Annotated in this window: 55 protein-coding genes, 1 tRNA gene and 1 riboswitch (2 of these 57 cut by a window edge); of the genes, 17 read left to right on the top strand and 39 right to left on the bottom strand. The window is 67.4% G+C overall.

The features are described 5' to 3' along the window. Positions 1-145, top strand: partial view of an ABC transporter permease gene (locus WS45_RS10350; RefSeq protein ID WP_059533414.1) — the 3' portion only. Its footprint begins 1,022 nt before the window's first position; only the last 145 of its 1,167 coding nucleotides appear in the window; the start codon falls outside the window, past its left edge; it ends in the stop codon at positions 143-145. Positions 146-158: 13 nt separating this feature from the next. Here WS45_RS10350 and WS45_RS10345 read toward each other — a convergent pair whose 3' ends face one another. The 3 genes from WS45_RS10345 to WS45_RS10335 form a co-directional block, all read right to left on the bottom strand. Beyond that, entirely contained in the window at positions 159-1,496 is a 1,338-nt protein-coding gene (locus WS45_RS10345; protein ID WP_059699694.1) for a carotenoid oxygenase family protein, read from the bottom strand. A 16-nt stretch (positions 1,497-1,512) separates the two neighbouring features. Then, complete coding sequence (locus tag WS45_RS10340; protein ID WP_059699692.1) at positions 1,513-2,139, bottom strand: DUF2239 family protein; 627 nt, start codon at positions 2,137-2,139, stop codon at positions 1,513-1,515. A 127-nt stretch (positions 2,140-2,266) separates the two neighbouring features. Next, positions 2,267-2,998: a glutathione S-transferase family protein gene (locus WS45_RS10335; RefSeq protein WP_059691556.1), complete on the bottom strand. Its 732-nt coding sequence runs from the start codon at positions 2,996-2,998 to the stop codon at positions 2,267-2,269. A gap of 38 nt (positions 2,999-3,036) precedes the next feature. Between WS45_RS10335 and WS45_RS10330 the strand changes: the two genes are divergently transcribed. The 7 genes from WS45_RS10330 (at position 3,037) to WS45_RS33325 (ending at position 13,679) form a co-directional block, all read left to right on the top strand. After that, entirely contained in the window at positions 3,037-4,011 is a 975-nt protein-coding gene (locus WS45_RS10330; RefSeq protein ID WP_059691555.1) for a LysR substrate-binding domain-containing protein, read from the top strand. 237 nt (positions 4,012-4,248) lie between these two features. Next, positions 4,249-5,589, top strand: a complete 1,341-nt coding sequence (locus tag WS45_RS10325; protein WP_059691554.1) for an MFS transporter — start codon at positions 4,249-4,251, stop codon at positions 5,587-5,589. A gap of 62 nt (positions 5,590-5,651) precedes the next feature. Continuing rightward, positions 5,652-7,049 (top strand): enolase C-terminal domain-like protein, encoded by a 1,398-nt coding sequence (locus WS45_RS10320; RefSeq protein WP_059699690.1) that lies wholly within the window; start codon positions 5,652-5,654, stop codon positions 7,047-7,049. A 622-nt stretch (positions 7,050-7,671) separates the two neighbouring features. Further along, the gene (locus tag WS45_RS10315; RefSeq protein ID WP_059699688.1) at positions 7,672-10,362 is read left to right on the top strand and encodes a type VI secretion system Vgr family protein; all 2,691 of its coding nucleotides are present in this window, start codon (positions 7,672-7,674) and stop codon (positions 10,360-10,362) included. Positions 10,363-10,394: 32 nt separating this feature from the next. Continuing rightward, the gene (locus WS45_RS10310; RefSeq protein ID WP_059699686.1) at positions 10,395-12,341 is read left to right on the top strand and encodes an esterase/lipase family protein; all 1,947 of its coding nucleotides are present in this window, start codon (positions 10,395-10,397) and stop codon (positions 12,339-12,341) included. A gap of 77 nt (positions 12,342-12,418) precedes the next feature. Continuing rightward, entirely contained in the window at positions 12,419-13,378 is a 960-nt protein-coding gene (locus WS45_RS10305) for a T6SS immunity protein Tli4 family protein (RefSeq protein WP_179950362.1), read from the top strand. Positions 13,379-13,391: 13 nt separating this feature from the next. Next, complete coding sequence (locus WS45_RS33325; protein WP_082721892.1) at positions 13,392-13,679, top strand: PAAR domain-containing protein; 288 nt, start codon at positions 13,392-13,394, stop codon at positions 13,677-13,679. A gap of 672 nt (positions 13,680-14,351) precedes the next feature. Here WS45_RS33325 and WS45_RS10300 read toward each other — a convergent pair. The 5 genes from WS45_RS10300 to WS45_RS10280 all read right to left on the bottom strand — a co-directional run bounded on the left by WS45_RS10300 (position 14,352) and on the right by WS45_RS10280 (position 16,806). Next, positions 14,352-14,427, bottom strand: a tRNA-Ala gene (locus WS45_RS10300). A 66-nt stretch (positions 14,428-14,493) separates the two neighbouring features. After that, the gene (locus WS45_RS10295) at positions 14,494-14,853 is read right to left on the bottom strand and encodes a c-type cytochrome (RefSeq protein ID WP_059699681.1); all 360 of its coding nucleotides are present in this window, start codon (positions 14,851-14,853) and stop codon (positions 14,494-14,496) included. Continuing rightward, on the bottom strand, positions 14,850-15,647 hold the full coding sequence (locus WS45_RS10290; protein WP_059533438.1) for a BON domain-containing protein: 798 nt from the start codon (positions 15,645-15,647) through the stop codon (positions 14,850-14,852). Before WS45_RS10290 ends, WS45_RS10295 begins: the two co-directional genes overlap by 4 nt. 17 nt (positions 15,648-15,664) lie before the next feature. Then, complete coding sequence (locus tag WS45_RS10285; protein WP_059691549.1) at positions 15,665-16,249, bottom strand: SIS domain-containing protein; 585 nt, start codon at positions 16,247-16,249, stop codon at positions 15,665-15,667. A 128-nt stretch (positions 16,250-16,377) separates the two neighbouring features. Then, the gene (locus tag WS45_RS10280) at positions 16,378-16,806 is read right to left on the bottom strand and encodes a YraN family protein (RefSeq protein ID WP_179950363.1); all 429 of its coding nucleotides are present in this window, start codon (positions 16,804-16,806) and stop codon (positions 16,378-16,380) included. A gap of 46 nt (positions 16,807-16,852) precedes the next feature. Between WS45_RS10280 and rsmI the strand changes: the two genes are divergently transcribed. Further along, a complete protein-coding gene (rsmI, locus tag WS45_RS10275) occupies positions 16,853-17,731 on the top strand; it encodes a 16S rRNA (cytidine(1402)-2'-O)-methyltransferase (RefSeq protein ID WP_059699677.1) in 879 nt (292 codons plus the stop codon). 95 nt (positions 17,732-17,826) lie between these two features. Here rsmI and WS45_RS10270 read toward each other — a convergent pair whose 3' ends face one another. Beyond that, on the bottom strand, positions 17,827-18,438 hold the full coding sequence (locus WS45_RS10270) for a septal ring lytic transglycosylase RlpA family protein (protein ID WP_059533446.1): 612 nt from the start codon (positions 18,436-18,438) through the stop codon (positions 17,827-17,829). A gap of 660 nt (positions 18,439-19,098) precedes the next feature. On the opposite strand from WS45_RS10270, the gene WS45_RS10265 reads away from it, so the two are divergent. From WS45_RS10265 to WS45_RS10255, 3 genes are all read left to right on the top strand, one after another. Further along, positions 19,099-19,743 carry an MBL fold metallo-hydrolase gene (locus WS45_RS10265; protein WP_059699676.1) on the top strand — a complete coding sequence of 215 codons (645 nt, stop codon included), beginning with the start codon at positions 19,099-19,101 and terminating at the stop codon, positions 19,741-19,743. Beyond that, a complete protein-coding gene (locus WS45_RS10260; RefSeq protein WP_059452651.1) occupies positions 19,740-20,399 on the top strand; it encodes a hypothetical protein in 660 nt (219 codons plus the stop codon). The genes WS45_RS10265 and WS45_RS10260 overlap by 4 nt, the downstream gene beginning before the upstream one ends. Before the next feature lie 79 nt (positions 20,400-20,478). Continuing rightward, positions 20,479-20,949: an Lrp/AsnC family transcriptional regulator gene (locus WS45_RS10255; RefSeq protein ID WP_006477376.1), complete on the top strand. Its 471-nt coding sequence runs from the start codon at positions 20,479-20,481 to the stop codon at positions 20,947-20,949. Positions 20,950-20,976: 27 nt separating this feature from the next. Here WS45_RS10255 and WS45_RS10250 read toward each other — a convergent pair whose 3' ends face one another. The 3 genes from WS45_RS10250 to WS45_RS10240 form a co-directional block, all read right to left on the bottom strand. Continuing rightward, a complete protein-coding gene (locus tag WS45_RS10250) occupies positions 20,977-22,134 on the bottom strand; it encodes a cation diffusion facilitator family transporter (protein ID WP_059533450.1) in 1,158 nt (385 codons plus the stop codon). A gap of 235 nt (positions 22,135-22,369) precedes the next feature. Beyond that, the gene (locus tag WS45_RS10245) at positions 22,370-22,663 is read right to left on the bottom strand and encodes an H-NS histone family protein (RefSeq protein ID WP_006491875.1); all 294 of its coding nucleotides are present in this window, start codon (positions 22,661-22,663) and stop codon (positions 22,370-22,372) included. 355 nt (positions 22,664-23,018) lie between these two features. Then, entirely contained in the window at positions 23,019-23,678 is a 660-nt protein-coding gene (locus WS45_RS10240) for a HugZ family pyridoxamine 5'-phosphate oxidase (protein WP_059699674.1), read from the bottom strand. A 274-nt stretch (positions 23,679-23,952) separates the two neighbouring features. On the opposite strand from WS45_RS10240, the gene WS45_RS10235 reads away from it, so the two are divergent. Beyond that, positions 23,953-25,167 (top strand): MFS transporter, encoded by a 1,215-nt coding sequence (locus WS45_RS10235; protein ID WP_059699671.1) that lies wholly within the window; start codon positions 23,953-23,955, stop codon positions 25,165-25,167. Positions 25,168-25,268: 101 nt separating this feature from the next. On the opposite strand, the gene WS45_RS10230 is transcribed toward WS45_RS10235, so the two are convergent. Then, positions 25,269-26,411, bottom strand: coding sequence for a branched-chain amino acid ABC transporter substrate-binding protein (locus WS45_RS10230; RefSeq protein ID WP_059533457.1), 1,143 nt, complete (start codon positions 26,409-26,411; stop codon positions 25,269-25,271). Positions 26,412-26,831: 420 nt separating this feature from the next. Next, complete coding sequence (locus tag WS45_RS10225) at positions 26,832-27,911, bottom strand: NAD(P)H-dependent flavin oxidoreductase (RefSeq protein ID WP_059699670.1); 1,080 nt, start codon at positions 27,909-27,911, stop codon at positions 26,832-26,834. A 269-nt stretch (positions 27,912-28,180) separates the two neighbouring features. Between WS45_RS10225 and WS45_RS10220 the strand changes: the two genes are divergently transcribed. Both WS45_RS10220 and WS45_RS10215 read left to right on the top strand, forming a co-directional pair. Beyond that, the gene (locus WS45_RS10220) at positions 28,181-28,873 is read left to right on the top strand and encodes a dienelactone hydrolase family protein (RefSeq protein WP_059699668.1); all 693 of its coding nucleotides are present in this window, start codon (positions 28,181-28,183) and stop codon (positions 28,871-28,873) included. Positions 28,874-28,954: 81 nt separating this feature from the next. After that, the gene (locus WS45_RS10215; RefSeq protein WP_059699665.1) at positions 28,955-30,433 is read left to right on the top strand and encodes an amidase; all 1,479 of its coding nucleotides are present in this window, start codon (positions 28,955-28,957) and stop codon (positions 30,431-30,433) included. Between the two features lie 85 nt (positions 30,434-30,518). Here the strand turns inward: WS45_RS10215 and metF are convergent, their stop codons facing one another. The 25 genes from metF to flhD form a co-directional block, all read right to left on the bottom strand. Beyond that, entirely contained in the window at positions 30,519-31,349 is an 831-nt protein-coding gene (metF, locus tag WS45_RS10210; RefSeq protein ID WP_059699664.1) for a methylenetetrahydrofolate reductase [NAD(P)H], read from the bottom strand. A gap of 24 nt (positions 31,350-31,373) precedes the next feature. Next, positions 31,374-31,727 carry a phage holin family protein gene (locus WS45_RS10205; RefSeq protein WP_006477367.1) on the bottom strand — a complete coding sequence of 118 codons (354 nt, stop codon included), beginning with the start codon at positions 31,725-31,727 and terminating at the stop codon, positions 31,374-31,376. A 151-nt stretch (positions 31,728-31,878) separates the two neighbouring features. Then, a complete protein-coding gene (gene ahcY / locus WS45_RS10200) occupies positions 31,879-33,297 on the bottom strand; it encodes an adenosylhomocysteinase (protein ID WP_059533465.1) in 1,419 nt (472 codons plus the stop codon). Between the two features lie 34 nt (positions 33,298-33,331). Beyond that, positions 33,332-33,448: riboswitch (S-adenosyl-L-homocysteine riboswitch) on the bottom strand. 91 nt (positions 33,449-33,539) lie between these two features. Beyond that, the gene (locus WS45_RS10195) at positions 33,540-34,274 is read right to left on the bottom strand and encodes an RNA polymerase sigma factor FliA (protein WP_059452641.1); all 735 of its coding nucleotides are present in this window, start codon (positions 34,272-34,274) and stop codon (positions 33,540-33,542) included. A gap of 22 nt (positions 34,275-34,296) precedes the next feature. After that, entirely contained in the window at positions 34,297-35,106 is an 810-nt protein-coding gene (locus WS45_RS10190) for a MinD/ParA family ATP-binding protein (RefSeq protein WP_059691539.1), read from the bottom strand. Next, a complete protein-coding gene (gene flhF / locus WS45_RS10185; protein ID WP_059699662.1) occupies positions 35,099-36,850 on the bottom strand; it encodes a flagellar biosynthesis protein FlhF in 1,752 nt (583 codons plus the stop codon). The genes WS45_RS10190 and flhF overlap by 8 nt, the downstream gene beginning before the upstream one ends. Beyond that, the gene (gene flhA, locus WS45_RS10180) at positions 36,847-38,949 is read right to left on the bottom strand and encodes a flagellar biosynthesis protein FlhA (protein ID WP_059533471.1); all 2,103 of its coding nucleotides are present in this window, start codon (positions 38,947-38,949) and stop codon (positions 36,847-36,849) included. The genes flhF and flhA overlap by 4 nt, the downstream gene beginning before the upstream one ends. Then, positions 38,946-40,145: a flagellar biosynthesis protein FlhB gene (gene flhB, locus WS45_RS10175; RefSeq protein WP_059699659.1), complete on the bottom strand. Its 1,200-nt coding sequence runs from the start codon at positions 40,143-40,145 to the stop codon at positions 38,946-38,948. The genes flhA and flhB overlap by 4 nt, the downstream gene beginning before the upstream one ends. Positions 40,146-40,449: 304 nt before the next feature. Continuing rightward, positions 40,450-40,983 carry a DUF805 domain-containing protein gene (locus tag WS45_RS10170; protein WP_257140329.1) on the bottom strand — a complete coding sequence of 178 codons (534 nt, stop codon included), beginning with the start codon at positions 40,981-40,983 and terminating at the stop codon, positions 40,450-40,452. A gap of 234 nt (positions 40,984-41,217) precedes the next feature. Beyond that, positions 41,218-41,715 carry a VOC family protein gene (locus WS45_RS10165; RefSeq protein WP_059699655.1) on the bottom strand — a complete coding sequence of 166 codons (498 nt, stop codon included), beginning with the start codon at positions 41,713-41,715 and terminating at the stop codon, positions 41,218-41,220. 165 nt (positions 41,716-41,880) lie between these two features. Then, positions 41,881-43,131, bottom strand: a complete 1,251-nt coding sequence (locus WS45_RS10160) for a DUF3443 domain-containing protein (RefSeq protein ID WP_059533478.1) — start codon at positions 43,129-43,131, stop codon at positions 41,881-41,883. Positions 43,132-43,147: 16 nt separating this feature from the next. After that, a complete protein-coding gene (locus tag WS45_RS10155; protein ID WP_059505484.1) occupies positions 43,148-43,651 on the bottom strand; it encodes a DUF2844 domain-containing protein in 504 nt (167 codons plus the stop codon). Positions 43,652-43,930: 279 nt separating this feature from the next. Next, complete coding sequence (gene cheZ / locus WS45_RS10150) at positions 43,931-44,662, bottom strand: protein phosphatase CheZ (RefSeq protein ID WP_059533481.1); 732 nt, start codon at positions 44,660-44,662, stop codon at positions 43,931-43,933. 1 nt (position 44,663) lies between these two features. Beyond that, entirely contained in the window at positions 44,664-45,059 is a 396-nt protein-coding gene (gene cheY / locus WS45_RS10145) for a chemotaxis response regulator CheY (RefSeq protein WP_006754880.1), read from the bottom strand. 67 nt (positions 45,060-45,126) lie between these two features. Then, entirely contained in the window at positions 45,127-46,218 is a 1,092-nt protein-coding gene (locus tag WS45_RS10140) for a protein-glutamate methylesterase/protein-glutamine glutaminase (protein WP_059533483.1), read from the bottom strand. Further along, entirely contained in the window at positions 46,215-46,961 is a 747-nt protein-coding gene (cheD, locus tag WS45_RS10135) for a chemoreceptor glutamine deamidase CheD (RefSeq protein ID WP_059699654.1), read from the bottom strand. The genes WS45_RS10140 and cheD overlap by 4 nt, the downstream gene beginning before the upstream one ends. Then, positions 46,958-47,941, bottom strand: a complete 984-nt coding sequence (locus WS45_RS10130) for a CheR family methyltransferase (protein WP_059699652.1) — start codon at positions 47,939-47,941, stop codon at positions 46,958-46,960. The genes cheD and WS45_RS10130 overlap by 4 nt, the downstream gene beginning before the upstream one ends. A 3-nt stretch (positions 47,942-47,944) precedes the next feature. Further along, the gene (locus WS45_RS10125) at positions 47,945-49,891 is read right to left on the bottom strand and encodes a methyl-accepting chemotaxis protein (RefSeq protein ID WP_059699650.1); all 1,947 of its coding nucleotides are present in this window, start codon (positions 49,889-49,891) and stop codon (positions 47,945-47,947) included. A 37-nt stretch (positions 49,892-49,928) separates the two neighbouring features. Beyond that, positions 49,929-50,444, bottom strand: coding sequence for a chemotaxis protein CheW (gene cheW / locus WS45_RS10120; RefSeq protein WP_031397017.1), 516 nt, complete (start codon positions 50,442-50,444; stop codon positions 49,929-49,931). A gap of 48 nt (positions 50,445-50,492) precedes the next feature. After that, the gene (cheA, locus tag WS45_RS10115; protein ID WP_059699648.1) at positions 50,493-52,730 is read right to left on the bottom strand and encodes a chemotaxis protein CheA; all 2,238 of its coding nucleotides are present in this window, start codon (positions 52,728-52,730) and stop codon (positions 50,493-50,495) included. Positions 52,731-52,763: 33 nt separating this feature from the next. Further along, positions 52,764-53,141 (bottom strand): response regulator, encoded by a 378-nt coding sequence (locus WS45_RS10110; protein WP_059533493.1) that lies wholly within the window; start codon positions 53,139-53,141, stop codon positions 52,764-52,766. 24 nt (positions 53,142-53,165) lie between these two features. Then, entirely contained in the window at positions 53,166-54,185 is a 1,020-nt protein-coding gene (motB, locus tag WS45_RS10105; RefSeq protein ID WP_059533495.1) for a flagellar motor protein MotB, read from the bottom strand. Positions 54,186-54,198: 13 nt separating this feature from the next. Then, positions 54,199-55,059 carry a flagellar motor stator protein MotA gene (gene motA / locus WS45_RS10100; protein WP_059452624.1) on the bottom strand — a complete coding sequence of 287 codons (861 nt, stop codon included), beginning with the start codon at positions 55,057-55,059 and terminating at the stop codon, positions 54,199-54,201. A gap of 179 nt (positions 55,060-55,238) precedes the next feature. Beyond that, positions 55,239-55,793, bottom strand: coding sequence for a flagellar transcriptional regulator FlhC (gene flhC, locus WS45_RS10095; protein WP_059452623.1), 555 nt, complete (start codon positions 55,791-55,793; stop codon positions 55,239-55,241). A 93-nt stretch (positions 55,794-55,886) separates the two neighbouring features. Beyond that, positions 55,887-56,207 carry a flagellar transcriptional regulator FlhD gene (gene flhD, locus WS45_RS10090; protein ID WP_014895554.1) on the bottom strand — a complete coding sequence of 107 codons (321 nt, stop codon included), beginning with the start codon at positions 56,205-56,207 and terminating at the stop codon, positions 55,887-55,889. A gap of 39 nt (positions 56,208-56,246) precedes the next feature. On the opposite strand from flhD, the gene WS45_RS34860 reads away from it, so the two are divergent. Both WS45_RS34860 and WS45_RS10085 read left to right on the top strand, forming a co-directional pair. After that, entirely contained in the window at positions 56,247-56,642 is a 396-nt protein-coding gene (locus WS45_RS34860) for a hypothetical protein (protein ID WP_156437106.1), read from the top strand. Between the two features lie 231 nt (positions 56,643-56,873). Beyond that, positions 56,874-57,302, top strand: partial view of a glycosyltransferase family 4 protein gene (locus WS45_RS10085; protein WP_059533497.1) — the beginning only. It continues 636 nt past the right edge of the window; the window shows 429 of its 1,065 coding nt (coding positions 1-429); its start codon is at positions 56,874-56,876; the stop codon falls past the right edge of the window.

Here is a 57,302-nt window from a genome sequence, read left to right as displayed (position 1 = left end):
CGACCTGTCGTTCCGCTTCGTGCTGACGCCCGCGATCGTCGTGAAGACACTGCTGTTCTCGCTCGTGATGGGGCTCGTCGGCGGATTCCTGCCGGCGATGCGCGCCGCGCGGCTGAACATCGTCGACGCGTTGCGCGCGCAGTGACGCGCGCGGCCGCTCACGCCCGACGCTCGCGCGGCACCCACGCGCCGTGGAACCCGGCCGGCACGCGACGCGGCAGGTGCACCGTCGCGACCGGCGCCGCGTCGATCGCGCGCGCATCGAGGATCACGACGTCGCTCGTATCCGTCGCCGCGCGGTAGACCACCACCAGCAGCCAGCCGTCGTCCTCGTCGGCGCCGCCCGGGCGCGGCACGAACACCGGCTCGCCGTTCTGGTCGCCGGCCGGCACCGCGTAACGCGTCGTCGTGCCGCGCACGTGGTCGAAGCGCATCACGCCGCGCATTTCGGCATTGTTCGGCTGCTCGGCCGCATACAGATAACGGTAGCGGCGCCCCGTGCGGCTTTCGTTGATGCGCGGCAGCTCGATGCCGCCGTCGGCGAGCGGCCCCTCGTCGATCAGCCCGTTCGCCGTATCGATCACGTAACGCCACAGCTCGCCGACCGGGTTGTCGGCGAAGCGGCCCGTGCGCGCGTCGAGCCGCAGGAACCACGGATAGCGCACCGCATCGAGCACGATGCACGACGCATCGCAGTCGTACGCGTTCACGACGTGCTGGATAAAGCACGGCTCGATGCCGAACCAGCGCACGTCGCCGCCGTGGCGCGGCATCACGCCGATCCGCGCGTCGCGGTCGTCGTGCCAGCGCAGCGGCATCCGGTGCCCCTGCTTCAGCATCGCGAAGTCGTAGCCGACGTTCAGGTCGAGCAGCAGGCTGCGGGTTTCGGTGATCGCGAGGTCGTGCATCATCGACGGCGCGCGCACGTCGACGGCGAGGTCGACGCGCTGCACGCCCTGCGCGTCGGCAACGCCATAGCGCAGCCACGGCGCGCGCCAGTCCGCGCGAAACAGGATCAGTTCGCCCGTCACCGGATCGACCTTCGGATGCGCGGTCATCGCGCCGCCGAACGCCGTGTGCCGCGCGGGCGCACCGAGCGTGTCGAGCGCGGCCGTGATCGCGAGCGGCGCGCCGCCTTCCGCCAGCGCGAGCAATTCGCCGGCGTGCTGCAGCACGTTCACGTTCGGGTTCGAGTCGGGCAGGTGCGGCGCCTGCTCCGGCGCGTGCACGTCGGCCCAGCGGCGCGTGCGCGCCCAGCGGTTCCGGTAACCGGCCGCGCGACCGCGTTCGAATGCGATCGCGTGCAGCATCGCCGCTTCCGGCCACCACGACAGCACGTCGTTGCCCTCGAAACGGCCGCCCGGCGGATTCGGGCCGTTGCGCAGCAGCGTCCCGTCGAATTCGGGCGGGATCGCGCCGGTCACGCGCAGATCGACGAGGTCGACTTCGTCGGCGACCGGCGCGATCGCGCCGCGGTTCAGATCGAATGTCGTCATCGCGTCGTGTGCTCCGTCAGCAGTCTTCGGTCGACGGCGGCAGATCGCCGTGCGCCAGCGCGAGCGCATGGCCGCGCACGTCGTCGGGCCAGCCGGCGATCAGCTCGGCCACCCGCTCGAGGTCGTTCGCATACAGCGCACGCGCGGCCTCCTCGAATCCGGGCAGGTCGCCCGCGATCGCGGACATGAAGTGGTATGCGCGCGCCTGCGCGTCGCGGCGCCGGTCGGCCGCCGCGTGCGTGCGCCGCGCGTCCTCGACCAGCTTGCGCAGCGCGACGGACGCGCCGCCCGGCTGCGCGGCGAGCCAGTCCCAGTGACGCGGCAGCAACGTGACCTCGCGCGACACGACGCCAAGCTTCGGACGGCCACGGCCGCGTTGTTCGGCCGCGCCGGCCGGCTCGCCGGCGGACGCGGACGCCTCGCCCGGCACGGGCGCGTAACGCGCGCGAATGTCGTCCGCCGTGCCGCGCAGGTCGAGGTCGATCGAGCGGCCGGTCGCGTCGTCGAAGATCACGATCGTGCCGGACATCGCGTCGCCGGCCGCCTGCCGGACCGCCACCGCCACCGTCGCGAGCGGGCCCGACGCGACGCGCCGGTGGCCATCGAACGCAGTGTAGGAAGGGAGAAGTGTGGAGAGCGTCATCGTGGTCGCCCGTAGGCAGAAATCGGAATGACGCTATTTTTATCCGGGTATAAATTGAATGTCAATATCACCCGGGTAAAAATTTGCCGACGTCGTGTGCGCGTCGAGTGAGCGCGCTGTCCCGTCTTCAGGGCGTCGCGGCCGACATCGCGGTCACGCGCGCGCTGGCGAGCGCATCGTCGAGCGACACATGCCCCTCGAACGCCGACGACGCCGGTAGTGGCCGGTTTTCCTCGATCGCGTGAGCGAACTGCACGCCGGCGTCATCGGCAAGCCGTGCGCGCAGCGCGGCGACACGCGGAAACGCGTCCTGCTCGAACACGGCGTGATAGTCCGCCCAGCGGGCGATTCCAGCGAAATACGCGTCGGCCAGCGTGCGTTGCGCGCCGAGCAGCCACGGACCGTCACGGCGCTCGAGCAATGCCTCGAGGTGACGGTGTGCCTTCAGCACCTTGCCGCGACCATATGCCTGCAGCACGGTTTTCTCGGCGCCTTCGGCGCCGTGTTCGTACACGTACCAGAGCGCGCCGAACGCGCTGAAGAACGTCGTGTTCAACCACGCGAGCATGCGGTTCAGACGGTCGAAATCCGCGCTGCCCTGGCGGAACGCGAGGCCGCTGTCGAGTGCCTGTGCGCCGACATGGCCGAGGATCGCGACGCTTTCGGTCAGCACGTCGCCGTTCGCGGTCACGAACGCCGGCGTCTCGGCGGCGGGGTTCAGCGCGAGGAAGGCGTCGCTCGTCACGAGGCCCGGCATCGTGATGCGCGACAGCCGGTAAGGCCGGCCAGCCCATTCGAGCGCGACGATCGAGCCGAACGAGCAGCCGGCGGGAATGCCGTAGAGAAGGATCGGAGACATGGGGATTTCGCAGAAGTTGATCGAGCAATCATGCTCCCATGACGAACGATCGCGCAGTAGCCGCTAGAATCGAAACCCGTCGTTTCTCCTGGTGGACGCTGACAGTGAATCTCAACGATCTCTACCTCTTCGTACAGGCGGTCGACGCGGGCAGCATGTCGGCGGCCGCACGTCGGCTCGACCTGCCGAAATCGACGGTCAGCAAGCGTGTGGCCGAGCTCGAGCGCACGCTCGGCGCGCGGCTCGTGCATCGCACGTCGCGCAGCTTCCGGCTGACGCCGGTCGGCGCCGAATTCTTCGAGCATGCGCGCGCGGCGGTGATCGAGGCCGAAAGCGCGCGCGACGCCGTGCTGCGGCAGGCGGCCGAACCGGCCGGCGTCGTGCGGATCACGAGTTCGGTGCCGGTGGCTCAGCACATCCTCGCGCCGTGCCTGCCGGCACTGGCGATCGCGCACCCGAAGCTGCTGCTGCAGATTCATGCGAGCGACCGGCTCGTCGACATCGCGCAGGAAGGCTTCGACATCGCGGTCCGCAGCCATTTCGCACCGCTCCCCGATTCCGCACTCGTGCAACGGCCGCTGGCGACGTCGCCGATCGTCGCCGTTGCGTCGCCGGCATATCTCGCGCGTGCCGGCACGCCGGACGCGCCGGCCGACCTCGCCCGGCACGACGGGCTTCATCCGGGTCCTCAGCCATGGCGGCTGCAGCGCGCCGGCGACACCGTCGACGTCGCGCCGCGCATCCGGATGCAGGCGGACGAGTCGACGCTGCTGCTGCAGGCCGCGACGGCCGGCCTCGGGGTCGCATGCCTGCCCGACTGGATCGCGGGCGCCGCGCTCGCGTCGGGCGCGCTCGTGCGCGTGCTGCCCGGCTGGCGGGCCGGCACCGTCACGACCACACTGCTGATGCCGCACCGGCGCGGCCAGTTGCCCGGCGTGCGCGCCGCGGTCGAGTTTCTCGCGAAACACGTCGCGGCCCACCACGGCGCCGCCCCGGACGACGCGCACGCATGAACGAACCCTCCGGCGAAGCGCGCCCACAATTCGCGTCCGCCTCCAATCGATCCAATTCCTGAATCGATCAAGTCAGCAATTGGCATGAAAGCGCGATTTTCGCCATGCCAGAATGACCCGGACGCCCGCCTCAGGGCATCGGCGTCCGGCCTCCGGCCGGCAAGATGACCACGAAAAAACGCGCGCACCGACGCGCAGCCGCTCGACGGCACCTTCCGCCCTTCGGAGGAGACAGTCATGAATCCGCTTCACGCATTGCCGGCGTCCGCGTCGGCAACGGCCCGGCGCACGCGCGTGCGCTGGCTCGTGCTGACCGTGCTGTTCGCGGTCACGACGATCAACTACGCGGATCGCGCGGCGATCGCGATCGCGGGCCCGGCGCTGGCCCGCGCGATGCATCTGAGCCATGTGCAGATGGGCTTCATCTTCTCGGCGTTCGGCTGGTCGTACGTGATCGCGCAACTGCCGGGCGGCTGGCTGCTCGACCGCTTCGGGTCGCGCATCGTCTATGCGTTCAGCATCTTCTTCTGGTCGCTGTTCACGCTGCTTCAGGGCGGCATCGGCTTCGTCGGCGGCGCGGCCGCGTTCGCGCTGCTGTTCGGATTGCGCTTCCTGGTCGGCGCGGCCGAGGCGCCGTCGTTCCCGGCCAACAGCCGGATCGTGTCCACGTGGTTTCCGGCCGCGGAGCGCGGCACCGCGTCGGCGATCTTCAACGCCGCGCAATACGCGGCGACCGTCGTGTTCGCGCCGCTGATGGGCTGGCTCGTGCACGCGTACGGCTGGCAGTCGGTGTTCGCGGTGATGGGCGTGCTCGGCTTCGCGTTCGTGCTGGTCTGGAACCGCACGATGTACGACCCGAAGGCGCACCCGCGCATCAACGGCGCGGAGCTCGACTACCTCACCGAAGGCGGCGCGCTCGTCAACATCGACCAGGCGACCGGCGCGCGCGACGGCGGCCCGTCGATGCGTCACGTGAAGGCGCTGCTGAGGAACCGGATGCTCGTCGGCGTGTACGTCGCGCAGTATTGCATCAACGCCCTCACCTACTTCTTCATCACGTGGTTTCCCGTCTATCTCGTGCAGGCGCGCGGGATGTCGATCCTCAACGCGGGGCTCGTCGCGTCGATCCCGGCCGTGTGCGGGTTCCTCGGCGGGATTCTCGGCGGCATCGTGTCCGACGCGCTGCTCAAGCAGGGCCAGTCGCTGTCGGTCGCGCGCAAGGTGCCGATCGTGATCGGCATGCTGCTGTCGATGTCGATGATCGTCTGCAACTACACCGATTCGCACGTGCTCGTCGTGCTGTTCATGGCGCTGTCGTTCTTCGGCAAGGGGCTCGGCGCGCTCGGCTGGGCCGTCAACGCCGATACCGCGCCGCGCCAGATCGCCGGCCTGAGCGGCGCGCTGCTCAACACGTGCGGCAATCTTTCCAGCATCACGACGCCGATCGCGATCGGCTACATCGTCGACCGCAGCGGCTCGTTCAACGGCGCGCTGGTGTACGTCGTCGCGCACGCGCTCGTCGCCGTGATCTGCTACCTGTTCGTCGTCGGCGAAATTCGTCGCGTCGAGCTGAACTGAACGGCGCGGGCCGCGCCGGCGCGTCCGGCGGCCCGCGCATGACCGGAACCAGGAGCGAACCGATGTCCGAATCCCGCCGTGCCGGCACCCCGCGCGTCACGCGCATGCAGGTGATCCCCGTCGCCGGCCGCGACAGCATGCTGCTGAACCTGTGCGGCGCGCACGCGCCGTACTTCACGCGCAACCTCGTGATCCTCGACGACAGCAGCGGCCACACGGGCGTCGGCGAAGTGCCCGGCGGCGAAGGCATCCGCCAGGCGCTCGAACGGATGACCGATCTCGTGGTCGGCCAGTCGATCGGGCGTCACCAGGCGACGCTCAATGCGGTGCGCGCGGCGTTGTCCGGCACCGGCGCGGCGGCAGGACGCACGATCCGGCACGAGGTGACGTCGACCGGTGAGGCCGCCGTGCTGCGCCAGCCGCACGAGATCAACCTGCGGTTCGACAACGTGATCACCGCGATCGAGGCCGCGCTGCTGGACCTGCTCGGCCAGCATCTCGACGTGCCCGTCGCGGCGCTGCTCGGCGAAGGCCAGCAGCGCGACGCGGTGCCGATGCTCGCGTACCTGTTCTACATCGGCGAGCGGCGCCGCACCGACCTGCCGTATCGCGACGAGATGCACGCGGCCGACCCGTGGTTCCGGCTGCGCAACGAAGCCGCGCTCACGCCGGCTGCGATCGCCCAGCAGGCCGAGGCCGCCGTCGAGCGCTACGGCTTCGTCGATTTCAAGCTGAAGGGCGGCGTGATGGCCGGCGCGGACGAGATGGAAGCGATCGCGGCGATCAAGGCGCGCTTTCCCGACGCGCGCGCGACGCTCGACCCGAACGGCGCGTGGTCGCTCGACGAAGCCGTCGCGCTATGCCGCGGGCAAGGTCATCTGCTCGCATATGCGGAGGACCCGTGCGGGCCGGAAGCCGGCTACTCGGGCCGCGAGGTGATGGCCGAATTCCGCCGCGCGACCGGCATCCCGACCGCGACCAACATGATCGCGACGGACTGGCGGCAGATGGATCACGCGGTGCGGCTGCAGGCGGTCGACATTCCGCTCGCCGATCCGCACTTCTGGACGATGCAGGGTTCGGTGCGGCTCGCGCAGCTGTGCCGCGACTGGGGGCTCACGTGGGGTTCGCACTCGAACAACCACTTCGACGTGTCGCTGGCGATGTTCACGCATGCGGCCGCGGCGGCGCCCGGCACGATCACCGCGATCGACACGCACTGGATCTGGCAGGAAGGCGACGCGCGGCTCACGCGCGAGCCGCTCGAGATCGTCGGCGGCCGGGTGGCCGTGCCCGAGCGCCCTGGGCTCGGGATCGAACTCGACATGGCGCAGGTCGAGGCGGCTCATGCGCTGTACGGGCAAGTCGGCGGCACGGCGCGCGACGATGCGATGGCGATGCGGTATCTGATGCCGGGGTGGACGTACGATCCGAAGCGGCCGAGTTTCGGGCGCGGATGACGGCTGCGGAGCGGACACACGACAAAACAAAAAGGGCTCGGTCTGGCTGAGACAGGGAGCAAATCCTTGCGAGCAGTAGGACGCATCTCTTTTCACTCCGACCGCCGAAATCAAAAGCATCTGAAAAACGGACACCGAACAGACGGAAGCTATTCCCTGCACTTTCTCCTCGCTGCTTTGATTTCGCTGCATTGTGTGCACGTGGCGCGGCGGCTACCACGGTCGGCGTGTCAGAACCACTACATACGAATTCACCGTAGCGCCATTGCCGCAACACCCTCATGCCGACTCACGCCCCTCCCGGAACGCCAGCGCGTCGGCGGGCGCTGCGTCGAGATCGGGGAGGTGGTCTGGTACAGGAGACTTTCGAGGCAGTGGTTCGGATCAGCAAAATCATCCATGCAATGAGGACGCTGCACACTCAAGTACACCACGCACTGGATATTGTGCGAGCCCCGTCACACAAGCAGGGCTTGTTTGCGCGGATGTCTATGCATCAGTCTGCCCCCAAATATCCGTTTCGCACTTAACCACGCCATATTTTTTTCAATTCCTAATAATCGTCTGGGGTTATCACCGTAAAATCGCACGGGAAGTAAAAAATAAACCACTGAGAGGCGGTATGGGCACGCGTGACATAATCGGGGCAATAACCGGCGGATTATCGCAGCAGGACCGTCTTCTAAAACTGGACACGCCGGCAGGTCAGAATGTCCTGCTGCCCCACCGCGTGACCGGACGTTCACGGATCGGCCGCGATTATCTCTTCCTGCTCGACTGCGTCTCCACGTCCAGCGATGTTCAGCTCAAAACGCTGATTTCCCAGGCCGTGACCCTCTGGATTCAGCAGGCCGATGGTTCCTATTGCGCACATCACGGCTATGTGCACACGGCCCGTCGGCTTGGAGCGGACGGTGGCCTTACAAGCTATCAGCTCGGTTTTTCCTCGTGGATGCACTTCCTGAGGTTCCGTCGCGACCAGCGGCACTGGCAGGACAAGACCGCGGACGAAATCATTGCAGACGTATTCAATGAACATCCGCAGGCGAAGGGCATGTACCGCTTTGCGCTCTCGAAGCCGTTGCCGGCACGTTCCTATTGCCGGCAGGACGAGGCCGACTGGAACTTCGTGCACCGGCTCCTGGAGTCGGAAGGTCTATACGGTGTCTGGCAGCAGGCCACCGATGGCAAATCGCATACGCTGGTGGTCACCGATCGCCTCGGCACACTCGAACCGTTGTCGCCGGCCACCGTTGAGTTCTATCGTGCGGGCATACACAGCGAGGCCGATGCACTGACCCAATGGGCAGGGACCCGGACGCTGCAATCCGTGTTGTTGTCGACACGCACCTTCGACTACAAAAATCCGTCGACGCCCTTCAATCCGAAAGCGACGTCGGTGCCGACGATGGCCAACCAGGGGGCGTTACCCGCGCAAGCGGAAATCTACGAATACACCGGTGGCTATACGTATCCGGAACAGGATCGGGGCGACCATCTGTCGAAGATCCGCATGGAGGAGTGGGAGTCGCAGGCAAAACGCTTTCATGGCATCGGCGGTCTACGCGCCATCGATGCGGGTCGGCGCTTCACGCTGACCGGACATCCGGAGCACGATCATGACGCCGCGAACCAGAACGAATTCGCGAGCATCGAGGTGGAGTGGACCATCGAGAACAACTTACCGCTCTCCGGACATGAAACGAATTTTCCCCACAGCCTGAGTCATGCGCTGGCGCAGGCTCGTGCCGACGATCCCGGCCAGACGTTCGGCGTGAGCCACGCCGACGGATCGACGGGGTTTTACCGGATCGCCATCGAGGCGCAGCGCACGATAGTGCCTTACCGCAGCCCGTTCGAACATCGCAAGCCCGAAGCGAAGCTGGAATCGGCGATCGTGGCAGGCCCCAAAGGCCAGGAATGCTACACCGACGAACTGAACCGGGTGAAGGTGCTGTTCATCTGGGATCGGCTCAACGAAGGTGACGACCGCGCGTCGTGCTGGGTGCGCATCGCGCAGTCCGACACCGGCGAGGGCTATGGCAGTGTCCACATGCCGCGCGCGGGTGAGGAACTGCTGATTGGCCATATCGGCAACGACGTCGACCGCCCGGTTGCGCTTCACCGCGTGTACAACGGCGCGGCAAAGCCGCAGTGGCATTCGAACGGCCTGATGTCCGGCTATCAGTCACGGGAGTATGGCGGCGGCGGTGGCTACAACCAACAGGTCATGGACGACTCGACCGGCCAGCCGCGGATGCGCGTGATGAGCAGCCACGGCATGAGCGGCCTGCATCTCGGTTACCAGATCGTCCAGAACGGCAATACCCGGGGCGCCTATGTGGGTAGCGGTTTTACGCTGCGTACCGATAACGCCGGCGCAATTCACGCAGGCGAGGGACTGTACTTCAGTACCCACGCCACCAGCGTCGATGGCCAGCCACTTGATACCAGCCAGCCACGCGAGATCCTGGCACGCGCCGATCTGCTGGTCGAGTCGCTGTCCTCTGCCAGCGCGACGGCCAGGGGCGAGGATCTGAAGCCGGGACGCGAAGCCCTCGCCGCGTTCGCGAAGGCAACCCAGCACAGCAAGGCGGGCGTGTCCAATGGCGGCAGCACGGCGGGCGGCGGGACCGGCAGCGCGAACGCCTTTACCAAGCCCGTCATGCTCGGATCAAGTCAGGAAAGCATGGGCTTGACCACACGCGCGTCGGCGCAGTTGGTGGCCGACGAACACCTGAATTTGGTGAGCGGCAAGGACACCTACTGGGCGGTCGGCAAATCGCTGGTGGCGGGCGTTGCGGAAAAAATCAGCATCTTCGTCCAGCGCGCCGGCATGAAGCTGATCGCCGGAAAAGGCGCGGTCGATATCCAGGCACTCAGCGACCAGCTACGCCTGCTTTCCGAACTCGGCCTCACGCTCAAGAGCAACAACGGTAGCATCGTGATCGACGCCAAGACCGAACTGATGCTCAAATGCGGTGGCTCGTATATCCGGATTACCGCCGAAGGCATCGAGGACGGCACCCGCGGCGCGCGTACCGTCAAGTCGGCGTCGTTCAGCCGGCAGGGCCCCAGTTCGGTGGCCGAGCACATGAACAGCCTTCCGAAGCCGGCGTTCAACGACAAGTACATCTTGCGCGACCGCATCACGGGCGATCCGCTCAAGAACCATCCGTACGAGATCGTTCGTGGCGATGGCACGCGCCTGAGCGGCATCACCGACGAACTGGGCCATACAACCGAACAGAAGAACAACGATATCGAAACCGTGATGATCCGTGCGCTGCGACCGAGCGCCAGCAAAGCCTAGGTGGCACACACAACCTCTATCAGCGAGCATCCATGAGCGAAAATCAGCCTGACAGTCCCGGTACCCCGGGCCAGGGTTCCGGCGACGACGAGGCCGAACACGAAGTCGTCCGTCTTTCATCGCATACCGATGAAGGGGGCGACTCGTATGCCCATGCCACCCTGACGCCAGCCGACGATACGCGCGCCAAGGAGACGTTGCATGACCTGCGCCCCATCATCCCGGTGATCTTCATCCCCGGCGTCATGGGTTCGCCCATCGTCACCAAGGACACCGGCGACGAGGCCTTCTTTGCGCCGAACATGGACACGGTTGGTGCGATGCTCGGCGGATTTTTATCGGTCCTCTTCGGGTGGTTTCAAAGCGCATCGTCGCGCGAAATCCGTTTCGATCCTCTCAAGGTGTCGGTGACGCCGCTCGGACCGATCAACGTGGGCGATGGCAAGACGATCACCGAAGAGGAGGCGCGGCGGCGCGGCTGGGGTTCGGTCTACCGAACCAGTTACCAGCCCGTGCTGCTGTGGCTTGAGCAACAATTGAATAACCCCATGCTGTGCGGCGAGTTGCAGGGTGCTTGGTGCGCGCCCGATCCGGAGGGCAAGACGTGGGCACTGCATCCGGTGCTGGACACCGCGCCGACGCAATACGGTGCGTACGGAAAAGGCGAGGCGATCACCTCGGGGTCCCCTGAGTTCAAGCGGTTCGTCAAGTTCCGCTACCGTGTCTACGCAATCGGCTACAACTGGCTGCAGTCGAATTACGATTCGGGGCGCGATGTGGTCACGGGGGTCGATTGTCCCGACCCGCAGACCAAGGGGAAAACGCGGCTCATGGGCATTACCGAGATCTGCAAGGAGAACGATACGGGCAAGGCCATCATCGTGACGCATTCGATGGGTGGTCTGGTGGCTCGCTTTGCCGTGTTGAACCATGGCGCGGAAGGCTCGATCCACGGTGTATTTCACGGCGCACAGCCGGCCACCGGAGCGCCGCTGGCGGCCAAGCGTTACAAGACAGGGGGCGGCCCCGAAGGCGGCATGAACGGATTTATCAACGGCAGCCTGCTCGGACGCGATGCGAACGAATTCATCGCGGTGATGGCGAACGCACCGGGACCAATGGAGCTGACACCGATGCCGGACTATAACAACGGCACGGCATGGTGGATATTCGCTCGACCTGACGGAACGGTGCTCATGCAGTTCCCGAAGCATGGCAACGCACTCGGAGAACTGTATCTCAACGCCGATTGGTACGGATTGCTGCCGAAGGCAGCTCAGCTCGATCCGGGCAAAGTGGTGAGAAAGCGACTCGGCAGGGACGGGACCGGCGACAGCGCGCTGGTCGACAATTACATCGCCACGATGACGCTAGTGGTCACACGGCAAAGCCAGTTGAAGAATAAGTACCATGGCAATACGTATGTGGCGTATGGCAACGGAGGGTTGGATACGCGATCTCCTGCGTCCGGCTCGACGACCGAGGCTACCGACAAGGACAAGCCCACCGTCGAGCAAGGAGAGCTGACGAAGAACTTGCTAGCTTGGGGCAACGCCATCTGGACCGGCGACGTACCGGCCGATGTGCATGAATCCGAGCTCCGCGCTGCCCAGTTGCTGGACGATTCGGGCAAGGGCCAACTCCGCGTGCTGCTGAAAGAGCGCAACCTGAGCGTCACGTTCACGATGCAGAAGACCAACAAGATCCCCGACGTGAGCGCTACGACCGACTGGGATCGCGTGGCGAGCAAGACCGGCATCATTCGCGGTGACGGCACCGTGCCGGCATGGTCGGCGGACGCGCAGGCGCGTGGCCTGAAGCCGGGTGTGCCGGGTGATCCTGCCAACGGCGTGCAGATGGCGTTCGTGCAGGCCGGGTATGAGCACATGAAGAGTTACGCGCATCCCTGGACCCGCTGGGCGCTCCTCTACAGTGTGGTGCAGATCGTGAAGGACATCGACGTGCCGGGAGAGGCGTGATGGCGCGCATCGTTCGCATACTTCTTTTGCTGGCGGGTCTGTGTGCCTGCTCTCTTGCGTTTTCCGTGGAACCAACGATGAACAATCCTCTGCTGTCCAAAGTACGTCCGTGGTGCATCGGTCGCCTCGTGTTCGATCGCCCCGTTTCGAGCGAGATCTCGAACGAAAGCTACTTGTACCGCGGACAAAAACTCGTCACGACGCACGACGTGTCGGTGGAGACCTACGATGCCAGAGTCGCGGCGCGCGAGAAGGAACTGCGCACCAAACAACGGGTGAATCCCGTCAATCTGGATGAGAAAACGAGGCGCGCATGGCTGGAAATGGCGTTTTCTCCGGTGCAGCACTCGCGGGTTTTCCTCTTCAACGGTGCAGTGGTGAAAGGAGTAGCCCTACCGTTCGATACGGAAGGTTATCTGTTCGCGAATCGTACGCTCGTCCAGACAACCGGCAGGATCGGGGCGGATGCGATGAGCCGAGCCGAAAGCATCTATAACGACACCTACCGCCGCATCAAGGTGCGCGATAACTGGACAGTGCCGACGGAATCGGGTTTCTGCTTCGACGGCGGGATTGTCACCGGACCGTCGACCTACACGGAAGAAGTGAGCCAGTCATTCGCGCTGATGCCGGGCCGGCCGGCACTGCTGGTGATCAAGTTGCGTGACGCGGTGGAAGAAGATCAAGCCCAGCCGCTCATCAGCAGCCTGCCCGAGTTGCGTGCGAAACTCGATCGCATGCCCGGCAGCTATCGTATCCTGCGGCAGGGTAAGCGAACTGTGGCCGGCATGGACGCCGAGGAAGTGCTGTTCGCGCTGAAGGACGGCGACGTCACGGTGTATCGCTTCTATCTGCTCGCGCCGGGGAATCCCGCGACGGTGGCGCAGCCGCATACCTCGGTCGAACTGCTGCTGGGCGCACCCGCGCGTAGCGATCTGCCTCCGGGCCGGTCCACCGCTCCGGTCGACGAGGCAGGGGCGCTGCAGACGTGGGACGCGCTGGTGAACAGCCTGCGCGCGCGACCGGGCGCAGTCTGACCGGAGCCGAATGATGCGCCGCTACGATATTGTGAAAGGTGACCTGACGACGGTCGGCGGGATCGTGCAGGGCGGCGACGCGCACGATCTCCTCGGTGGCCGCGAGCAAGCGTACGAGACCGATCCGGTCTGGTGTCCTGTCTGCAAGACCATGGGACATATCCAGTGCGAAGGTCCGCGCGTCTCCACGACCGGACCCGATGGACGGCAGGCGGCGCTGAGCGATGATCTGTGTGTCTGCATGTGTACGCCACCACCACGCCTGGTGCCGTCCCAGCAGACATCGTATGTGGATGCGTAGCGTCGGCAGTGAGTTGCCGATGTCGACAGCGAATGTCGTTCTTGTCAGCTAGGGAGTCGTGTAATGGTCAGAAAATGGATGGGAATGGTGCTGCTGCTTGCGTGGACGTTGGCTCTCTCGGGTTGCCAGTCGTTCCGGGACTGTGTGCAGGCGCTGGGCGGCGGCTGCCACTGATGCAAGGTATCGGCGGCTCCGGCGGAGCCGCGCCTGCCCCCTTGAGGTACTTCTTGATGCTCCCGTCGGCGCTGCCCAAGGCCAGCCCGGGCAGCGCTGCGGCCGGCGCTAGCAGGCCGCGCCGGAAAGCACAGGCGATCTGCGCTAGTTCGAAATCCAGCATGTGCCCGGCATGGTGCCATGCCTGCCTAGGCCAGCAGGGATACGTGGCCGAGGGTCGTTGACGTCGACTATCGGCCGCGATCACATCAACGATCAGTAGCAGACATAGAGGCGAAGGGGACTTCGATCGCGCAATTTCGACGACACGTTCGCCCAAGCTCGATTCGTGCGTGGGCACGGCCGAGCTACGGATAGCCGTTTCCAAACAACAAAGCCGGCGCAAGGCCGGCTTTGTTGTTGACGCATAAGATCGCACTTTGTCAGAGAAGCATATCTTTGCGCTCAAGGCAAAATTATCCTTCCTGCCGCAAGGCGACCGAGCCCTTCGAATTCCGTTGGTGGAGCGGAGGAGGATCGAACTCCCGACCTTCGCATTGCGAACGCGACGCTCTCCCAGCTGAGCTACCGCCCCAACAGTCGACCATCATACACACGCATTTCCACGCTTGGCAATAGGGGATCCGTCACCCCCGGCGCGTTACTTTGACGGCGCGCCCGCCAGCACCCATTCGACCACGGAGCGCAGATCCGCGTCGCTCATGCGCGGATGCGCCGGCATCGGAATCGCGCCCCAGACGCCGGAGCCGCCGTCCTTCACCTTCTTCGACAACTTCGCGACGGCCTGCGGATCGGACTTGTAGCGGGCGGCGATGTCCTTGAACGACGGACCGACGAGCTTGCGGTCCACCGCGTGGCAGCCCATGCACGCGTTGCCGCGCGCGACCTTGAGGCCGTCGCCGACGTCCGCCTGCGCAGTGCCGAGCACACCGGCCGCGAGCGCCGCGGCTGCGGCGCCCTGCACCATCCATTGCCAGAACTTCATCTGCGTCGACTTCATTGCGGCGTTGCCTTCGGATTGCCCGGGTGCACGCTCGACGAATTCGAGATCGGCGCCGGCGGTTGCAGCGGCGTGGACTGGACCGACGCATCGGGCACCGCCCCGACCGTCGCGGCATCCGCGGGCGCGGCGGCGGGTTGGGCGCCGGACGCCCCGCTCGGCGACGCGGCCTGCAACGCCTGCGCGTCCTGCGGCTGGATGTACTGGAACACCTTCACGACCTTCTCGACGCCCGGCACCTGGCTGGCCGCATCGGCGCCGCGATTGCCTTCGTCGACCGTCACGAGCCCCATCAGATAGACGTTGCCGCGCTCGCTGACGACCTTGTAGTAGTTCGCCGACAGCCCCTTAGTGGCGATCAGCTCGGACTTCACGCGCCCTTCGAGGTACGAGTCGTTCGCGCGCGACGACAGCGACGACGACGGCTCGACCGACAGCTCGTTGACGATGCCGTTCACGTTGTTGATGCCGCGCACGATTTCCTCGGCGCGCTGCTTCGACGCGTTGTTCGGCACTTCGCCCGTCAGCAGCACGCGACGGTTGAACACCGTCACGTTCACGTGCGACTGGTCCGGCAGCCCGTTGTTGATCTGCGAGAGCGACTTGACCTGGATCTCGCGATCCTCGGTCTGCGCGCCGAGCGTGCGGCGATCGGTCGCGATCAGCGCGCCGCCGCCCGCCGCCGCCCCAAGCACGCCGAGCACGCAGCCCTGCAGCGACATCGCGAGGCCCGCCGTCAGCGCGGCGAGCAACGTGGTTCTGACGAGCGTCTGTTTGACGCGGCTTTGATTCATCGACGGCTCTCCTTCGTTCAATCCTCACCCAGCAGCATCGCGTCGATGCCGTCGCACAGGCAGTGGATGGTCAGCAGATGGACTTCGTGGACGCGCGCCGCGCGCGAGGCGGGCACGCTGATCGGAATATCGGTGTCGGACAGCGCGGCGGCCACGGCATGGCCGTCGCCGCCCGTCAGCGCGACGACGGTCATCTCGCGCTCGTGCGCCTCGTCGATCGCGGCCAGCACGCGCGGCGACGCGCCGCTCGCGTCGAGCACCAGCAGGATGTCGCCGGTCTGCCCGAGCACACGCACCTGCTGCGCGAACAGCTGATCGGCGGCGGCTGCCCCCGTGAGGCCGCCCTGCGACGCGTCGGTGGCCAGCGCGATCGCGGGCAGGCCCGGACGCTCGCGCTCGAAGCCGCCGACGAGCGACACGGCGAGGTAATGCGCTGCGGCGGCCGACGGGCCATCCCCGCATGCGACGATCTTGTTGCCGTTCGCCAGCGCGGCGAACATCGCGTCGACCGCGGCTGCGATCGGCAGCGACAGCGCATCGGCCGCTTCGGCGTGAAGCGCGGCGCTGTCGCGGAAATGTTGCTGAATACGTTCGACTGACATCGATTCCTGGTGAACTGGGCGCGCATGGCACGCAGCGCGCAACGTCATGGGTGCGGCGAGTTTACCGCACTCCGGCACCCTCTCCGGCGGTATGACAAGAACTCTTTACATCTCGTCACAGCTCGCGGCTATGCATCGTCGGCACGAAATGCATCGCGCAGCCACTCGAGCCGACCGGCCTCGAACGCGACGACGTCGAAGCGGCATGCGGCACCCGCGCCGTGCCGCGCCCAGAAATGGAGCGCGGCCGCGACCAGACGCCGCCGCTTGCGCAAGCCGACGCTCGCCGCCGCGCCGCCATGCCGGGCGCTGCGCCGCGCGCGCACCTCGACGAACACGAGCGTGCCGTCGGGCGTGCGCATCACGAGGTCGAGCTCGCCGCCGCGCATCGTCACGTTCGCCGCGACGAACGCGAGACCGCGACGCTCCAGGAACTGCCGCGCGCGCTGCTCGAACGTCGCGCCGATCGATCTGGATCGCATCGTGCCGGAAAAGTTGCCGCCGCCGGTCGGCAAACCGCGCTCGTTGCCCGGCGCGGCCCGTGCCGCGTGGCACAATGCCGTCCTTGTTCCGCTTGCGCCGCGATTGCGCGCATTGCCTGCCATGACTGCCCTCCTCGAACTTGCGCAAACGCAGCACTACCCGGACGCCGCGCTCTACGTGGTCGCGACGCCGATCGGCAACACCGCCGACATCACGCTGCGCGCGCTGCACGTGCTCGGCCTCGCCGACCGCATCGCGGCCGAAGACACCCGCAACACCGGCCAGCTGCTGGCCCGCTACGGCATCTCGAAACCGCTCGTCGCCGTGCACGAGCACAACGAGCGCGAAGCCGCGCTGCGCGTGATCGAGCTGCTGCGCGTCGGCGAACGCGTCGCGTACGTGTCGGACGCCGGCACGCCCGGCATTTCAGACCCCGGCGCCCGGCTCGTCGACGCCGTGCGCGCGGCCGGCTTCCCGGTGATTCCGCTGCCGGGCGCGAGCGCGGCCGTGACCGCGCTGAGCGTGGCCGGCGACTGGGCCGGCGCGTTCACGTTCGCGGGCTTCCTGCCGCCGAAGCCGAAGCAGCGTGCGAGCGCGCTGCAGGCGCTCGTGCGGCACCCGTACGCGCTGGTGTTCTACGAAGCGCCGCACCGGATCGCGGACACCGTCGCCGCCCTCGCCGACGCGTTCGGCCCGGCGCGCCGGCTGCTGATCGCACGCGAGCTCACCAAGCTACACGAGCAGCTGTTCCGGGGCACCCTGGCCGAAGGACAGAGCTGGCTCGCCGGCGATGCGAACCGCCAGCGCGGCGAGTTCGTCCTGGTCGTCGAAGGCGCGCCGGCCGACGTCGGCGAAGCCGACGACACCGCGCACGACGCGCTGCTGAAGCTGCTGCTGGAAGAAGTGCCGGTGAAGAGCGCGGCGAAGCTCGCGGCCGCGCTGACGGGCGCATCGCGCAACGCGCTGTATGCGCGCGCCCTGGCGCTGAAGGAAGGCTGACGCGCGAGCGCGGGCGGCGTCCACCGCCCGGCACGCGGAAACGAAAAAGGGCTGCCCGAGGGCAGCCCTTTTGCATGAGCGGACGAACCGCCGCGTTACTTCGACGACAGCGACGCGAACATTTCGTCGCGCGCCTCGCGCGCTTCCTGCGGCGACAGCCCTTCGATCTTCACACGGCCCGTGCCGGCATGCACGAGGCCGATCATCTTGGCGGCGGCGTACGACAGGTCGAGCACGCGGCCACGCTTGTACGGCCCGCGATCGTTGACCTTCACGACGACCCACTTGCCGCTCGACGGATTCGTCACCTTGATGTACGACGACAGCGGCAGCGTGCGGTGCGCGGCGGTCAGCGCGTTCATGTTGAAACGCTCGCCGTTCGCGGTGCGCCGGCCGTGGAAATCCCGGCCATACCACGATGCCCGGCCCGTCTGGCGGAAGTCGGACACGTCCTTGCCGTCGATCGGCTCGGCGTCCGCCAGCGACGACTTCTTCGCGTCCTTGCTGTCGGCAGCCGGCATCGATGCCAGCGCGGAATCGAAATTCAGTTGCTGCTTGTCGTCATCCGCTTTCGCGGCAGCGGCCGTCTTGCTGACCGCGTTCTTCTGGTTGGCGCTGCCGGTGGTCTGGCTGGGTGGCACCGCACAGCCCGTCAGCGCAAAAAATAATGCAATGGTCCCGAATCGAGTCGGAAAACGAAAGTTCATCGACGTGTCGCCTTCTGGTTCGGGCCGCACCGATACAACGCTGCTCAACAACGCAGATACGCGGCCCGGACGGCAAATGCGTGCACGCCCCGCTCGGCTACGCGAGCAGGCGGCTAGCATGGGCGCGGCTTTCGTCTCTGCCGCAACCGTCCTGATTAGTTTTCACGTCTGGCGCAACCTGTCCCCGGCAGCCTGACCAGACCCCACATGCCGCCATCGAACATGGCTTCACGTTCGCGCGCGCTGCGTACTGCCAACGCACAGGAACGGCGGCACAGGCCTCATCCGGCGGCGCGGCAGCAGGGCCGCAGAACGGGCGCGCAGCACCCGGCCGGACAAGACGTGAGCACCGAATGCTCGGTGCTGGATACACCGCCGGACTCCCCGGCGGTCGATGCTTGACGGTGATCCGACACCCCTTTTTTAACGGGGCCGAAACACCAGCGAATTGCGTGAAATTCACGCGCAATGGGCGGCATTATACATAAACCAAAACCCCGGCTCGAAAAGCGCCCCGTCCGGACCATTGATTCTCACTATGGCTGTAACAATCGGAATGCTCCGGGATTGCCCTGAGCAGCGCGTCCGACGCCGCGCCGCAAAGGCGGCGGGCAGCGCGCGCGACCGGTACAATCGCTCCTTTTAGCCGCCGGTGCCTCCATGAAAGTCACGCTCATTCCGGTCACGCCGTTCCAGCAGAACTGCTCGCTGCTCGTCTGCGAAAAGACCGGCCGCGCCGCCGTCGTCGATCCGGGCGGCGACATCGAACGGATCGAACAGGAGATCGCGCGGCAGAACGTGCAGGTCGAGAAGGTGCTGCTCACGCACGGCCACGTCGATCACTGCGCGGGCGCGAAAGCGCTCGCGACGCACTACGGCGTGCCGATCGTGGGGCCGCAGGAAGGCGAGCGCTTCTGGATCGAGCAACTGCCGATGCAGAGCCAGCGCTTCGGCTTCCCGGCCGCCGAGGCGTTCGAGCCGGACCAGTGGCTGAACGACGGCGACACCGTGCAGTTCGGCGACGAGACGCTCGAGGTCTATCACTGCCCCGGCCACACGCCCGGCCACGTCGTGTTCTTCAGCCGCGCGCATCGTGTCGCGATCGTCGGCGACGTGCTGTTCGCCGGCTCGATCGGCCGCACCGATTTCCCGCGCGGCAACCACGCGGACCTCGTGCGTTCGATCAAGGAGAAGCTGTGGCCGCTCGGCGACGACGTGACGTTCGTGCCGGGCCACGGCCCGGTCTCGACCTTCGGCGACGAGCGCCGCACGAATCCGTTCGTGTCCGACAAGGTGTTCGGATGAACCAGACCGCCATCCCCGAAATCTACGTCAGCACCGACGTCGAGGCCGACGGCCCGATTCCCGGCCCGCACTCGATGCTGAGCTTCGCGTCGGCCGCCTATACCGAGGACAAGCAGCTGATCGCGACGTTCTCGGCGAACCTCGAGACGCTGCCCGGCGCGCAGGCCCATCCGGTGCAGGAAGCGTGGTGGAAGACGGAACCGGAAGCGTGGGCCGCGTGCCGGCGCGACCTGCAGGCGCCCGAGGCCGCGCTCGTCGCGTACGTCGAGTGGGTCGAGGCGCTGCCCGGCAAGCCGGTGTTCGTCGCGATGCCGGCCGGCTTCGATTTCACGTTCATGTTCTGGTACATGATGCGCTTCGCCGGACGCTGCCCGTTCTCGTGGTCGGCGCTCGACATCAAGACGCTCGCGTTCGCGATGACGGGCCTGCCGTACCGCAAGGCGATCAAGCCGCGCTTTCCGAAGCACTGGTTCGACGATCATCCGCACACGCACGTCGCGCTCGACGACGCGATCGAGCAAGGCGCGCTGTTCTGCAACATGCTCGCCGACCTGCGCCGCCAGCAGGCCGCGCTCGCGGGCCTCGCGGTGGGCGACACCGATCGGTCGGAACAGGCGGGGGCGGGACAAAATCCCACGGATCCGCGTGCAAATTAGCGAATCTCGCTCAGCGACGCGCCGCCAGATTGCCTTTCCTTTCCCGGCCCTCTAACATTCAGCGTGTTGTAGCTGCCGCATGGAGGCGCAGGTGACGCTCGATTCCTTTTCGCAAAAAATCCTTCGCCTGTTGCAGCTCGACGCGCGCCGTTCCGTGCAGGAAATCTCCGACCAGGTCGGCCTGTCGAGCACGCCGTGCTGGCGCCGCATCAAGGACATGGAACAGTCCGGCGTGATCCAGCGCTACACCGCGCTGCTCGATCGCGAGAAGCTCGGCCTGCACGTGTGCGCGCTCGCGCACGTGCACCTGACCCGCCACAACGAAGGCGGCGTCGAGCAGTTCGAGCGCGAGATCGCGACCTGCCCGGAAGTCACCGAGTGCTACAGCACGACGGGCGAGGCCGATTACATCCTCAAGATCGTTGCCCCCGACATCAAGGCCTACGACGTCTTCCTGCACGAACGGATCTTCAAGATCCCGGCCGTGTCGCAGGTGCGCACGAGCGTCGTGCTGCGCGAAATCAAGTTCGACACGCAACTGCCGCTGTAACGCGCGGCCCGCGGTCGCCCGTGCCGCTCAGGCCTGCGCGGGCAGCCCGCGCGTGAAGCCGATCCGGCGCGCGCCGAACTGCCGCTTCAACGCGTCGACGTCGAGCCGGCCGGCCAGCGCCGCGTCGGTATCGCCCGCGCCGGCGTCCAGCGTCACGTCGATCTCGAGCCCCGTACTCAAGTAGTGCAGATTGATCGCGGCCGGATGCAGCCCGCGTTGCGCGAGCGCGGCCTCGAGCCGCGCCGTGATCTCGGCACGCGGCGGCAGCGCGAGCGCCGGACGGCGCGCCGTGTCGTTCTCCGGGTCGACGTGGATCAGCGCGTCGAGCACGCGCGGGTCGCGCAGCACGCGCGCACGCGCGGTTTCCGCGATGTAATGGCCTTCGGAGACGGAGATCATCGGATCGACGAGGATGTGCGCGTCGACGAGCGCCGCATCGCCCATCTTGCGCGTGCGCAGGTCGTGCACGTCGCGCACGCCCGGCGTCGCCTCGAGCAGCGCGCGGATCTCGGCCGTGTCGGCGGTGTCGAGTGCGCGATCCGACAGGTCCTGAAGCGCGTCGTAGCCGAACGTCCAGCCCATGCGCGCGACCATGAAACCGACGATCGCCGCGGCGATCGGGTCGAGCAGCCGCACGCCGGCGAGACTGCCGACGATGCCGATCGCGACGACGAGCGACGAAGCGGCGTCCGAGCGAGCATGCCACGCGTTCGCGACGAGCATCGCCGAACGCACGCGCCGTGCCTCGCGCAGCATGTAGCGGAACAGCGCCTCTTTCGACACGAGCACGGTCAGCGCGACGATCAACGCGGAAAAATGGACGGCCGGGATGTTTTCGAGATTGACGAGACGATCGCCGGCGCGCCAGAGCATGCCGATGCCGACCGCGATCAGGATCGCGCCGAGAAACAGCGACGCGACGGTCTCATAACGGCTGTGTCCGTAATTGTGATCGGCATCCGGCGATGCACCACTATGGCGATTCGCAACCAGCACGACAAAATCCGAGATCAAATCGGAAATCGAATGGATGCCATCGGCAATCAATGCCTGCGAATGCGCAACCACGCCGACGACGATCTGAAACGTCGCAAGCACCACATTCAGCACAATACTGACGAGGGTGCTCTTGCGCGCGACCGCGTGCTTATCTGCGCTTTGCGCGTCGTCGGAAAACGTGGACATGAAATACGAGATATCGGTTGGGATACGGAATTCTATCAAACGAAGTGCGCGCGGCATTCCGTTAACATGAAATTTTCCATTCAAATCAACCGCTTATGCGAACGGGTTGCATTTTCATTCACGCCCGTTTCTGACATTTTCATGACAACGTGCATACATTCTTATTCCAGAATGCAAAAAGCCGCGCTCCTGGCGGATGCGCGGCTCTTTTTGAGACGTCGACTTAAACGATCGTTTAAATCGCAAACTGTTCGCGGTTCTTGCCGGCGATCCAGCGCGGCGGCTTGCCGCGGCCCGACCACGTCGCGCCCGTTTCCGGATCGCGGTATTTGGCTGCCACGCCTGCGCGCGGGCGACCGACCTTGCCTGCCTTCGCGCGGCTGAGGCCAAGTTCGGCGAGCGAAAAGCCGTAGTCGGCAATTTTCTGCTTCACGTCATTCAGCACTTCGGCGTATTCGCGCGACTTCGCTTCTTCGATTTGCTTCTCCAGCTTCTCCCGCTGGGCCAGCAGGTCCTTGTAAGAAGACATAGTTTCCCTTTCTATATGACCAATGGCACCGGTCTGCAGCCGGCTCACCATTCATGGAATATTTGTGCCTCGGATTTTCGAAGGCAGAGATTAGCACAAAAAAGATTTGATAGAAGCGAGATTCATGAAAATCCCGAGATCAATTGTAATTTACACATGTCATTTTGACCGGCTGCGGCCTTTTCTCAAGTTTTCACGCGCTTGCATAGAGATTAGGACATTACTCATCGGGTAATCGGCCTATCAATATACGCAATTACCCTGCATGCGGAAAAATCAAAGCTTTCATCCGACGACAAGTTCGGGAAAATCGTACGGCGCGAGGCGCTATTCAGACATCTCCGTATCCGCGGCGTCACGTCACATCCCGTGCGCAGGCAATCAACCGTTCGCGCAACGCACCGGCGTCGCCCGGCACCGAATCGAAGGGCGTGCGCACGCGGCGGCCGTCGCAGCGCCAGTCGGCGCCGTGGCGATCGACGCCGAGCAGGTCGAGCCCGTCGCGGCGCGCATCGCTCGAGTCGTACGCATCCCACAACGCCCGTTCGTCGTCGAACCCGAGCGGCGGCAGCGCATCGAGGCCGGCGCCGTCCACCCAGCCCATCCGGCCGAATCCGCCGATGTAGCGCAGCCGCTCGATGTCGAGCGCCCAGAACGTGAAGTCGCCGAGCGCGAGGTAGCGTCCGGCATCGGGCTCGTAGCGCGTGTAGCGCGCGGCGACATGCGGATCGTCGCCGAGCGGCACGAAGCGACCGAGCAGCGTTGCGCGCTCGGCGTTCAGCACGTCGCCGTCCGGCGCGTCGACGACGAGGAATCCCGCGCGCGGATCCGCGATGAGGTTGCGCGTGTGTTCGGCAAGGCCGCTCACGAGAATCACCGGGCGATGACGTGCATCGGGCGCGAACGGCACGACCGTCGGATAAGGAAAGCCCTGCGGGTCGCGCGCGTGGGTCGCGAGCGTGCCGAGCGCGCAGCGGTGCAGCAGGTGCAGGGCAAGGGCGGGATCGATGTTCACGGTGACTCCTGCTGTCGAAAAGCCTGGGCGGCAACGGTGGCGATGACGCGCCGCACTGGAACGCTTCGGGCACGCCGCCTGCGCACCGATGTTACTCGCGGCGGCGTCCCGCCGGGCATCCGCCGAATGGCCAACGCGGCCCGCGCAAGCGGCGCGCGCCGAAGCGTGATCGGCCGAACGGCCAGCGCGCCGGCAAGACCGTAAGCGGTTCGATAGAATCGGACCCATCCGACGGGCGCGACGCGCCCGCGCATCGTCCATTCACGAGCGCTCCGTGTCCGAAACCTCCTCCCGATCCTCGCCCGACTTCGCCGCGCCGCCCGACGCGCATCGCCTGCTGGCCTTGCCGGTCCGCCAGCGTGCACGAACGGCCACGATGGCTCTCTTCTTCATCGCCGGCATGATGTACGCGTCGTGGGGCGTGCACGTGCCGACCGTGCGCGACAAGTTCGCGTTGAGCCCGGGGCTGCTGTCGATCGCGCTGTTCGCGGTCGCGGGCGGCTCGATCGCCGCGATGCTGACGATCGCGCGCTGGATCGCGCGCGTCGGCTCGCGCACCGCGTGCCTCGCGGGCGGGCTCGTGATGTCCGCATGCGCGGCGCTGATCCTCGTCGTGCCCGACTACTGGATGCTGCTCGTCGTGCTCGCGCTGTTCGGCTTCTCGATGGCGACGCTCGACGTCGCGATGAACGCGGAGGCGAGCGCGGTCGAGATCGCGCTCGGCAAGCCGATCATGTCGTCGCTGCACGGGATGTTCAGCATCGGCGGGATGTCGGGGGCGGCGGCCGGCGGCGCGCTGCTGTCGGCCGGCATGGCGCCGGCCGTGCATCTCGCGCTCGCGGCGGCCGTCGGCGCGGCGGTGCTGCTCGTCGCGAGCCCGGCCGTGCTGCCGCACGTGCCGCATCACGAGCACGCGCACGGCGGCGGCAATCGCTGGCGCTCGCCCGCGCTGTGGATGCTGGGCGGCATCGCGCTGATCGCGCTGATCGCCGAAGGTGCGATGTACGACTGGGCGACGGTCTACATGCGCGACGTCGTCGCGGCGAGCCCCGCGCTCGCGAGCGCGGCCTATGCAGCATTCTCCGGCGGGATGGCGGTCGCGCGATTCGCGGGCGACGCGGTGCGCGCGCGTTTCGGCGCGCCGCAGCTCGTGTTCGCGAGCGCGTCGCTCGCGTGCGCCGGGATGATCGGCGCTTTGCTGCTGCCGAACCCGATCGCCGTGCTGACGGACTTCACGCTGATGGGCCTCGGCCTCGCGAACATGATGCCCGTGCTGTTCGCCGCCGCCGCGCGCGTGAAAGGCATCCACGCGGCCGAAGGGCTCGCGCACGTGGCCGGGCTCGCGTATTTCGGACTGCTGTTCGGTCCGGTCGTGATCGGCGCGGTCGCGCAGGCCGTGAATCTGACCGTCGGCCTGTCGGTCGTCGCGCTGTGTGCGGCGCTCGTCGCGGCCGTCGCGCCGAAGGTGCTCGCGCACCTGAAGATCTGACCGCGCGGCGGGCCCGCCACCCGCTGCGGATTCGCCAAAAAGAAAGCGCGCCTGCGTTGCCGCAGGCGCGCCTTTACCCCTTCTGTCGGCCGCTTTTCAGCTTACATCTTCACTTCGTCGAGCAGCGACTTCTTGCCGTTCTTGTAGTTGTACAGCGAGATCACGCCGTGCTGCAGGTCGCCCTTCGAGTCGAAGGTCGTCGTGCCGATCACGCCCGAGTAGTTCGTCGCCGGCATCGCCGCGAGAATCTTCGCCGGATCCGTCGAGTTCGAACGCTTCATCGCATCGACGATGATGTACACGGCGTCGTACGTGAACGGTGCGTAGATCTGGATCGGCTGGCCGAAGCGCTTCTCGTACTTCGCCTTGAACGCCCCGCCGCCCGCCATCTTCTCGAGCGAAGCACCGGCTTCCGAGCACACGACGTTGTCGGTCGCGTCGCCGGCCAGGTCGGCCAGCTTTTCCGTGCACACGCCGTCGCCCGCGAAGATCTTCGCGCGCAGGCCGAGCTGCTTCGCCTGTTTCGCGAACGGGCCGCCGGTGGCGTCCATGCCGCCGTACATGATCGCGTCCGGATTCTCGCCCTTGATCTTGGTCAGAATCGCGCGGAAGTCGACCGCCTTGTCGTTCGTCGCGTCGTGCGACATCACCTTCAGGCCGAGCGCCTTCGCCTTCTTCTCGAACTCGTTCGCGAGACCCTGGCCGTATGCGGTCGAATCGTCGACCACCGCGACGCTCTTGATGCCCTTCGAATGCGCGTAGTTCGCGAGTGCCGGGCCCTGCTGCGCATCGGTCGCCACCACGCGATACGTGGTCTTGAAGCCTTGCTGCGTGTAAGCCGGGTTGGTCGCCGACGGCGAGATCTGCACGATGCCCGCATCGCTGTAGATCTTCGAAGCCGGGATCGACGTGCCCGAGTTCAGGTGGCCGACCACCGCGACGACCTTGTCGTCGACGAGCTTCTGCGCAACCTGCGTGGCCTGGCGCGGGTCGGCCGCGTCATCCTGCGGGTCGAGTTGCAGCGTGATCTTCTGGCCGCCGACCGTGAGACCCTTGGCGTTGATCTCCTCGACTGCGAGACGCGCGCCGTTTTCGTTGTCCTTGCCCAGGTGTGCAATACCGCCCGTCAAGGGCGCGACGTGGCCGATCTTGACGACTTGATCGGCGGCCGCGTTGCTTGCAGCTGCAGCGCACAGCATCGCCGCTGCGGTGATCGGCAACAGCTTTTGCATCTTGATATTCATGTAAGTCTCCAGTTTCGGTCCCAATAAACGCCATCGCCCGGTGCCCCGCTGCCATCCCTGTGTTTGCATTCACTGGACGATTCGCCGGTTGCATCGTTCATGCACTTGGCCTCAAGCACGTAGGGAAACAGCCGCTTGTAGCGGCCGCCCGCCCGTACTTGCGCGCAAGTGTAGGTGATCAAATTAATTTGTGGGACTTTTTTGGGGTAGTGGTAACACTACCGATATGGGCGCTTTGGAATGAATGCTCGAATATCGCCGCGAGCCCCACCGGATAAGGGTTTCCGCTAATCTCGGACGGCCGGATGAAAGGTTGATTCAAAGCATTCCCGCGTCATTTCGATTCGGTATTTTGTGCGCGGGATCATTGAATGAAACGCGCGTGACAACACGCGCTTTTCTCGCTTCGATACGAGCCGGTCAGCCGGCCGTTGCGCGCCATTCGGCGTCGAGCGCGTCGACGAGTTGCGACGTCGTGAGCGCGGCCGCGCGCCGTCGCGCGAGCGGCGCGCCCTGCCCGGCCCACAGCGACAGGTAGTCGCCGTCGTTCGCGCGCGCGGCGGCCTGGCGCAGCGGCTGGGTCAGCGCGTTCTGCACCGGATACGGCGCGACGTCGGCCACGCGTTCGCCGAGCCGCGTCATCAGCGTATTGCGCAATCCGCGCGCATGGCGGCCCGTGATCGCGCGCGTGACCTGCGTCGACGTATCGGCGCTCGCGAGCAGTCGCGCTTTCCAGTCCGCCGCGATCGCGCTTTCCGCACACGTCAGGAACGCGGTGCCGAGCTGCGCGCCCTGCGCGCCGAGCGCGAGCGCGGCGGCGATCCCCCGGCCGTCCATGATGCCGCCCGCGGCGAGCACGGGCAGGCCGGTCGCATCGACGAGCTGCGGCACCAGCGCGAGCGTGCCGATCAGCGCATCGTCGGCCGAGCCGATGAAGGTCCCGCGATGGCCGCCCGCTTCGGCGCCCTGCGCGGACAGCGCGTCGGCGCCGGCCGCCTGCCACGCGCGCCCTTCGGCGACGTGCGTCGCGGTGCCGATCACGTAGGTGCCGGCGGCCTTCAGGCGCGCGACGTCGGCCGCGTCGAGCACGCCGAACGTGAAGCTCGCGACCGGCACGCGCAATGCGACGAGCGCGTCGAATTGCGCGCGGAAGTCGGGCGCGTAGCGCGCGGGCGCGGTGCCCGGCGGCAGCCCGAGCGTCGCGTTCAACGGCTCGATCGCGCCGAGCGCGCGTGCGACGGTCGCCGCGTCGGGCGCGGCCTCGGGCAACACGAACAGGTTCACGGCGAACGGACGCGCGGTCGCCGCGCGAATCGCGACGACTTCGGTCGCGAGACGATCCGGCTCGAACGCGCCGGCGCCGAGACTGCCGAGCGCGCCGGCATTGGATGCGGCCGCGACCATCGCGGCCGTGGTCGCGCCGACCATCGGCGCCTGCACGAGCGGCAGGCGCAGGCCGAAGCGTTCGGAAAACGGAGTGGAAAATGCACGGGCTGGCATGGCGAATCCTTCGATGACGATGTGCGAAAGCGCTTTGTAAAGGCCGATACGTCGACTCTATCGAAGCGGCGCAGCGCCGAAAAATGAATAATCGAGATCGAAACGATCGCTGCGCGAGAAGCAGGTCCGAGACGCGGATTCGACACGCGTGCACACCCGGCAGGCGCGCCGCTTGCGCGCTGCAGCGCCACGGGATTGGTGGCACACTAGGCCGCCTTTTTTCCATCCGCGGTGCGCATGTCGCGCGCCCGTTCGCCAGGAGTTCCAACGTGACTGCCCAATGGATCGACATCCCGACCGGTAACGACAGCTTCGGCGGCTATCTCGCGCTGCCCAAGCGCGGCGAGGGCCCCGCCGTCATCATCATCCAGGAGATCTTCGGCGTGAACGCGCACATCCGCGCGGTCGCCGACCAATACGCGGCCGACGGCTTCGTCGCGCTCGCGCCGGACGTGTTCTGGCGCACGCAGCCGCGCGTCGAGCTGACCTACGAAGGCGCCGATCGCGACAAGGGCATCGAACTGATGAAGAAGACCGACGTCGGTCTCGCGATCGCGGACATCGGCGCGGCCGCCGACGCGTTGCGCGCGCGCCCCGAAGCCGCCGGCAAGGTCGCCGCGATCGGCTACTGCTTCGGCGGCCAGCTCGCGTATCGCGCGGCCGCGGCCGGCAAGGTCGATGCGGCGGTCGCCTATTACGGCGGCGGCATCCAGAATGCGCTCGACCTCGCCGGCAAGATCACGCAGCCGATCCTGTTCCACTACGCGGAGAACGACCACGGAATCCCGCTCGACGCCGTCGAGCAGGTGAAGGCCGCGTTCGCGGGCCGCCACAACGCGTCGTTCCATTTGTATCCGGGCGCCGAACACGGCTTCAACTGCACCGATCGCGCGTCGTACAACCAGCGCGCGTCGGCGCTCGCGCACGGCCGCACGCTGACGTTCCTCGCCGAGCACGCGTAACGGCGGCCGGCAGCGGGCCCGGCGCGTCGGGCCCGCGTTATCCTCCTTTCATCGCCACGGGTCACAACGGGGGTGACTGCGATGCACTCGGACTATCTCGCGCATGACGCGCTCGGCCTCGCCGCACTCGTGCGCGAGCGCAAGGCGAGCCCGCGCGAACTGCTGGACGCCGCGATCGGCCAGGCCGAAGCGGTGAACGGCGCGATCAACGCGATCGTGCTGCAGGACTACGACGATGCGCGCAAGCGGGCGGAATCGGCCGTCGATACCGGCACCGATGCGCCGTTCGCGGGCGTCCCGTATCTCGTCAAGGATCTCGGTGCGGCGGTCGCCGGGCTGCCGTTGTCGATGGGCAGCCGCCACTATCGCTACTTCGTCCCCGCCGACGATTCGCCGGTGATCGCGCGCAGCCGCGCGGCGGGGCTCAACGTGTTCGGCAAGACCAACACGTCGGAAATCGGCCAGATGCCATACACCGAACCCGAACTGTTCGGCGCGTGCCGCAATCCGTGGAACCTCGATCACACGCCCGGCGGCTCGAGCGGCGGCGCGGCCGCGGCCGTCGCGGCCGGCATCGTGCCGCTCGCGCATGCGTCGGACGGCGGCGGCTCGATCCGGATTCCGGCGTCGTGCTGCGGGCTGTTCGGGCTGAAGCCGAGCCGCAATCCGGTGCTGGTCGACTCGCCGTCGAACGGCGAGCTGGTGGTTCAGCATGCGGTGTCGCGCAGCGTGCGCGACAGCGCGCTGCTGCTCGACGTGACGACCGGCCAGACGCTGCCGCCCGGCGCGCCCGGTACCTTGCTGGGCGAGCTCGACACGCCGCCCGGTCCGCTGCGGATCGGCCTCGTCGTCGACCCGATGCTCGCGCCGGCGCTTTCCGACGACACGCGCGCGGCGCTCGACGACGCGGCCGCGCTCGTCGAATCGCTCGGCCATCACGTCGAGCCGGCGACGCTGAACATCGACTACGCACGCGCGGCCGAAACCTTTCTCACGCTGTGGGCGACGATCGCCGAGGAGATGGTGCTGGGCGCACGCGCGCTGACCGGGCGCACGCCGAAGCGCGCGGAGTTCGAACCGGCGACATGGGCGATGGCCGTCGTCGGCAGGCGCATCGCCCGCGCGCGCCTGCCGGACGTGCTCGAATGGCAGCGCCAGCTCACCGTGCAGGTCTCGGGCCTCGTGTCGCGCTACGACGCGATCCTGTGCGCGACCCTCGCGGGGCCGCCGGTCAAGATCGGCGAGCTGCAGCCGACGCCGCTCGAAGCCGCGCAGATGAAGCTGCTCGGCGCGCTGCCGGTGAAACCGCTGCTGCGGGAAATGCTCGCGAAGGCATCGGAAAAGGCGTTCGCGTGGGCCGGCTGCACCGAGCTGTTCAACCTGACGGGCCAGCCGGCGATGTCGGTGCCGCTCTACTGGAACGCGCGCGGCCTGCCGATCGGCGTGCAGTTCGTCGCGCGTCACACCGACGAGGCGTTGCTGCTGCGGCTCGCGCGGCAGCTCGAACAGGCGCGGCCGTGGTTCGACCGGCGTCCGCCGCTGATGCAGGCGCAGCGCTGACGCCAGCGCCGTCGGCCGTCGGTGAAAAAAAAGCCCCGCCGGTTTTGCCGGCGAGGCTTTTGCGCATGCAACCGCGCGATGACGCTTACATCGCGAGCCGTTCGCAGATCGTCCGCGTCGCGGTCGCCGCGTTCAGCGTATAGAAGTGCAGACCCGGCACGCCCGCGTCGATCAGGCGCTGGCACAGGCTCGTGACGACGTCCGCGCCGAACGCACGGATCGCGTCGCGATCGTCGCCGAAGCTCTCGAGCCGGCGCGCGACCCAGCGCGGCACTTCCGCGCCGCACATTTCCGAGAAGCGCATCAGCTGCGAGAAGTTCGTGATCGGCATGATGCCCGGCACGATCGGCACGTCCACACCCAGCTTGCGCGCATCGTCGACGAAGCGGAAATACGCGTCGGCGTTGAAGAAATACTGCGTGATCGCGGAATTCGCGCCGGCTTTCACCTTGCGCGCGAAGTTTTCGAGATCGGCCTTCGGCGAGCGCGATTGCGGGTGGTATTCCGGATAGCCGGCGACTTCGATGTGGAACCAGTCGCCATGCTCGGCGCGGATGAAGCTGACGAGCTCGGACGCATAGCGCAGCTCGCCGACCTCGCCCATCCCCGACGGCAGATCGCCGCGCAGCGCGACGATATGCCGGATGCCGTGCGAGCGGTACTGGTCGAGGATCGCGCGCAGGTTGTCGCGCGACGAGCCGATGCACGACAGGTGCGGCGCGGCCTCGAGGCCGTCCTTCTGCATGTCGAGCACGGTATCGAGCGTGCCCTGCTGCGTCGAGCCGCCGGCGCCGAACGTCACGGAGACGAATTTCGGCTTCAGCGGCAGCAGCTGCGCACGCGTCGCGCGCAGCTTTTCGACGCCGTCCGCCGTCTTCGGCGGGAAGAATTCAAACGAGAGTTCGATCGATTTCATGATTCGCAAGAATGGGCGCGGCCGTCAGCCGATGTCGCGCTGCCCGAAGATCAGCGCGGACAGCAGCCACGACACGATGCTGTACAGGATCGAACCGAAGAACGCCGACCAGAAACCCGACACCTCGAACCCCTTCAGCAGCGACGACGCGAACCAGAAGCACAGCGCGTTCACGACGAGGATGAACACCCCGAGCGTGACGATCGTGACCGGCAGCGTCAGCAGGATCAGCACCGGACGGATCACCGTGTTGATCAGGCCGAGCACGACCGCGATGATCAGCGCGGTGCCGAAGCTCTTGATGTGGATCGACGGCACGAGGTACGTGATGATCAGCAGCGCGAGGGCGTTGATGACCCAGGTGAGGATGACGCTCATGGAGGGCTCCGGTTCGGTTGTCGATCTGGTCGGTCAGTGGCCGCCGCCGGCCGCCGCACGTGCCCGCGCGGCGGCGGACACGGCGCGGCGGCCGGCGGTCCGGCACCGTGCCGCGCGCCGCGCATGAACGCGGCGCGGCGGCGGCGGTGCATCAGTAGCGGTAGTGGTTCGGCTTGAACGGGCCGTCCTTCTGCACGCCGATGTACGAAGCCTGCTCGTCCGACAGCACGGACAGGTTCGCGCCGATGCGCGCGAGGTGCAGGCGCGCGACCTTTTCATCGAGATGCTTCGGCAGCACGTACACCTTGTTCTCGTACTGTTCGCCGCGCGTGAAGAGTTCGATCTGCGCGAGCGTCTGGTTCGCGAACGAGTTCGACATCACGAACGACGGGTGGCCGGTCGCGCAGCCGAGGTTCACGAGGCGGCCTTCGGCCAGCAGGATCACGCGCTTGCCGTCCGGGAAGATGATGTGGTCGACCTGCGGCTTGATGTTTTCCCACTGATACTGGCGGGTCGACGCGACGTCGATTTCCGAGTCGAAGTGGCCGATGTTGCAGACGATCGCGTTGTGGCGCATCGCCTTCATGTGATCGTGGTTGATCACGTGGTAGTTGCCGGTCGCCGTCACGAAGATGTCGGCCTTGTCGGCCGCGTATTCCATCGTCACGACGCGGTAGCCTTCCATCGCCGCCTGCAGCGCGCAGATCGGATCGATTTCGGTGACCCACACGGTCGCGCCCAGGCCGCGCAGCGATTGCGCGCAGCCCTTGCCCACGTCGCCGTAGCCCGCGACGACCGCGACCTTGCCCGCGATCATCACGTCGGTCGCGCGCTTGATGCCGTCGACGAGCGACTCGCGGCAGCCGTACAGGTTGTCGAACTTCGACTTCGTGACCGAATCGTTCACGTTGAACGCCGGGAACGGCAGGCGGCCGTCCTTTTCCATCTGGTACAGGCGGTGCACGCCGGTCGTGGTTTCTTCGGTCACGCCCTTGATGTGCGCGAGGCGCGTCGAGTACCAGGTCGGATCGGCGTCGAGGTGCTTCGCGATCGACTTGAAGAGCGCGACTTCTTCCTCGTTGGTCGGCTTCGCGATCACCGAACGGTCCTTCTCGGCCTTCGAGCCGAGGATCAGCAGCAGCGTTGCGTCGCCGCCGTCGTCCAGGATCATGTTCGCGAATTCGCCGTTCGGCCATTCGAAGATGCGGTGCGAGAATTCCCAGTATTCGTCGAGCGACTCGCCCTTGAACGCGAACACCGGCGTGCCGGCTTCGACGATCGCGGCAGCGGCGTGGTCCTGCGTCGAGAAGATGTTGCACGACGCCCAGCGGACATCGGCGCCGAGCGCCTTCAGCGTCTCGATCAGCACGCCGGTCTGGATCGTCATGTGCAGCGAACCTGCGATGCGCGCGCCCTTCAGCGGCTGCTGCGCCTTGTATTCGTCGCGGATCTGCACGAGGCCCGGCATTTCGGTCTCGGCGATGTTCAGCTCCTTGCGGCCCCAGCCGGCAAGCGCCATGTCGGCGACGATGTAATCCTTGGAAGCTTGCGAATCGATAATGGCGTTCATCACGCCCTCCTTTCTAAAAAAGTTCTAGAAATTGGTGACGTGAGCGCCGTTCAGGAAGCGGGGCCGGCGCGAATGTTGCCGCACGGCTGCTTGGTGAAGCTTTCCGAGCCTGGCGGACGCAGGATGGTCCGTCGCAACGCTCCTCGGAAAACGGGAGGGATTGTAGCAAATCGGCGCGGGAAATGCGCGCCGCGCGCCACGCACCGCGCGCGGCGTCGGCGCGCGCGGGCGTCATGAAAGGGTCAGTTCTCGGCGCCGACCCATGCCTGTTCGCGCAACCGCGCGCGCAGGCGCGCGACGGCCTGGCTGTGCAGCTGGCACACGCGCGACTCGCTGACCTCGAGCACCGCGCCGATCTCGCGCAGGTTCAGCCCGCGCTCGTAGTACAGCGACATCAGCAGTTTCTCGCGCTCGGGCAGCCGCTCGATCGCCTCGACGAGCGCCTCGCGCAGATGTTCGTCGAGCAGCGACGACAACGGATCGGCGTGATCGACGCGATAGCGGTCGAGGAACGGTTCGTCGTCGGCCGCGCGATCGAAATCCTCGTAGTAGATGAGCTGGCTGCCGTGCAGGTCCTGCAGCATCCCTTGATATTCGTCGAGCGGCATCTTCAGGTGCTGCGCGATCTCGGTCTCGCTCGCGGAACGGCCGAGCTGCTGCTCGACCTGGTGCACCGCGTACTCGACCTCGCGCGACGTCTTGCGCAGGCTGCGCGGCAGCCAGTCGTTGCTGCGCAGCTCGTCGAGCATCGCGCCGCGGATGCGCTGGGTCGCGTAGGTCTCGAACTGCGCGCCCTGGTCTTCCTTGTAGCGGCCGGCCGCGTCCATCAGGCCGATCATGCCGGCCTGGATCAGGTCGTCGAGATCGACGCTCGCCGGCATCTTCGCGACGAGCTGCAGCCCCAGGCGCCGCACGAGCGGCGCGTATTGCGCCAGCACGTCGGCCTGGGTCATCTTTCCTTGAGCGTTGTACATCATGGCTCTCTCCTTCCGGTGGCGCTCACGCGGCGTGTGCCGCACCCGCCTCGTACGACGGCTTGCCGCCCGCATGCACGGCGCGGCCGGCGCCCGATCGCGGGCGCATCGGCCAGTACAGCAGGTCGGCGGCGATCTGCCGGTAATCGCGCGCGGCAACCGAGGACGGGAACGCGTCGACCGCGGTGTGCATCAGGTCGCGCGCATGCTCGACGAGCGGATCGGCGCTCACGCAGCCGGCGTCGGCGATCGACACCGTCAGGTAGCGGCTCGCGACGCCCGCGAGGTTGTCGAATGCGGTCCTGGCGTCGGCGTGGCTGCCGACGTGATTGGTCAGCACGCGGAACTGCGCGACCGCGTGCGCGAAATGCAGGCGCTTCATGCACGCATACGCCTCGGTGATCGCCTGCGCGGCGACCCGCGTGACGATCAGCACGTCGTGCGCCTCGCGCGCGAGCGGGGAGAACGTGCCGTCGGCACCGAGTTGCGCGTCGACCAGCACGATGTCGGCCTGGCCGTCGACGAAGTCGCTCAGTTGCGACTCGCTGTAGCCGTCCCGCGCGGCCGCGCACAGGCCGAACCCGGCGGCGACGCGCGTGCGTTCGCCGTCGCGCAGCCAGGCGCCCGCGAGCGTCGCCGTGGCCGAATGCACGTCGGCGCGCTCGTCGACGACGAGCACGTCCTTGCCGAGCGCGGTCAGCGCGGCCGCGACGTTCACGACGGTCGTCGTGCAGCCGACGCCCGCCGGCCCGCCCGTCACCGCGACGATGCGCGACGCGCGCCCGGCCAGCAGGCGCCGCAGCCCTTCGGCCTGATCGATGATCCGTTTATCCAAATCGCACCTCGTGCAGCTCGGCGGTGGAACGTGCGGTCAGTGCGGAAAGCAGCGTCGGCATGTCCTCGTCTTGCGGCACGAAGGGCGAGCCGTCGCGCGGCACACAGAACGCGCTCTTCAGCAGGAACCGGGTCGATGCGACGTACAGGTTTTCCGGCACTTTCTGGCCGGTCGACACGTAATGGACCGGCAGCTTGTAGCGGATCACCGTGTCGAGCACGCCGCCGAGGTGGGTCGCCTCGTCGAGCTTGGTCAGGATGCAGCCGGCGAGATCGGGATACTCGGCCGCGCTGCGGTAGGCCTGGACGACCTCGTTGAGCGTGTCGCCGTGGCTCGTCGCGTTGAGCAGCAGCAGGCGCTGCACCGGCGCGTTCGCGCCGTGCAGCATCGCGATCTGGTCGGACAGCGCGCGGTCGCGCTGGCTCATGCCGATCGTGTCGATCAGCACGATGTGCTTGTTGCGCAGCTCGGACAGCGCGAGCTCGAGATCGCCCGCATCCTTCACCGCGTGCACGGGCACGCCGAGGATCTTGCCGAAGATGCGCAGCTGCTCGTGGCCGCCGATCCGGTAGCTGTCGGTGGTCAGGAGCGCGACCTTGCTCGCGCCGAAGCGCATCACGCAGCGCGCGGCGAGCTTCGCCGTGGTGGTCGTCTTGCCGACGCCGGTCGGCCCCATCAGCGCGAACACGCCGCCGCGCTCCATCAGCGCGTCTTCGCTCTCGAGCACCGGCAGGTTCGCGGCGAGCACCGACTGCGCCCATTCGGCGGCCTGCTCGAAGGTTTGCGCGTCGTCGCCGGACGGCAGGTTGTCGACCAGCATGCGCACCAGTTGCGCGGAGAAGCCGGCCGAGAACAGGTGCCTGGTCAGCGCGCCGTGCACCGGGCTGCGGCGCTGGCGGTCGTGCCACATCAGGCTGTCGAACTGCTCTTCCATCATCCCGCGCATCGCGCCGAGCTCGTGCATCACCGTGTCGTTGACGATGCTCTCGATGCGCGTCTTCACCTCGTCGGCCACCGCGGCCGCCGCTTCCGCGGACAGGCGCGTGCGTTCGGCCGGCTTCGCGGTGCTCGCTTCGCTCTGGCGGGTCATCGGCGCGGCGGTCGACGGCATCCGGCGTTCGGCGTCGCGCACGATGTCGCGCGCCCAGCCGGCCGGCGTCGCGGACGTGGCGTCCTGCGGCGCGCGCGCCGGTGCCTGCGGCGCGGCCGGTGCCGCCTGTGCGCGGGCGATCAGCGCTTCGCGCTGCTGGGTCAGGCGCTTCGCGTGCTCGACGAGCCACGGCGCGGGTTCGGACGCTGCCGCCGGCGTGCCGGCGGCAGGCGCAGGCGCGACCGGCGCGTTCGATGCCGCGTCCATGCCGGCGTCGAAGGCGGCCGCTTCGGCTGCCGGCTTCGTCGCTTCGGCGCTCGCGCCGAACACCGACGAGAACACGTCCGGCAGGCCGCCTTCGCTCGCCGCATACGGATTGACGGCCGGGCGCGCGAGCGCGGCGCCCGGGCGCGACACGATGCCCGGGACGGCCGCGGCCGGCACGGATTCCGGCGCGCGCGGCGCGACGGTGCGCGCCCGGACGGCGGCAGGCGGCGTGACCGCGGCGAGATCCGAATCGGCGAGTGCGACGATTTCGACGCTGCCGTCATCGAGCGTGCGGTTCGACAGCACGACGGCGTCGGCGCCGAGTGCCTCGCGCACGAGGCGAAGCGCGTCGCGGCTGGTCGCGCCGGTGAATTTGCGAATGTTCAAGCGGAACCCCCGATGACGTTAACGACTTTGATCGTGCGCGTGTCCGGCACTTCGGCATACGACAGCACTTTCAGTTGCGGCAGGCTGCGGCGCAGGAAACGCGCGAGCATCGCGCGCAGCGCGTGCTGCACCAGCAGCACCGGCGGCAGCCCGAGATTCTGTTGACGCAGCATCGCCTGCTGCGTGCCGGTCAGAAGGTTGTGCGCGAGGCCGGGCTCGAGGCCCGGGTTCGCGCCGGTGGCGAGCGCCTGCGACAGCACGCGCTCGAGATTCGAATCGAGGCCCATCACCTGCATCTCGCCCGAGCCCGGATACCACTGCTGCGTGATCGCGCGGCCGAGCGACAGCCGCACCGCGGCGGTGATCTCGTACGCGTCGCCGCGGCCCGCGTGTTCGGACACGGCCTCGAGGATCGTGCGCATGTCGCGGATCGGCACGCCTTCCTCGAGCAGGTTCTGCAGCACTTTCTGCAGCGTCGTCAGCGAGATCGTCTTCGGCACGAGGTCCTCGACGAGCGACGGTGCATCCTTGCCGGTGCGCTCGACCAGCGCCTGCACTTCCTGGCGGCCGAGCAGTTCGGCCGCGTGCTGGACGACCAGATGGTTCAGGTGCGTCGCGACGACCGTGCTCGCATCGACGACCGTGTAGCCGTACACCTGCGCCTGCTCGCGCATCGCGACGTCGATCCACACGGCCGGCAGCCCGAATGCCGGATCCTGCGTCACGGCGCCCGGCAGCGCGGCCGTCACCTGGCCCGGGTTGATCGCGAGCCACTGGCCCGGGAACACTTCGCCCGCGCCGATCTCGACGCCCTTCAGCGCGATCCGGTATGCGTTCGGCCGCAGTTCGAGGTTGTCGCGGATGTGGATCACCGGCGGCAGGAAGCCGATCTCCTGCGCGAATTTCTTGCGGATGCTCTTGATGCGCTTGAGCAGTTCGCCGTCGCTGTTCTTGTCGACGAGCGGAATCAGCCGGTAGCCGACTTCGAGGCCGAGCGGATCGATCAGCTGCACGTCGTCCCAGGTCGCCTCGTGGCTGTCGCCCGGCAGCGCGGCGGGCGGTGCGATCTCGGTCACGTCGCCGGCCGCCACGCGGGCCGCCGCGCGGCGGACCTGCGTGCGGGCCAGCCAGATCGCGCCGCCGCCGAGCGCGAGGAACGCGAAGTGCGGCATGCCCGGGATCAGCCCCATCAGCACGATGATCGCGCCGGTGATGGTCAGCACGCGCGGGTTGGTGAACAGCTGGCCGGTGATCTGCGTGCCGATGTCCTCGTCGGTCGCGACGCGCGACACGATCACGCCGGCCGCCGTCGAGATCACGAGCGACGGGATCTGCGCGACGAGGCCGTCGCCGATCGTCAGCAGCGTGTAGTTGGTGCCGGCCGCCGCGAACGACATGTCATGCTGCACCATCCCGACGATCAGCCCGCCGATCACGTTGATCGCCATGATGATCAGGCCCGCGATCGCGTCGCCGCGCACGAACTTCGACGCGCCGTCCATCGAGCCGTAGAACTCGGCTTCCTGCGACACGGCGAGGCGCCGCTTGCGTGCCTGCTCTTCGTTGATGAGGCCCGCGTTCAAGTCGGCGTCGATCGCCATCTGCTTGCCGGGCATCGCGTCGAGCGTGAAGCGCGCGGACACTTCGGCGATCCGCCCCGCGCCCTTCGTGATCACCATGAAGTTGATGATCATCAGGATCACGAAGACAACGATGCCGACCGCGAAGTTGCCGCCGACGAGGAAGTGGCCGAACGCCTCGATCACCTGGCCGGCCGCGTCGGGGCCGGTGTGGCCCTCGAGCAGCACGACGCGCGTCGACGCGACGTTCAGCGACAGGCGCAACAGCGTCGAGAACAGCAGCACGCTCGGGAACGCCGCGAAGTCGAGCGGCTTCATCGTGTACATGCTGACGAGCAGCACCATCACCGACAGCGCGATGTTGAACGTGAACAGCAGATCCAGCAGCAGCGGCGGCAGCGGCAGGATCATCATCCCCAGGATCATGCAGATGAGGATCGGGCCCGCGAGCGCGCGCAGGTTGGTGCCGGCGAACGGATTCTGGCGTTTGGCGAACAGGCCGGTGGTCGGGGTGCTCATGCTGCGTTTCCTTGCTTGCCGAGCGTGTCTTCGGCTTCCTCACGCTCGTCGTCGGCCGATACCGACGACCCCTTGTCGAGATCGGCCGGCACGTCGAGATCGACCGGCGCGGCCGGGAAGGCGCCGCCTTCCGAGCGGAAGCGCCGCAGCTGGTAGACCCACGCGAGCACTTCGGCGACGGCCGAGTACAGCGAGCCGGGAATCTCGCGTTCGAGTTCGACGTTGTGATACAGCGCACGCGCGAGCGGCGGCGCTTCGAGCAGCGGCACGTTGTGCTCGGCCGCCAGCTCGCGGATGCGCGCGGCGACGAGGTTCACGCCCTTCGCGACGACCTTCGGCGCGCGCATCTCGCCGTCCGTGTACTGCAGCGCGACGGCGAAGTGCGTCGGGTTCGTGACGACCACGTCGGCCTTCGGCACGGCGGCCATCATCCGGCGCCGCGCGATCGCGCGCTGCTGCTGGCGGATGCGGCCCTTCACGTGCGGATCGCCTTCGTTCTCGCGATGCTCGCGCTTCACTTCTTCCTTCGTCATGCGCAACTTCTTGTTGTACTGCCAGATTTGGTAAGGCACATCGAGCGCGGCGACCACCAGCATCCCGGCGACCGTCGTGCCGCAGCACACGGCGACCAGGTGCATCGCATCGGCGAGCGCCGAGCCGAGCGGCTGGGTCGCGAGGCCGAGCAGCTCGTCCTTGCTGCGCCAGATCGCGATTCCGCCGATCCCGCCGACGACGAGCGTCTTCGCGAGCGACATCCCGAGCTGGATCGGCCCCTGGATCGAGAACATCCGGCCGAGGCCGGAAATCGGGTTCAGGCGGTCGAACTCGAGTTCGAAGGTTTTCTGCGAGATCAGCCAGCCGCCGAGCGCCATCGGCGCGAGCAGCGCGGCGAGGCCGGTGAGCGCGAGGATCGGCAGCAGCGCGGCGAGACCTTCGACGCTCGCGCTGCCGGCCGCCGACAGCATCCGGTGCGTGTCGAACGCGGTCGCGCGATCGAACGCGAACGCGCCGCGCAGCATCGTCTGGAGATGGGCGCCCGACGGACCCGCGAGCAGCCATGCGCCGTAGAACCCGGCCGCGAGCAGCGCGAACGAAGCCAGTTCGCGCGAACGCGCGACCTGCCCCTCCTCGCGCGCCTTCTCGCGGCGTCTCGGAGTGGCGGCTTCGGTTCTGTCGAGATCGCTCTCGTCTGCCACGGTGCCTCCAGTCGGGTACGGCGAAATGCCGCTTTCCAGTGACACCGATTATTCATGCGCACGTCAAACGCCGATCGGTCGAGCAAAGCCGGGAAAGGGGGGTATTTCGGGGAATCGGGCGAGCCGGTGCGGCGGGAGGTCGCGGGCAGGCGCGGCGCGCCGGGAGGCGGTGGAAACCGCGTTCGCGGGCGGGCGCGGTGAGGCGTGTGAGGGGATGAAGCGGGGAAGCGGGAGATCGAGGCGGCCGTGGAACGATCGTCGCCCGCCCCGACGCGACGGCGTCGCGCGTCGAGGCGGGCGGCGCTCAGATCGCCGGGATCGGATCCGAGCCGAAACGGTTCGGGCCGTTGGTGCCGCGCGAGCACATCCACACGAGCAGCAGGATCCCGCCGACGATCGGAATGAACGCGATCAGCAGGAACCAGCCGGAGCGGCCCGTATCGTGCAGGCGGCGGACGGTGACCGCGAGGCTCGGCAGCACCAGCGCGAGCGACACGACGGCCGCGACGATCATCAGCAACAGCGAAAGTGCGCTCGGGTCGCGCCCCGCCATGGTGATCACCTGGCAGACGATCGACACGACGCTGGTCAGCAACGCGAAATACCAGTATTCGGCACGGCGCGCGCGGCCCTCGAATTTCGCATATTGATTGAGTGCGGAACGAACGGCTTCGGTGAAATTCATTTTATTGCCCTCATGTTTTATATCGGCGACCCCGGAAACAACGCGGGCATTATAAGTTTGAATTTCCGGGCATTGCATCTCTTTTCGCATGCCGACCGGCTCGCACGCGGACTCCGGCAGAACTGGAGCGGCTTCAGCGGCGGCATGCCGCATCGCGCGCGGGCACGTCACGTCACGTCACGTCACGTCACGTCACGTCATTTTTATAATCGCGACGGCCCGGCATAAACGACGGCCAGATAATCCATGGCTTGATTACACCAGCATGAAACACGCCGCGATCGATAATCGAATCGATCGTTCGGCGCGCATTTACCGGCCGACCGGGAATATTGCCGAGCGTCACATACGCACGTCGGGAACGGCGCGTCCCGACCGGCGTTCGCGCTAACCCGCCGCCGCCTGCTCCAGCACTTGGAGATCGAGTTTCTTCATCTTCATCACCTGCGCCATCACGCGCTCGGCGCGTGCCGGATCGCCCGCCATCAGTTCGGCCATCTGCACGGGCACCACTTGCCACGACACGCCGAAGCGGTCGCGCAGCCAGCCGCACTGCTGCGCGCGCTCGTCGCCGCCGTCGGACAGGGCCCTCCAGTAGCGGTCGATCTCCTGCTGGTCGCGGCAGTTGACGACGAACGACACGGCCGGCGTGAGCGGAAACGCCGGGCCGCCGTTCAGCGCGAGGAACGCCTGCCCGTCCAGTTCGAACGACACCGTCATCACCGCGCCCTCGGCCTGCCCGGACGCCTGCGCACCGGACTTGCCGTAGCGGGCGACGTGCAGGATCCGCGCGTCGTCGAACACCGACACGTAGAAGCGGGCGGCCGCCTCGGCGTCGTGGTCGAACCACAGAAACGGCGTGATGCGTTGAATACGCTGGCTCATGGCGCTGTCTCCTCGATGTCGTGCCGGCACCGTTGCCGGTCTTATATCGTAGGCGCTGTGCCGGCACGGCGCGGCCGCCCGACGCGTAGTGCGTCGCCGCTGGCGAAGGCGAAAAAAAGGGGGCGATCGCTCGCCCCCTTTCCTGCCGCCGCCGTGCGTGCGCGATCAGAACGCGACGTAAGGCTGCGCGCCGCCGCTGCCGGTCCGGTCCATCCCGAAGTAGATCGTCTTGCCGTAGAAGTGCGGCATGCCGATGTCGAGCCAGCCGGCCGCGCCGAACGGGCCGGCGATGTCGTTGAACGCGAACGTCGACGAATTCGCGAACAGCGCATCGGCGTTCGCGACGGGCATCGACACGCCGCCCGACACACCGTTCTTGCCGGTCAGCGTCGCCGTATAGGTGGTCGTCGACGACGGGCAGTAGAACTGCGTGTTGGTCGAGCAGGCCTTCTGCGTCGAATCGTTGAAGAAGTACGCGTTCGAGCCCGTATCGAAGAACGCGGTCACGTTTCCGCCGAGGAACGTCGCATCGACGTCGCCCGTCGTCGTCGACGTCAGCACCGTCGACGCCCCGAGCGCGTTGTTGCTCTGCGTATTGATCCCGAACGTCAGCAGGCCCGTCGCGCTGCCCTGCCCGCTGCTCGAGATGTTCGGCATCTGCACGATCACGCCGTTGTTGTCGGTCGCGAAGCGATGGACCGGATTGGCCACCTGCTGCGCAACCGGCACCAGCGCCACCGCGCAGCTCGAATTGCCGTTCGGGCACGCGTAGTAGTTGTTGGACGTCGCCGATGTCGACGTCGCGCAGCTCGTGCCGCAATCGACCGGCGCCGGCCCGATGCCGAGGATGCCGTTCGCGCCGAGGTCGCCGGCGGTGTTGGCCGACGTTCGGGCGCCGTTGTTCGAGCATGAACCCGGCACGTTGCTCGTGCCGAGATCGCCGATGATCTGCACCGGCAGCGAGCCCGCCTGCTCGGTGCCGATCGACAGGTCGACGGTGCGCACCGAGCCCCACGTGAAGCTCGACACGAACTTGCCGCACTCGGCCACGGGCGCGCCGCCGCTCGTCGTCTGCGGCAGGTTGTTCAACACGCCCGACGACAGCGCGCTGCTGACCAGCCGCAGCCCGTACGACGCCGTATCGACGAGGACGTTGTTGACCACCTGGCAGTTCGTCGTGCCCGGCACGCAGATCTTCACGTTGACGGTCGGGATGTTGATCACGTGCGCGACGCCGGTGCCGACCGTGATCACCGCCGTGTTCGCGGTATTGCCGTCGGATACGTTGGAGCCGCCGTTGTTGCCGCTGCTCCCGCCGTTGTCGTCGCCGCCGCCGCAGGCGGTCACGAGCATGGCCGTCGCGGCCGCGACGCTCAGCAGGCCGAGCCAGCGCTTGAAGGTACGAGGAATTCGCAAGATCGCTCTCCCGCTGTCACTGGATGTCGTTGCCGGTCAGCCCGGCGGGCAGCGCCGTCGGCAGCCATGCCTGGCCCGCGAAGGCGCCCATGTGGCCGCCGGTGCGGATCACGAGGCCGCTCGTATCGACGGACACGGGCGCGCGCCAGCCGCGCGCCGCATGCGCGACCTGGACGCCGGCGGTGTACTGCGGGAAATAGCTGCCGAGCAGCGACTCGAGGTCCGGCATGCTCGGCCCGCGCCAGGCGAGGCCGAACACGGTGCCGGCCGCGCTCGTGTATTCGTGGATGACGGTGCCCGATCCGAGCGTGATCTCGCGGACGGTGTAGGCGGCCGCGTTCGCCTGCGCGCCGTCGGCGGAGCGCATCGCGCGCTGCAGCGCGCGCACCGTGGCGGCGCGATCGTCCGCCGGCGGCGACATCGGCGCGCCGCCCAGTTCGGCCTGTGCGTGGACGGCCCACAGCACACCCATTGCGGCCGTCGCATGCGCGGCGGCCCAGCCCAAGCGTTTCAGCTTCACGTTCCCCCCCAAGGGACTGGCTTCGTTGCCGGCGGTGCCATCGTCAGGCGCGGCGCCGCGGGCCAACAAATGAAAGTCTTAAGAATGACGCTTCGTTGCTGCTGACGCGTAGTATGCCTGCGGAGTGTGTCGCAGTGTCAAATCAACGTTGCATGACGCAACGCAACATGACGTGCGGCACGACCCGCGCGCGGGAGCGCGTCGTGACGAGCACGGGGGAAAGCCATGCGCACCGGGCCGCGCCACGATCGGGCGCGGCGCCGATGCGCCGGGACAGCATCAGAAGCCGAGACTCGCGAGCAGGTCGTCGACCTGCGCTTGGTCCTGCACGACGTCGGACTTGCCTTCCGGCGCGATCTGCGGCCCGTTCAGCAGCGACTCGGGGCTGCCGGTCGCGCTGATCTGCTCGGCCGCGAGCGCGGCCGCGGTCGCCGCGAACTGCTCGCGCCGCTCGGGTGCGATGTTCTCGACGAGCACCGTGAGCAGCTGCTGCTCGATCAGGTAGACCATGTCCATGATCTTCTTGATCACCTGCCCGGTCAGGTCCTGGAAATCCTGCGCGAGCATGATCTCGAGCAGCTGCGCGCTGGTCGCCGACGCCGCCTCCGGCAACGCGCGCAGGAACGTGCGCGTGTCGTCCATCAGCTCGCGCACTTCCGCGTGCTCGATCGGCGCCGCATACCACTGCGCCCAGCGCGCATCGAGCGCCTCGGCCTCGTTCTGGATGCGCTCCTGCATCGGCTTCGCGACCTCGATCGCGTTCAGCACGCGCTCGGCCGCCTGCTCGGTCATCGTCGCGACGTAGCGCAGCCGGTCGCGCGCATCGGGCACGGCTTCCGCCGCGCGCTCGACATGCTTGTCGAGGCCGAGCTCGCGCATCGAATCGCGCAGCGTGCGCGTGACGTGGCCGATGCGCGCGAGGATCCGGTCGCTCGCGTAATCGGCGCCTTCGGCGTGGCCGTCGGCGTTGACTGCCGCGCCGGCGAGCGCCGCGTGGATCGGCTCGTTCACGTCAGCTCCCGGCCTTGGCCATCTTGTCGATGATCTTGTTCAGCTTCTCGTCGAGCGTCGCGGCCGTGAACGGCTTCACGACGTAGCCGCTCGCGCCCGCCTGCGCGGCCGCGATGATGTTCTCCTTCTTCGACTCGGCCGTGACCATCAGCACCGGCAGGTGCGTGAGCGTCGCGTCCGCGCGGATTTCCTTCAGCATCGCGAGGCCGTCGAGGTTCGGCATGTTCCAGTCGGAGATCACGAAGTCGAAGCCGCCGCCGCGCAGCCGCGCGAGGCCGGCCGCGCCGTCCTCGGCTTCGTCGACGTTCGTGTAGCCCAGTTCCTTGAGCAGGTTGCGGACGATCCTGCGCATCGTCGGGAAATCGTCCACCACCAGGATTTTCATGCTCTTGTCCATCGTCGTTCCTTTGCAGATTCGTTACCGTCGGGGCCCGCAGCATCGCACGCGCCCCCTGACATTTCATTCAGACGCGCTGCACGCGGTCGCCCATCGTCGCCAGTCGCGCCATCACGCGCCGGCTCATCTCCGAAAGCGGCGCGACCTCGTCCGCGCCGCCGAGCGCGATCGCCTCGCGCGGCATCCCGAACACGATGCAGCTCGCCTCGTCCTGCGCGAACGTGTGGGCGCCCGCGCGCTTCATGTCCAGCAGGCCGGCCGCGCCGTCGCGGCCCATCCCCGTGAGGATCACGCCGATCGCGTTCTTGCCCGCATGCTGCGCCGCCGAGCGGAACAGCACGTCGACCGACGGCCGGTGCCGGTTCACCGGCGGCTCGTCGGACAGCTGCGCGATGTAGTTCGCGCCGCTGCGCGCGAGCAGCAGGTGCGCATGGCCCGGCGCGATGTACGCATGGCCCGGCAGCACGCGCTCGCCGTGCTCGGCTTCCTTCACCGCGATCCGGCACAGGCCGTTCAGCCGCTGCGCGAAGGACTTCGTGAAGCCGGGCGGCATGTGCTGCGCGATCAGCACCGCCGGCGCGTCCGGCGGCAGCGGCGTCAGCACCTCGCGGATCGCCTCGGTGCCGCCCGTCGACGCGCCGATGATGATCAGCTTCTCGGTACTGACGAGCGGGTTGTTGACCATCGGCGCGGCCGGCTGGCCGCTCGCCGCGCGCGCGGCGGCCTGCGGCTGCGGCGTCTGGCGCACGCGGGCGCGCGATGCGGCGCGGATCTTGTCCGCGAGCTTTTCCGCGTAGTCGAGCATGCCGTCGCGAATCCCGACGCGCGGCTTCGTGACGAAATCCACCGCGCCGAGTTCGAGCGCGCGCAGCGTGATTTCGGAGCCGCGCTCGGTCAGCGACGACACCATCACGACCGGCATCGGCCGCAGGCGCATCAGCTTCTCGAGGAAGTCGAGCCCGTCCATGCGCGGCATTTCGACGTCCAGCGTCAGGACGTCGGGGTTGTGCTGCTTGATGAGCTCGCGCGCGACGAGCGGATCGGGCGCGGTCGCGCACACTTCCATGTCGGGCTGGCTGTTGATGATCTCCGTCATCAGGCTGCGGATCAGCGCCGAGTCGTCGACGCACAACACTTTGATCTTCTGCACTGCGGTCATGCCTCCTGCTTTCTCGAAAGGTTGGCCGCAAACGGGCTGCCGGCCTTCGTGTTCGTCGTCTGCGCGCCCGCGCCGCCGCGTGCGCCGAACAGCTCGATGCGCGGGCGTGCCGGCGGCGGCGCGGCCGGCCGCTTCGCCGCGAACAGCTCGACGTGCGCGCGCGGCCGCTCGGCGCGCACGCGGTCGGCCTCGCGCGCCAGCGCGGCTTCGCGCTCGGTCACGCCCGGCACCTGCAGCCGCAGCTTCTTCACCATCGCGCGGCCGGTGCGCGGCATGAACGCGACCTTGCGCGGGTGCACGCCCTGCAAGTCCTCCGCGGTGATGCGGATGCGTTCGAGCGCGAGGTAGCGGCGCACGAAATCCGCGTTGCGGTCGCCGATGTTGATGGTCGTCATCCCGGCCAGCACGGCCGCGCCGCCGAACACCTTCGCCTCGAGGCGCTCGCGGCGCCCGCCGGCCTTGATCAGTTCGTTGATCAGCACTTCCATCGCGTACGCGCCGTAGCGCATCGACTCCGACGCGGCCGCGCCGGCATCGGCGCCGTCGTCGGGCAGCATGAAGTGATTCATCCCGCCGATGCCCGCCAACGGGTCGTGCAGGCACGCGGCGACGCACGAGCCGAGCACGGTCATCAGCACCATGTCCTCGGACGTCGTGTAGAACTCGTTCGGCAGCAGCTTCACGCCGGGGCGTTCGAAGTGGTTGTCGAAGTAGCGATTGGTCGCGATCGGCAGGGCGCTCATCCGCGTTCTCCGTAAGCGGGCACGGCGCCCACGGCACGCGCATGGGCGCGCGGCGCCGCCGCGGCCGGCGCGGCGCCGTGCGGGCGCAGGCCCGGCGCGGCATCGCGCGTCAGTTCGTACACCGTCTGCCCGCGCAGCCGGAACGCCTGCGAGACGTACGTGAAATTCTCCGAATGCCCGGCGAACAGCAGGCCGCCCGGCTTCACGAGCGGCTCGAAGCGCGACAGCACCTGCCCCTGCGTCGGCTTGTCGAAATAGATCATCACGTTGCGGCAGAAGATCGCGTCGAACGGCTTCGCGATCCCGTAGTCGGCATCGGTCAGGTTCAGTTGCTCGAAGCGGATCATCGCGCGCAGTTCCGGGCGCACCTTCACGCGGCCGGCCTGCGCGCCGGTGCCCTTCAGGAAGAAGCGCTTGAGCCGCTCCGGGCTCAGGTGCTTGACCTGGTCGTACGTGTAGATGCCGGCCTCGGCCTTCGCGAGCACCTGCGTGTCGAGATCGGTCGCGAGGATCGATGCGCCGCGCGCGGCCGATTCGCCGAGCGCCTCGATCAGCGTGATCGCGATCGAGTAAGGCTCCTCGCCGGTCGACGCCGCCGAGCACCACACCGACACGGGCGCCGCGCGACGCTTCACGAAGTCGGCGAGGATCGGGAAATGGTGCGACTCGCGAAAGAACGCGGTCAGGTTCGTCGTCAGCGCGTTGGTGAACGCTTCCCACTCGAGCGGATCGTCCTCCTGCTCGAGCAGGTCGAGGTAGTCGCGGAACGTGTCGAGGCCGCGTGCGCGCAGCCGGCGTGCGAGCCGGCTGTACGCCATGTCGCGCTTGTGCTCGGACAGGGAAATGCCCGCGCGTTGATGGATCAGCGCGCGGATGCGTGCGAAATCCGCGCCGGTAAACGCGAAGTCGCGCCCCGGCTCGCCCGCGCGGGGCGAGGCATCCGGTGCATCGGATCGAAACGGTGCGCGCGCGGACGGCATGGCTTAGAAAGTCTCCCAGTCGTCGTCGGACGTGCCGGCCGCCGCCATCGCCGGCTTCTCGCCGTTCAGCGCGGGACGTACCAGTGCGGGCTTCTCGGCGGACTTCGGCGCCGGTGCGGCGGCCGCCTTCGCGAGACGCGGGCCGTAGCCGCCCGCGGCCGGCGCTTCCTTCGATGCGCGTGCGGCAGCGGCGTCCGGCGCGCGCCGGGTTTCGTGACTCGCGGCCGGTGCCGCGGCATGCGGCGCCGGTGCGGCGCGACGGGCCGGCTGCGCGGCAGGCTGCGGTGCCGGCAATGCGGCCGGCGCCGCTTCGTGACGGTGCGCCGACGGCAACGCCGGCGCCGCTGCGTGCGCGGCCGGGCGTGCAGCGTTGCGCGCCGGCGCGAGCGCGATGCCGCCCGCGACGCGCCACTCCGACACGACCGCCTTCATCTGGCGCGTCTGCTCCTCGAGCGAGGCGGCCGCCGCCGCGGCCTGCTCGACGAGCGCCGCGTTCTGCTGCGTGACCGAATCCATCTGGCCGACCGCGCGATTGACCTGCTCGATGCCGGTCGACTGCTCGTCCGACGCGGCGCTGATCTCGCCCATGATGTCGGTCACGCGGCGCACGGCCTGCACGATCTCGTCCATCGTCGAGCCGGCGCGCGCGACGAGCGCCGACCCGCTTTCGACCTTCTCGGCCGAATCGCCGATCAGCTGCTTGATTTCCTTCGCGGCGCTCGCGCTGCGTTGCGCCAGCGAGCGCACTTCGCCCGCGACCACGGCGAAACCGCGGCCCTGCTCGCCCGCGCGCGCGGCTTCGACCGCCGCGTTCAGCGCGAGGATGTTGGTCTGGAACGCGATGCCTTCGATCGTGCCGATGATGTCGACGACCTTGCCCGAGCTCGCCGCGATGTCCTGCATCGTCGACACGACCTGGCCGACGACGTCGCCGCCCTGCGTCGCGATGTCGGACGCGTTCACCGCGAGCTGGCTCGCCTGCCGCGCGTTCTCCGCGTTCTGCCGCACGGTGCCGGTCAGCTGCTCCATGCTCGATGCGGTTTCCTGCAGCGACGCGGCCTGCTCCTCGGTGCGCTGCGACAGGTCGGTGTTGCCGGTCGAGATCTCGCGCGCGCCGACGTCGATCGACTCGGTGCCGCGATGCACGGCCTGCACCATCGTCGTCACGGCGTCCTGCATCCGCTTGATGCCGCCGAACAGACGGCCGATCTCGTTGCTGCTGGACACGTTCACCGGCTGCGTGAGGTCGCCGCCGGCGATGCGCTCGAAGTGCGCGATCGCGTCCTCGAGCGGCTTCACGATCAGCCCGCGCATGGCGAAGCGGATCGCGATCACGACGACGAACGCGATCGCGATGCCGGCCGCGATCAGCGCGACCATCAGCGAGATCTGCGACTGCGTCGCGGCCTGGCGTTCTTCCGCGCGCTTCTGCAGCGATGCGATCACGGCCGCCGCCGTCTGGTCGAACGCGACGAACATCGGGCTGATCTTCGCGTCGGCAATCGCGTGGTACGCCGCCATGTCGCCCGCGCGCGCCGCGGCAAATTCGGGCTCGACGCCTTCCTTCACGATCGTCGTGTAGCGGGCGGTGAGCTCGTCGACGAGCGCCTGCTCGACGCCGAGCTTCGGCGTCGACTGGAACGCCTGCCAGTTCTGGTTCGACTTCGTATACAGCTCCTGCGCACGGTCGAGCACCTTCGCCGCCTCGGCCGTATTGCCGGCTTCGGTCAGCGTACGGAAGCGATCGAGCGCAATGCGCGAGCGCAGCAGGTGCGCGGCCGTGTCGTCCAGCGTGTGAATCGCCGGCAGGTCGACGTGCGCGATCTCGTCGAGCGAACGGCTCGCGTGATTGAGCGCGTAGAGGCCGAGCCCGCCGACCGCGGCGGCCAGGCACACGAGGATGAGTCCGACCGCCGTGAGCGTCGTGCGGATCGACCAGTTATGCAACATTGCAGATTCTCCCGAAATTCCTGCGCGCGCGGCGCGCTTACCCGCCGAGCGTCTCGATCAGCGCCATTTCCCGGCTCGACATCAGCTTCTCGATGTCCATCAGGATCAGCATCCGGCCATCGACGGTGCCGAGGCCCGTCAGGTACTCGGTCGTCAGCGTCGCGCCGAACTCCGGCGCCGGCATGATCTGGTCGGTCTGCAGCGTCAGCACGTCCGACACGCCGTCGACCACCATCCCGACCACGCGGTTCGACACGTTCAGGATGATCACGACGGTCTGGTGGTCGTACTCGACGCGGCCGAGATGGAACTTGATCCGCATGTCGACGATCGGCACGATGATGCCGCGCAGGTTGATCACGCCCTTGATGAAGTCCGGCGCGTTCGCGATGCGCGTGACGCTGTCGTAGCCGCGGATTTCCTGCACCTTCAGGATGTCGATCCCGTATTCCTCGTCGCCGAGCGTGAAGACGAGGAACTCCTGGCCCGTCGCATCGCCCTGCTCCGCGTCGCGGCGGCTGGTTGCCGCGTTCGCCGCGGCCGGATTGATCATTTGGACTTCAGCAGACACGTTTGCCCCCAATCGGTTGAATGGCGAGAGTCAGAAGATGGCGAGCTCGGCGCCGGCTCGGGCGCCGTGCGTCGCACGGGTTTCACGGTTCAGCGCCGCGACGTCGACGATCAGTGCGACGCTGCCGTCGCCGAGGATGGTCGCCGCCGAGATGCCGTGCACCTTGCGGTAATTCGTTTCGAGGTTCTTCACGACCACCTGCTGCTGGCCGACCAGTTCGTCGATCAGCATCGCGAAGCGGCGCCCCTCGGTTTCCATGATCGTGACGATTCCCTGGGTCGGATCCGTGCGCGCGTCCTCGACCGAGAACACCTCGTGCAGCGCGACGAGCGGCAGGTATTCGCCGCGCACGCGCACCACGCGCTCGCCGTTGCCGACCGTGTAGATGTCGTCGTTCGACGGCTGCAGCGACTCCATCACGAAGTTCAGCGGCAGGATGAATATCTCCGTGCCGACCTTCACCGACATCCCGTCGAGGATCGCGAGCGTGAGCGGCAGCACGATCCGCGTGGTCGTGCCGCGGCCGGCCTGCGAGCTGATCTCGACGTGGCCGCCCATCGACTGGATGTTGCGCTTCACGACGTCCATCCCGACGCCGCGGCCCGACACGTCGGTCACCGTCTCGGCGGTCGAGAAGCCCGGCGCGAAGATCAGTTGCCAGACTTCGTCGTCGCTGATGGTGTCGGGAATCTGCATGCCCTGCTTCGCGGCCTTCGCGAGAATCCGCTCGCGGTTCAGGCCGCCGCCGTCGTCGCTGACCTCGATCACGATGTTGCCGCCGTGATGCGCGGCCGACAGCACGAGCTGGCCGACCGCGTCCTTGCCGGCGGCGACGCGTTTGTCGACGGTCTCGATCCCGTGGTCGAGGCTGTTGCGCACGAGGTGGGTGAGCGGGTCGATGATCCGCTCGATCAGGCTCTTGTCGAGCTCGGTCGCCTGGCCGAACGTGACGAGCTCCACCTGCTTGCCGAGCTTGCCGGCCAGGTCGCGCACGAGGCGCGGGAAGCGGCTGAACACGTAGTCCATCGGCATCATGCGGATCGACATCACCGCTTCCTGCAGGTCGCGCGCGTTGCGTTCCAGTTGCGCCATCCCGTTGAAGAGGCGGTCGTGCAGCGCCGGATCGAATGCGCTCGCCGTTTCCGCGAGCATCGCCTGCGTGATCACGAGTTCGCCGACCAGGTTGATCAGCTGGTCGACCTTCTCGACGCCGACGCGGATCGAGCTGCCTTCGGCGCCCGATGCGGCGGCGGCCGGGCGCGGACGCTTGTCGTCGTGGTGGGCGGCGGCGTGGGCAGCCGGCGCGGCGGCTTCGGCGTGCGGTTGCGGAGCCGCTTGCGGCGCCGGTTGCGCGGCGGCGCCCGGCTGCGCCGGCGCTTGCGATGCGGCGGCGGCCGGCGCGGCACCGGCGGCTTGCGCGAATACCTCGACGCGTGCGGCCGGCTCCGGCGCGGCGGCCGGTTCGAGCGGGGCCGGCGCGGCGGCAGGCGCCGCCGGTGCGGCCGGCGCGGTGCCGCGCGCGATGCGGATCTGGCTGTCGTCGATCACGAAGCAGCACACGGCGACGATGTCGTCGGACGGCACGTCCGATTCGAGCCACAGCGTCAGGTCCGCGCCCGCTTCCTCGCGGCCGACGATCCGGCCGAGATTGCCGAGTTCCTCGGTGAGCAGCGCCTGGTCCTTCGCGTCGACGCCGACGAGCGTGATCTTCAGGTGCGGGCCGCCCGCGCCGGCGTCGTCCGCCGGATGCGCGGCCGCGACGGCCTGTTCGACCACGTGATCGGGCGCGCGGTCGTCGGCGACGGGCGCCGGCGCCGGTGCGGCCGCCTCGGCCGGCACCGCAGGCGCGACGTCCGCGGCCGCGGGCGCACCCGCGCCGCTCTCGGCCTTCAGACGTTCGAGCTTCGCGCAGATCGTCGCGGCAGCCGCCGCGTCCGGTTCCGCGCTGGCGCGATAGTCGACCAGCTGGTCGGACAGCACGTCCTTGGTCTCGAGGAACGCGTCGACCATTTCCTTGGTCAGCGTCAGCTCATGGTTGCGCGCGCGGTCGAGCAGCGACTCGAGGATGTGGGTCGTCTCGGTCAGCGCGGAAAAGCCGAAGGTCGCCGCGCCGCCCTTGATCGAATGCGCGGCGCGGAAGATCGCGGCCAGATCCTCGGGGTCGGGCGAGCCGACATCGAGGTTCAGCAGCAGCTGCTCCATCTGCGCGAGCAACTCGTCCGCTTCGTCGAAAAAGGTCTGGTAGAACTGCGTGATGTCGAGAGTCATGCCCGGTCACCGGTTGAATTCGTCGCGTACATGTCAGGAGGCGGTCTGCTCGGAGAGCGTCGCGACCAGGTCGATCAGCACGGCCGGGTCGATCGGCTTTTCGATCCAGCCGGTCGCGCCCGCGTCGCGCGCGGCGTCCTTGAAGGCATCGCTGCCTTCGGTGGTCAGCACGAGGATCGGCGTATCCGCGTATGCCGTCAGCTTGCGCAGCGAGGCGATCACCTCGAGCCCGTTCTTGCGCGGCATGTTCTGGTCGGTCAGCACCAGGTCGTACGGCACGGTGGCCGCCATGTCGAAGCCGGCTTCGCCGTCCGGCGCCACCGTCACGTCGTAGCCGGCCTGCGCCAGCGTCGCCTGCAGCAGCGCGCGCATGGTCGCCGAGTCGTCGATGGCGAGAATGGTTCGGATCATGTCTGTCTCGAAATCTGGGAAACGTCAGGGTTTCGGCGCCACGGCGACGGCGCTCGCGAGCGCCGGTCGCGCGGCCGGCGCCGGGCCGTCGAGCTGCTGGGCCAGCAGCTTCGAGCCCGCCGCGTCGGCCGACAGCGTCGTGGTCGTCGCGTCGTCGCGCATCAGCGCGTCTTCGGATTTGCGATTCAGCACGATCACGCTGATCCGGCGGTTTTCCGGATCGAGCGGATCGGCCTTGTTCAGGTTCTGCGTCGACGCGAGGCCGAGCACGCGCAGCACCTTCGCCTCGTCCATGCCGCCCGCGATCAGCTCGCGGCGCGACGCGTTCGCGCGGTCGGCCGACAGCTCCCAGTTGCTGTAGCCGCCCTCGCCGCCCGCGTACGGCACCGCGTCGGTGTGGCCCTGGACAATGATCCGGTTCGGCACGTCGTTCAGCGTCTTGCCGATCTCGCGCAGGATGTCGCGCATGTACGGCTCGACGTGGTCGCTCGACATCGCGAACATCGGCCGCTTCTGCGTATCGACGATCTCGATGCGCAGCCCCATCAGCGTCGAATCGATGCGGATCTGCTGCTTGAACTGGCGCAGCGTCGGGTTCGCCTCGATCGCCGCCATCAGCTTGATCTGCAGGTCGTGCAGGCGCGTCTGCTCGAGCCGGTCCTGCGCGCCCTGCGCCTGCGAGCGCGTCTTGTCGTCGCCGGCCTTCGCGACGCGGTCGGCGAGCGACGTCGTGCCGTCGGTGCGGCGCAGCGAGCCGGCGTCGAGGCTCGACAGGTCGCGGCCGCCGCCGTTGATGATGCTGGAGTCCTGCGAGCTGCGATCGCCGCTGCCGAACAGCGCGGCCTTCAGCGGCGTGTTGAAGTACTCGGCGATCCCCTTCAGCTGCACCGGCGTGACCGAGCTCAACAGCCACATCAGCAGGAAGAACGCCATCATCGCGGTCATGAAGTCGGCATAGGCGAGCTTCCATGCGCCGCCGTGGTGGCCCTTCTTCTGCGGGGCCACCCGTTTCACGACGATCGCGCGATCCTTGTTCTTGCTCATCGAACGCTCCGCGTCACTTCGCCTTCACGCGGCGCACGTGCTCTTCGAGCTCGGTGAACGACGGCCGCTCGGTCGAGAACAGCACCTTGCGGCCGAATTCGACCGCGATCGCCGGCGCATAGCCGTTCAGGCTCGCGAGGATCGTCACCTTGATGCACTGGAACATCTTGGTCGACTCGGCCACGCGCTGCTCCGCGAGGCTCGCGAGCGGCCCGATCAGCCCGTACGACAGCAGGATCCCGAGGAACGTGCCGACCAGCGCCTGCGCGATCATCGCGCCGAGCACCGCGGGCGGCTTGTCGGCGGATGCCATCGTGTGGACGACGCCCATCACGGCCGCGACGATCCCGAACGCCGGCATCGCGTCGCCGACGCGCATCAGCGCGTGCGCCGGGCCCTCGCCTTCGGCGTGGTGCGTCTCGATCTCCTCGTCCATCAGGCTCTCGATCTCGAACGCGTTCATGTTGCCGCCCACCATCAGGCGCAGGTAATCGGTCAGGAATTCGACGATGTGGCGATCGGCGAGGATCTTCGGGTATTGCGTGAAGATCGGGCTCTTGTCCGGATCGTCGATGTCGGCCTCGAGCGTCAGCGTGCCTTCCTTGCGCGCCTTGGCGAGCAGCACGTACAGGAGCGCCATCAGCTCCATATAGACGTCCTTGGTGTACTTCGAGCCCTTGAAGAGCGTCGGCAGCACACGCAGCGTCCCCTTGATGGTCTTCATGCCGTTGCCGAGGATGAACGCGCCGACGCCCGCGCCCGCGATCATCAGGATCTCGACCGGCTGGATCAATGCGCCCAGATGCCCGCCTGCCAGCGCGTAACCGCCGAAGACGGACAACAGCGTCACGAGTGTTCCCACGATAATCAGCACTGCCTGTCCCTCACGAATGACCGGCGGGGAGACCGCCGTTAATCAGGTTTACGGCAGTCGGCAGGAAAACTTTCGCGGTCGTGCCGCGGCGGCGCGGCGGTGTTTACCAGCAAGCCCCGGCCGGTTCGCGCGGCGCGCGGCGGCCGTCCGGCGTCCGCTCGCGCCCCGCCCGAAGGCGCTCAGGCCGCGGCAGCGGACAGCTCGGCGCGCGCGGCGGCGGCCTTGCGGGTCTTGCCCGCGCGCGACGGCGGCTGGCAGAGGCCGCACACGAAACCTTGATGCGGATCATGCGCATGCGCGACGAAGTGGCCGCCGCAACGCGTGCACGGGGTCATCTGCAGCATCCCCGAGTCGAAGAAGCGCACCAGCGTCCACGCGCGCGTGAGGCTCAGCGCGGCCTCGTCGCCGGACAGGTTCACGTGCTCCAGATAGAGCCGGTACGCCTTCACGATCGACTGGATCGGCTCGCAGCGGCCGTGATCCTGCATGAACCGGTAGATGTTGTAGAACAGCGACGAGTGGATGTTCGGCTGCCACGTCATGAACCAGTCGGTCGAGAACGGCAGCATCCCCTTCGGCGGCGACGCGCCCTTCAGCTCCTTGTACAGCTTGATCAGGCGATCGCGCGACAGGCTCGTTTCCGCCTCCAGCAGCTGCAGCCGGGCGCCCAGTTCGATCAGTTCGATGGCGAGGGTGATTTCCTTCACCTCGATCACGACGCTTTTGCTTGCCATGGTGAATAACCGTCCGCTTGACGTTGTTCGGATGAGTGGCCAAAGCGCCGCCGGCCGGCGCGGCGCGCCGGGACGAACGCAAGGCGGGAAGGATCAGCGGACGCTTTCGACCGGCTGGCCGGCCATCAGGATGGCCGAATGCGCGTGCGTGACGACGTCGCTGCGCCCCTTGTCGGCGAGCGACGACAGCAACGCGTGATCGTCGAAGCGGAAGCGGCACAACATCTGGTTCGATGCGGCGAGCTTCACGGTCTGGGCGAGCGTGAGGTTCGCGAGCACGTCGGCCAGTTCCTGGGACACGCCCATGCGGAACATGCCCATCGCTTTGTCTTCCCGCAGCAGGCGCTGCGCGAGGAGGAGGTACGACAGGTTGACCTCTTTGATCTCACTGAGCATTTCGCTGGTGGCGCTCATGATTCCCCCGTTAAGAGCTTTGCTTTGGCCTTTCATGTTATGAAAACGTTTGCTCGATCAGGCCGCGCTGGGCGCACCGTCGGCACGTTTATAGTCTTACAGGGCGAATTTTGGCCAAACGGGATTTATGTCGGTATCAGCGAAGTGGCGTATGCCGCGCAGGATTTGTCTGTAAACCGTGTAGGAATTTTTCCGACAAAGCGAATTGAAAGGGAACAAACGGCGGGGCGAGTGACGCGCGAATTCGTCGACGATGCGGTACCGCATGGGACAAATCCGGCTGGAGGCCTTCCGACAAGGCTGCCGGAAAGTGAATCGGTAAAAATTATAGTGGTTTTTCACGATAGCGCAACAATTCTCGTTGCCATATCGCTTTATGTTTCCGCACCCTTTTTATCGGGGTTTTCGCGTATTTCATGGTGTAACAAGCCTTAAGTGTTTGAAAAAACACTCGAACCCCTGAAGGCGATATCGATAATGGACTCCAATGGGCGGCGGCGGGAGCCGTGCCGGCCCGCCCCGCAGCTTGCCGCCCGGCCTCCCGCGCACCGCGCCCCGGACCGGGCCACGTACCGCAGAGCGCGTGCGTCGGCGAGTTCCGCAACCCTGCATCTGACCAGCATGCGCACTCGAGCGCCCTGCGCTGGTCGACACCGGAGAACGCCCATGCGTATTGCCCAGATCGCGCCGCTTTACGAAGCTGTCCCGCCGAAACTCTATGGCGGCACCGAGCGTGTCGTGTCCTACCTCACCGAGGCGCTCGTCGAGCTTGGCCACGACGTGACGCTGTTCGCGAGCGGCGACTCCGTCACGTCCGCCCGTCTCGAGGCGGCATGGCCGCGCGCCCTGCGGCTCGACCCGTCGATCCGCGACTCGATGGCGCCCCATATGCGCCTGATCGAACAGGTCGCCCGTGTCGCGCACGAATTCGACGTGCTGCACTTCCACCTCGACTACATGCCGTTCTCGCTGATGTCGCGCCTCGATACGCCTTACGTGACGACGCTGCACGGCCGCCTCGACCTGCCGGAGCTGCAGCCGGTGTTCGACGCCTTCCCGGACGCGCCGGTCGTGTCGATCTCGAACAACCAGCGC

Origin of the sequence: Burkholderia sp. RF2-non_BP3 (assembly GCF_001522185.1) — a bacterium.
Classification (GTDB): Bacteria; Pseudomonadota; Gammaproteobacteria; order Burkholderiales; family Burkholderiaceae; genus Burkholderia; species Burkholderia diffusa.
The sequence above is the reverse complement of the archived record's forward strand: the minus strand, read 5'-3'. Positions and strand labels throughout refer to the sequence as shown.

Coding starts and splice junctions, on each gene's coding strand:
- WS45_RS10345 (WP_059699694.1), bottom strand. CDS start 1,496: ATGACGACATTCGATCTGAACCGCGGCGCGATCGCGCCGGTCGCCGAC.
- WS45_RS10340 (WP_059699692.1), bottom strand. CDS start 2,139: ATGACGCTCTCCACACTTCTCCCTTCCTACACTGCGTTCGATGGCCAC.
- WS45_RS10335 (WP_059691556.1), bottom strand. CDS start 2,998: ATGTCTCCGATCCTTCTCTACGGCATTCCCGCCGGCTGCTCGTTCGGC.
- WS45_RS10330 (WP_059691555.1), top strand. CDS start 3,037: ATGACGAACGATCGCGCAGTAGCCGCTAGAATCGAAACCCGTCGTTTC.
- WS45_RS10325 (WP_059691554.1), top strand. CDS start 4,249: ATGAATCCGCTTCACGCATTGCCGGCGTCCGCGTCGGCAACGGCCCGG.
- WS45_RS10320 (WP_059699690.1), top strand. CDS start 5,652: ATGTCCGAATCCCGCCGTGCCGGCACCCCGCGCGTCACGCGCATGCAG.
- WS45_RS10315 (WP_059699688.1), top strand. CDS start 7,672: ATGGGCACGCGTGACATAATCGGGGCAATAACCGGCGGATTATCGCAG.
- WS45_RS10310 (WP_059699686.1), top strand. CDS start 10,395: ATGAGCGAAAATCAGCCTGACAGTCCCGGTACCCCGGGCCAGGGTTCC.
- WS45_RS10305 (WP_179950362.1), top strand. CDS start 12,419: ATGAACAATCCTCTGCTGTCCAAAGTACGTCCGTGGTGCATCGGTCGC.
- WS45_RS33325 (WP_082721892.1), top strand. CDS start 13,392: ATGCGCCGCTACGATATTGTGAAAGGTGACCTGACGACGGTCGGCGGG.
- WS45_RS10295 (WP_059699681.1), bottom strand. CDS start 14,853: ATGAAGTCGACGCAGATGAAGTTCTGGCAATGGATGGTGCAGGGCGCC.
- WS45_RS10290 (WP_059533438.1), bottom strand. CDS start 15,647: ATGAATCAAAGCCGCGTCAAACAGACGCTCGTCAGAACCACGTTGCTC.
- WS45_RS10285 (WP_059691549.1), bottom strand. CDS start 16,249: ATGTCAGTCGAACGTATTCAGCAACATTTCCGCGACAGCGCCGCGCTT.
- rsmI (WP_059699677.1), top strand. CDS start 16,853: ATGACTGCCCTCCTCGAACTTGCGCAAACGCAGCACTACCCGGACGCC.
- WS45_RS10270 (WP_059533446.1), bottom strand. CDS start 18,438: ATGAACTTTCGTTTTCCGACTCGATTCGGGACCATTGCATTATTTTTT.
- WS45_RS10265 (WP_059699676.1), top strand. CDS start 19,099: ATGAAAGTCACGCTCATTCCGGTCACGCCGTTCCAGCAGAACTGCTCG.
- WS45_RS10260 (WP_059452651.1), top strand. CDS start 19,740: ATGAACCAGACCGCCATCCCCGAAATCTACGTCAGCACCGACGTCGAG.
- WS45_RS10255 (WP_006477376.1), top strand. CDS start 20,479: ATGGAGGCGCAGGTGACGCTCGATTCCTTTTCGCAAAAAATCCTTCGC.
- WS45_RS10250 (WP_059533450.1), bottom strand. CDS start 22,134: ATGTCCACGTTTTCCGACGACGCGCAAAGCGCAGATAAGCACGCGGTC.
- WS45_RS10245 (WP_006491875.1), bottom strand. CDS start 22,663: ATGTCTTCTTACAAGGACCTGCTGGCCCAGCGGGAGAAGCTGGAGAAG.
- WS45_RS10230 (WP_059533457.1), bottom strand. CDS start 26,411: ATGAATATCAAGATGCAAAAGCTGTTGCCGATCACCGCAGCGGCGATG.
- WS45_RS10225 (WP_059699670.1), bottom strand. CDS start 27,911: ATGCCAGCCCGTGCATTTTCCACTCCGTTTTCCGAACGCTTCGGCCTG.
- WS45_RS10215 (WP_059699665.1), top strand. CDS start 28,955: ATGCACTCGGACTATCTCGCGCATGACGCGCTCGGCCTCGCCGCACTC.
- metF (WP_059699664.1), bottom strand. CDS start 31,349: ATGAAATCGATCGAACTCTCGTTTGAATTCTTCCCGCCGAAGACGGCG.
- WS45_RS10205 (WP_006477367.1), bottom strand. CDS start 31,727: ATGAGCGTCATCCTCACCTGGGTCATCAACGCCCTCGCGCTGCTGATC.
- ahcY (WP_059533465.1), bottom strand. CDS start 33,297: ATGAACGCCATTATCGATTCGCAAGCTTCCAAGGATTACATCGTCGCC.
- WS45_RS10195 (WP_059452641.1), bottom strand. CDS start 34,274: ATGATGTACAACGCTCAAGGAAAGATGACCCAGGCCGACGTGCTGGCG.
- flhA (WP_059533471.1), bottom strand. CDS start 38,949: ATGAGCACCCCGACCACCGGCCTGTTCGCCAAACGCCAGAATCCGTTC.
- WS45_RS10170 (WP_257140329.1), bottom strand. CDS start 40,983: ATGCGGCATGCCGCCGCTGAAGCCGCTCCAGTTCTGCCGGAGTCCGCG.
- WS45_RS10165 (WP_059699655.1), bottom strand. CDS start 41,715: ATGAGCCAGCGTATTCAACGCATCACGCCGTTTCTGTGGTTCGACCAC.
- cheY (WP_006754880.1), bottom strand. CDS start 45,059: ATGGACAAGAGCATGAAAATCCTGGTGGTGGACGATTTCCCGACGATG.
- WS45_RS10140 (WP_059533483.1), bottom strand. CDS start 46,218: ATGACCGCAGTGCAGAAGATCAAAGTGTTGTGCGTCGACGACTCGGCG.
- cheD (WP_059699654.1), bottom strand. CDS start 46,961: ATGAGCGCCCTGCCGATCGCGACCAATCGCTACTTCGACAACCACTTC.
- WS45_RS10130 (WP_059699652.1), bottom strand. CDS start 47,941: ATGCCGTCCGCGCGCGCACCGTTTCGATCCGATGCACCGGATGCCTCG.
- WS45_RS10125 (WP_059699650.1), bottom strand. CDS start 49,891: ATGTTGCATAACTGGTCGATCCGCACGACGCTCACGGCGGTCGGACTC.
- cheW (WP_031397017.1), bottom strand. CDS start 50,444: ATGATCAATCCGGCCGCGGCGAACGCGGCAACCAGCCGCCGCGACGCG.
- cheA (WP_059699648.1), bottom strand. CDS start 52,730: ATGACTCTCGACATCACGCAGTTCTACCAGACCTTTTTCGACGAAGCG.
- WS45_RS10110 (WP_059533493.1), bottom strand. CDS start 53,141: ATGATCCGAACCATTCTCGCCATCGACGACTCGGCGACCATGCGCGCG.
- motB (WP_059533495.1), bottom strand. CDS start 54,185: ATGAGCAAGAACAAGGATCGCGCGATCGTCGTGAAACGGGTGGCCCCG.
- flhC (WP_059452623.1), bottom strand. CDS start 55,793: ATGGCAAGCAAAAGCGTCGTGATCGAGGTGAAGGAAATCACCCTCGCC.
- flhD (WP_014895554.1), bottom strand. CDS start 56,207: ATGAGCGCCACCAGCGAAATGCTCAGTGAGATCAAAGAGGTCAACCTG.
- WS45_RS34860 (WP_156437106.1), top strand. CDS start 56,247: ATGAAAACGTTTGCTCGATCAGGCCGCGCTGGGCGCACCGTCGGCACG.